The 54,922-nt window shown below is 67.7% G+C and carries 57 protein-coding genes (2 of these 57 running past the window's edge); 31 read left to right on the top strand and 26 right to left on the bottom strand.

Translation table 11 applies throughout. From position 1 onward, the window contains the following. The 7 genes from gcvT to H8N03_RS26545 all read left to right on the top strand — a co-directional run. Positions 1-215, top strand: partial view of a glycine cleavage system aminomethyltransferase GcvT gene (gene gcvT, locus H8N03_RS18405; protein WP_187077663.1) — the end only. The gene continues 943 nt to the left of window position 1, outside the view; the window shows 215 of its 1,158 coding nt (coding positions 944-1,158); the start codon falls outside the window, past its left edge; its stop codon occupies positions 213-215. A gap of 26 nt (positions 216-241) precedes the next feature. Further along, positions 242-619: a glycine cleavage system protein GcvH gene (gene gcvH / locus H8N03_RS18400; RefSeq protein WP_187077662.1), complete on the top strand. Its 378-nt coding sequence runs from the start codon at positions 242-244 to the stop codon at positions 617-619. 17 nt (positions 620-636) lie between these two features. Further along, complete coding sequence (gene gcvP / locus H8N03_RS18395) at positions 637-3,528, top strand: aminomethyl-transferring glycine dehydrogenase (protein ID WP_187077661.1); 2,892 nt, start codon at positions 637-639, stop codon at positions 3,526-3,528. Positions 3,529-3,723: 195 nt separating this feature from the next. Continuing rightward, the gene (locus tag H8N03_RS18390) at positions 3,724-4,467 is read left to right on the top strand and encodes a sulfite exporter TauE/SafE family protein (RefSeq protein WP_187077774.1); all 744 of its coding nucleotides are present in this window, start codon (positions 3,724-3,726) and stop codon (positions 4,465-4,467) included. Positions 4,468-4,535: 68 nt separating this feature from the next. Beyond that, positions 4,536-4,979 (top strand): Hsp20/alpha crystallin family protein, encoded by a 444-nt coding sequence (locus H8N03_RS18385; protein WP_354005144.1) that lies wholly within the window; start codon positions 4,536-4,538, stop codon positions 4,977-4,979. Positions 4,980-5,002: 23 nt separating this feature from the next. Then, entirely contained in the window at positions 5,003-5,389 is a 387-nt protein-coding gene (locus H8N03_RS18380; protein ID WP_435531675.1) for an Hsp20/alpha crystallin family protein, read from the top strand. Positions 5,390-5,477: 88 nt separating this feature from the next. Then, positions 5,478-5,867, top strand: a complete 390-nt coding sequence (locus H8N03_RS26545) for a response regulator (protein WP_187077659.1) — start codon at positions 5,478-5,480, stop codon at positions 5,865-5,867. 164 nt (positions 5,868-6,031) lie between these two features. Here the strand turns inward: H8N03_RS26545 and H8N03_RS18370 are convergent, their stop codons facing one another. The 7 genes from H8N03_RS18370 to H8N03_RS18340 all read right to left on the bottom strand — a co-directional run bounded on the left by H8N03_RS18370 (position 6,032) and on the right by H8N03_RS18340 (position 11,365). Continuing rightward, positions 6,032-6,679: a DsbA family oxidoreductase gene (locus H8N03_RS18370; RefSeq protein WP_187077658.1), complete on the bottom strand. Its 648-nt coding sequence runs from the start codon at positions 6,677-6,679 to the stop codon at positions 6,032-6,034. Between the two features lie 13 nt (positions 6,680-6,692). Next, positions 6,693-7,700, bottom strand: a complete 1,008-nt coding sequence (locus H8N03_RS18365) for an SDR family oxidoreductase (RefSeq protein ID WP_187077657.1) — start codon at positions 7,698-7,700, stop codon at positions 6,693-6,695. Positions 7,701-7,801: 101 nt separating this feature from the next. Next, the gene (locus H8N03_RS18360) at positions 7,802-7,987 is read right to left on the bottom strand and encodes a DUF3606 domain-containing protein (protein ID WP_187077656.1); all 186 of its coding nucleotides are present in this window, start codon (positions 7,985-7,987) and stop codon (positions 7,802-7,804) included. Positions 7,988-8,052: 65 nt separating this feature from the next. Further along, complete coding sequence (locus tag H8N03_RS18355) at positions 8,053-8,487, bottom strand: hypothetical protein (protein WP_187077655.1); 435 nt, start codon at positions 8,485-8,487, stop codon at positions 8,053-8,055. Between the two features lie 58 nt (positions 8,488-8,545). Then, entirely contained in the window at positions 8,546-9,730 is a 1,185-nt protein-coding gene (locus H8N03_RS18350; protein ID WP_187077654.1) for an MFS transporter, read from the bottom strand. Beyond that, entirely contained in the window at positions 9,731-10,828 is a 1,098-nt protein-coding gene (gene aroC / locus H8N03_RS18345) for a chorismate synthase (protein WP_187077653.1), read from the bottom strand. Between the two features lie 72 nt (positions 10,829-10,900). Continuing rightward, a complete protein-coding gene (locus H8N03_RS18340; protein WP_187077652.1) occupies positions 10,901-11,365 on the bottom strand; it encodes a CBS domain-containing protein in 465 nt (154 codons plus the stop codon). Positions 11,366-11,459: 94 nt separating this feature from the next. Between H8N03_RS18340 and H8N03_RS18335 the strand changes: the two genes are divergently transcribed. From H8N03_RS18335 to H8N03_RS18320, 4 genes are read left to right on the top strand one after another with little or no spacing between them, the layout of a single operon-like run. Then, positions 11,460-12,755 carry an O-acetylhomoserine aminocarboxypropyltransferase gene (locus H8N03_RS18335; RefSeq protein WP_187077651.1) on the top strand — a complete coding sequence of 432 codons (1,296 nt, stop codon included), beginning with the start codon at positions 11,460-11,462 and terminating at the stop codon, positions 12,753-12,755. A gap of 1 nt (position 12,756) precedes the next feature. Continuing rightward, positions 12,757-13,563 (top strand): alpha/beta fold hydrolase, encoded by an 807-nt coding sequence (locus H8N03_RS18330; RefSeq protein WP_187077650.1) that lies wholly within the window; start codon positions 12,757-12,759, stop codon positions 13,561-13,563. 21 nt (positions 13,564-13,584) lie between these two features. Further along, on the top strand, positions 13,585-14,817 hold the full coding sequence (locus H8N03_RS18325; RefSeq protein WP_187077649.1) for a cytochrome P450: 1,233 nt from the start codon (positions 13,585-13,587) through the stop codon (positions 14,815-14,817). A gap of 46 nt (positions 14,818-14,863) precedes the next feature. Next, entirely contained in the window at positions 14,864-16,426 is a 1,563-nt protein-coding gene (locus H8N03_RS18320; RefSeq protein WP_187077648.1) for a glycosyltransferase family 39 protein, read from the top strand. 62 nt (positions 16,427-16,488) lie between these two features. On the opposite strand, the gene H8N03_RS18315 is transcribed toward H8N03_RS18320, so the two are convergent. Next, positions 16,489-17,691 (bottom strand): YihY family inner membrane protein, encoded by a 1,203-nt coding sequence (locus H8N03_RS18315; protein ID WP_187077647.1) that lies wholly within the window; start codon positions 17,689-17,691, stop codon positions 16,489-16,491. Between the two features lie 23 nt (positions 17,692-17,714). On the opposite strand from H8N03_RS18315, the gene H8N03_RS18310 reads away from it, so the two are divergent. Together H8N03_RS18310 and H8N03_RS18305 are read left to right on the top strand one after the other, a co-directional pair. Continuing rightward, a complete protein-coding gene (locus H8N03_RS18310; RefSeq protein WP_187077646.1) occupies positions 17,715-18,065 on the top strand; it encodes a DUF2069 domain-containing protein in 351 nt (116 codons plus the stop codon). Beyond that, the gene (locus tag H8N03_RS18305; RefSeq protein ID WP_187077645.1) at positions 18,062-19,477 is read left to right on the top strand and encodes an FAD-binding oxidoreductase; all 1,416 of its coding nucleotides are present in this window, start codon (positions 18,062-18,064) and stop codon (positions 19,475-19,477) included. Before H8N03_RS18310 ends, H8N03_RS18305 begins: the two co-directional genes overlap by 4 nt. A gap of 273 nt (positions 19,478-19,750) precedes the next feature. Here the strand turns inward: H8N03_RS18305 and H8N03_RS18300 are convergent, their stop codons facing one another. After that, positions 19,751-20,179 carry a hypothetical protein gene (locus H8N03_RS18300; protein WP_187077644.1) on the bottom strand — a complete coding sequence of 143 codons (429 nt, stop codon included), beginning with the start codon at positions 20,177-20,179 and terminating at the stop codon, positions 19,751-19,753. Positions 20,180-20,299: 120 nt separating this feature from the next. Between H8N03_RS18300 and H8N03_RS18295 the strand changes: the two genes are divergently transcribed. From H8N03_RS18295 to H8N03_RS18280, 4 genes are all read left to right on the top strand, one after another. Further along, positions 20,300-21,139 (top strand): thymidylate synthase, encoded by an 840-nt coding sequence (locus H8N03_RS18295; RefSeq protein WP_187077643.1) that lies wholly within the window; start codon positions 20,300-20,302, stop codon positions 21,137-21,139. A gap of 90 nt (positions 21,140-21,229) precedes the next feature. Then, positions 21,230-21,442 (top strand): YgaP family membrane protein, encoded by a 213-nt coding sequence (locus H8N03_RS18290; RefSeq protein WP_187077642.1) that lies wholly within the window; start codon positions 21,230-21,232, stop codon positions 21,440-21,442. A 6-nt stretch (positions 21,443-21,448) separates the two neighbouring features. After that, positions 21,449-21,634: a hypothetical protein gene (locus H8N03_RS18285; protein ID WP_187077641.1), complete on the top strand. Its 186-nt coding sequence runs from the start codon at positions 21,449-21,451 to the stop codon at positions 21,632-21,634. Between the two features lie 18 nt (positions 21,635-21,652). After that, positions 21,653-22,135 (top strand): dihydrofolate reductase, encoded by a 483-nt coding sequence (locus H8N03_RS18280; protein WP_187077640.1) that lies wholly within the window; start codon positions 21,653-21,655, stop codon positions 22,133-22,135. Here the strand turns inward: H8N03_RS18280 and H8N03_RS18275 are convergent. From H8N03_RS18275 to H8N03_RS18255, 5 genes are read right to left on the bottom strand one after another with little or no spacing between them, the layout of a single operon-like run. Next, positions 22,119-22,784, bottom strand: coding sequence for a TRAP transporter TatT component family protein (locus H8N03_RS18275; protein ID WP_187077639.1), 666 nt, complete (start codon positions 22,782-22,784; stop codon positions 22,119-22,121). The two genes, H8N03_RS18280 and H8N03_RS18275, sit on opposite strands and share 17 nt — an antisense overlap. Next, the gene (locus H8N03_RS18270) at positions 22,781-23,590 is read right to left on the bottom strand and encodes an SDR family oxidoreductase (protein WP_187077638.1); all 810 of its coding nucleotides are present in this window, start codon (positions 23,588-23,590) and stop codon (positions 22,781-22,783) included. The genes H8N03_RS18275 and H8N03_RS18270 overlap by 4 nt, the downstream gene beginning before the upstream one ends. Then, the gene (locus H8N03_RS18265; protein ID WP_187077772.1) at positions 23,587-24,264 is read right to left on the bottom strand and encodes an iron-containing redox enzyme family protein; all 678 of its coding nucleotides are present in this window, start codon (positions 24,262-24,264) and stop codon (positions 23,587-23,589) included. The genes H8N03_RS18270 and H8N03_RS18265 overlap by 4 nt, the downstream gene beginning before the upstream one ends. Before the next feature lie 11 nt (positions 24,265-24,275). Continuing rightward, positions 24,276-25,712, bottom strand: coding sequence for an AMP-binding protein (locus H8N03_RS18260; RefSeq protein WP_187077637.1), 1,437 nt, complete (start codon positions 25,710-25,712; stop codon positions 24,276-24,278). After that, positions 25,709-26,329: a thermostable hemolysin gene (locus tag H8N03_RS18255; protein ID WP_187077636.1), complete on the bottom strand. Its 621-nt coding sequence runs from the start codon at positions 26,327-26,329 to the stop codon at positions 25,709-25,711. The genes H8N03_RS18260 and H8N03_RS18255 overlap by 4 nt, the downstream gene beginning before the upstream one ends. Before the next feature lie 134 nt (positions 26,330-26,463). On the opposite strand from H8N03_RS18255, the gene H8N03_RS18250 reads away from it, so the two are divergent. Together H8N03_RS18250 and xth are read left to right on the top strand one after the other, a co-directional pair. Further along, entirely contained in the window at positions 26,464-27,063 is a 600-nt protein-coding gene (locus H8N03_RS18250) for a DUF4337 domain-containing protein (protein ID WP_187077771.1), read from the top strand. A gap of 1 nt (position 27,064) precedes the next feature. Then, positions 27,065-27,844, top strand: a complete 780-nt coding sequence (xth, locus tag H8N03_RS18245) for an exodeoxyribonuclease III (RefSeq protein ID WP_187077635.1) — start codon at positions 27,065-27,067, stop codon at positions 27,842-27,844. Positions 27,845-27,973: 129 nt separating this feature from the next. Here xth and ntrC read toward each other — a convergent pair whose 3' ends face one another. The 5 genes from ntrC to H8N03_RS18220 all read right to left on the bottom strand — a co-directional run bounded on the left by ntrC (position 27,974) and on the right by H8N03_RS18220 (position 33,923). After that, positions 27,974-29,479, bottom strand: a complete 1,506-nt coding sequence (gene ntrC / locus H8N03_RS18240) for a nitrogen regulation protein NR(I) (protein WP_187077634.1) — start codon at positions 29,477-29,479, stop codon at positions 27,974-27,976. A gap of 38 nt (positions 29,480-29,517) precedes the next feature. Further along, positions 29,518-30,585, bottom strand: coding sequence for a nitrogen regulation protein NR(II) (gene glnL, locus H8N03_RS18235; RefSeq protein ID WP_187077633.1), 1,068 nt, complete (start codon positions 30,583-30,585; stop codon positions 29,518-29,520). Positions 30,586-30,589: 4 nt separating this feature from the next. Beyond that, the gene (locus tag H8N03_RS18230) at positions 30,590-31,123 is read right to left on the bottom strand and encodes a hypothetical protein (RefSeq protein ID WP_187077632.1); all 534 of its coding nucleotides are present in this window, start codon (positions 31,121-31,123) and stop codon (positions 30,590-30,592) included. 358 nt (positions 31,124-31,481) lie between these two features. Beyond that, a complete protein-coding gene (glnA, locus tag H8N03_RS18225; protein WP_187077631.1) occupies positions 31,482-32,903 on the bottom strand; it encodes a type I glutamate--ammonia ligase in 1,422 nt (473 codons plus the stop codon). 207 nt (positions 32,904-33,110) lie between these two features. Then, positions 33,111-33,923, bottom strand: coding sequence for a competence/damage-inducible protein A (locus H8N03_RS18220; RefSeq protein WP_187077630.1), 813 nt, complete (start codon positions 33,921-33,923; stop codon positions 33,111-33,113). A gap of 143 nt (positions 33,924-34,066) precedes the next feature. On the opposite strand from H8N03_RS18220, the gene H8N03_RS18215 reads away from it, so the two are divergent. Further along, on the top strand, positions 34,067-35,485 hold the full coding sequence (locus tag H8N03_RS18215) for a mannose-1-phosphate guanylyltransferase/mannose-6-phosphate isomerase (protein ID WP_187077629.1): 1,419 nt from the start codon (positions 34,067-34,069) through the stop codon (positions 35,483-35,485). Here the strand turns inward: H8N03_RS18215 and H8N03_RS18210 are convergent. The 4 genes from H8N03_RS18210 to H8N03_RS18195 form a co-directional block, all read right to left on the bottom strand. Then, a complete protein-coding gene (locus H8N03_RS18210) occupies positions 35,470-36,309 on the bottom strand; it encodes an EI24 domain-containing protein (RefSeq protein ID WP_187077628.1) in 840 nt (279 codons plus the stop codon). The genes H8N03_RS18215 and H8N03_RS18210 overlap by 16 nt on opposite strands. A gap of 72 nt (positions 36,310-36,381) precedes the next feature. After that, positions 36,382-37,368, bottom strand: coding sequence for a sterol desaturase family protein (locus H8N03_RS18205; protein ID WP_187077627.1), 987 nt, complete (start codon positions 37,366-37,368; stop codon positions 36,382-36,384). 2 nt (positions 37,369-37,370) lie between these two features. After that, positions 37,371-38,117, bottom strand: coding sequence for a polysaccharide deacetylase family protein (locus H8N03_RS18200; protein ID WP_187077770.1), 747 nt, complete (start codon positions 38,115-38,117; stop codon positions 37,371-37,373). Positions 38,118-38,203: 86 nt separating this feature from the next. Beyond that, positions 38,204-39,151 (bottom strand): YncE family protein, encoded by a 948-nt coding sequence (locus H8N03_RS18195; protein ID WP_187077769.1) that lies wholly within the window; start codon positions 39,149-39,151, stop codon positions 38,204-38,206. Between the two features lie 276 nt (positions 39,152-39,427). On the opposite strand from H8N03_RS18195, the gene asnB reads away from it, so the two are divergent. Both asnB and H8N03_RS18185 read left to right on the top strand, forming a co-directional pair. Next, positions 39,428-41,326 carry an asparagine synthase (glutamine-hydrolyzing) gene (asnB, locus tag H8N03_RS18190; RefSeq protein WP_187077626.1) on the top strand — a complete coding sequence of 633 codons (1,899 nt, stop codon included), beginning with the start codon at positions 39,428-39,430 and terminating at the stop codon, positions 41,324-41,326. Continuing rightward, positions 41,326-42,099 carry a glycosyltransferase domain-containing protein gene (locus H8N03_RS18185; RefSeq protein WP_187077625.1) on the top strand — a complete coding sequence of 258 codons (774 nt, stop codon included), beginning with the start codon at positions 41,326-41,328 and terminating at the stop codon, positions 42,097-42,099. Before asnB ends, H8N03_RS18185 begins: the two co-directional genes overlap by 1 nt. Here the strand turns inward: H8N03_RS18185 and H8N03_RS18180 are convergent. Further along, positions 42,084-42,812 (bottom strand): pseudouridine synthase, encoded by a 729-nt coding sequence (locus tag H8N03_RS18180; RefSeq protein ID WP_187077624.1) that lies wholly within the window; start codon positions 42,810-42,812, stop codon positions 42,084-42,086. The genes H8N03_RS18185 and H8N03_RS18180 overlap by 16 nt on opposite strands. A 132-nt stretch (positions 42,813-42,944) precedes the next feature. On the opposite strand from H8N03_RS18180, the gene H8N03_RS18175 reads away from it, so the two are divergent. The 3 genes from H8N03_RS18175 to H8N03_RS18165 are packed head-to-tail and all read left to right on the top strand — an operon-like array spanning position 42,945 to position 46,302. Then, complete coding sequence (locus tag H8N03_RS18175) at positions 42,945-44,222, top strand: lipid II flippase MurJ (RefSeq protein WP_187077623.1); 1,278 nt, start codon at positions 42,945-42,947, stop codon at positions 44,220-44,222. Continuing rightward, a complete protein-coding gene (locus tag H8N03_RS18170) occupies positions 44,197-45,210 on the top strand; it encodes a glycosyltransferase family 2 protein (RefSeq protein WP_187077622.1) in 1,014 nt (337 codons plus the stop codon). Before H8N03_RS18175 ends, H8N03_RS18170 begins: the two co-directional genes overlap by 26 nt. Before the next feature lie 51 nt (positions 45,211-45,261). After that, positions 45,262-46,302 (top strand): NAD-dependent epimerase/dehydratase family protein, encoded by a 1,041-nt coding sequence (locus H8N03_RS18165; protein ID WP_290428158.1) that lies wholly within the window; start codon positions 45,262-45,264, stop codon positions 46,300-46,302. Between the two features lie 246 nt (positions 46,303-46,548). On the opposite strand, the gene wecB is transcribed toward H8N03_RS18165, so the two are convergent. Together wecB and wbjC are read right to left on the bottom strand one after the other, a co-directional pair. After that, positions 46,549-47,682, bottom strand: coding sequence for a non-hydrolyzing UDP-N-acetylglucosamine 2-epimerase (gene wecB / locus H8N03_RS18160; RefSeq protein ID WP_187077768.1), 1,134 nt, complete (start codon positions 47,680-47,682; stop codon positions 46,549-46,551). Positions 47,683-47,690: 8 nt separating this feature from the next. Then, positions 47,691-48,806: a UDP-2-acetamido-2,6-beta-L-arabino-hexul-4-ose reductase gene (gene wbjC / locus H8N03_RS18155; RefSeq protein ID WP_187077620.1), complete on the bottom strand. Its 1,116-nt coding sequence runs from the start codon at positions 48,804-48,806 to the stop codon at positions 47,691-47,693. Positions 48,807-49,058: 252 nt separating this feature from the next. On the opposite strand from wbjC, the gene H8N03_RS18150 reads away from it, so the two are divergent. The 6 genes from H8N03_RS18150 to H8N03_RS18125 form a co-directional block, all read left to right on the top strand. Next, entirely contained in the window at positions 49,059-49,424 is a 366-nt protein-coding gene (locus tag H8N03_RS18150) for a MarR family EPS-associated transcriptional regulator (protein WP_354005143.1), read from the top strand. 20 nt (positions 49,425-49,444) lie between these two features. Next, positions 49,445-50,722, top strand: coding sequence for a Vi polysaccharide biosynthesis UDP-N-acetylglucosamine C-6 dehydrogenase TviB (tviB, locus tag H8N03_RS18145; RefSeq protein ID WP_187077618.1), 1,278 nt, complete (start codon positions 49,445-49,447; stop codon positions 50,720-50,722). 274 nt (positions 50,723-50,996) lie between these two features. Next, positions 50,997-52,241 carry a glycosyltransferase family 4 protein gene (locus tag H8N03_RS18140; protein WP_187077617.1) on the top strand — a complete coding sequence of 415 codons (1,245 nt, stop codon included), beginning with the start codon at positions 50,997-50,999 and terminating at the stop codon, positions 52,239-52,241. A 4-nt stretch (positions 52,242-52,245) separates the two neighbouring features. After that, the gene (locus H8N03_RS18135; RefSeq protein ID WP_187077616.1) at positions 52,246-53,163 is read left to right on the top strand and encodes a glycosyltransferase; all 918 of its coding nucleotides are present in this window, start codon (positions 52,246-52,248) and stop codon (positions 53,161-53,163) included. Continuing rightward, positions 53,160-54,332, top strand: coding sequence for a glycosyltransferase (locus H8N03_RS18130; protein ID WP_187077615.1), 1,173 nt, complete (start codon positions 53,160-53,162; stop codon positions 54,330-54,332). Before H8N03_RS18135 ends, H8N03_RS18130 begins: the two co-directional genes overlap by 4 nt. 1 nt (position 54,333) lies before the next feature. After that, positions 54,334-54,922, top strand: partial view of a glycosyltransferase family 4 protein gene (locus tag H8N03_RS18125; RefSeq protein ID WP_255428291.1) — the start only. 617 nt of this gene lie beyond the right edge of the window; the window shows 589 of its 1,206 coding nt (coding positions 1-589); it begins with the start codon at positions 54,334-54,336; its stop codon lies off the right edge, out of view.

Here is a 54,922-nt window from a genome sequence, read left to right as displayed (position 1 = left end):
AGCACACCGAGCTGCAGGCCACCGAAGGCGTGCGCCTGGGCGAAGTCACGAGCGGCCTGCTCGCACCCACCATCGACAAGCCGATCGCCATGGGCTACCTGCCGCCGCACCACGCCGCCGTGGGCCAGCAGGTGCACGCCCTCGTGCGCGGCAAGCTGGTGCCCATGGAAGTGAGCGCCACGCCCTTCGTCCCCAACCGTTACTACCGCGGCTGAAGACCGCCCCGAGAAGGAGAGAACCCATGACCGTCAAGTACACGCCCGAGCACGAGTGGATCCAGCTGGAAGAACACGAAGCCGCCGTCGTCGGCATCACCCTGCACGCGCAGGATGCGCTGGGCGACGTGGTCTTCGTGGACCTGCCGGAAGTGGGCCGCAGCTACAACAAGGGCGACGTCACGGGCGTCGTGGAATCCGTGAAGGCGGCGGCGGACGTGTACATGCCGATCGCCGGCGAGATCACCGAAGTCAACGAAGACCTGCGCAACGATCCCTCGCTGGCCAACAAGGACCCGATGGGCAACGGCTGGTTCTTCAAGATGCGCATCAAGGACATGGGCGAGTTCGACGCGCTCATGGACGAGCCGGCGTACCAGAAGTTCGTCAAGGCGAACGCGTAGAGAGGTCCGCCCCTTCCATGCTGATGCAATCCGCCCGGCCGCTCGGCGAGCTGGAAAACCCCAACGAGTTCATCCCCCGCCACATCGGCATCTCCGAGGCCGACGAGCGCCACATGCTGTCGGTCATCGGCGAGGCTTCGCGCCGCGCCCTGGTCGAAGGCATCGTGCCGCGCTCCATCGCGCGCACGCGCGGCATGCAGCTGCCGCCCGCCACCACGGAAGCCGCGGCGCTGGAGGAACTGCGTTCCATCGCGTCGCGCAACCAGGTCTTCCGCAGCTTCATCGGCCAGGGCTACCACGGCACCTTCACGCCGGGCGTCATCCTGCGCAACATCCTCGAGAACCCCGCCTGGTACACCGCGTACACGCCTTACCAGGCGGAGATCAGCCAGGGCCGCATGGAGGCGCTGGTGAACTTCCAGACGATGGTGTGCGACCTCACGGCCATGCCGATCGCGAACGCCTCCATGCTGGACGAGGCCACCGCCGCGGCCGAAGCGATGACGCTCGCGAAGCGCAGCGTGAAGAGCAGGAGCAACACGATCGTCGTCGCGGGCGACTGCCATCCGCAGGTGATCGAAGTCGTGCAGACGCGCGCCGAGCCCCTCGGGATCGAGGTGGTGCTCGCCAACTCCCACGAGGAGTGGAACGAGAAGCTCGCGGGCGACTACTTCGCGGTGCTCGCGCAGTACCCGTCCACCAGCGGCCGCATCGACGACCTGAAGGCGGACGTCGAACTGGCGCACACGAAGCAGGCCGCCTTCATCGTCGCCGCCGACCTGCTCGCGCTGACCCTGCTGGTCCCCCCCGGCGAGTTCGGCGCCGACATCGTCGTCGGCACCACGCAGCGCTTCGGCATGCCCATGGGTTGCGGCGGCCCGCACGCGGCCTACCTCGCCTGCCGCGACGAGTACAAGCGCTCCATGCCCGGCCGCCTGGTCGGCGTCAGCGTGGACGCGCATGGCAACCCCGCGTACCGCCTCGCGCTGCAGACGCGCGAGCAGCACATCCGCCGCGAGAAGGCGACGTCCAACATCTGCACGGCGCAGGTGCTGCCCGCGGTGGTCGCGAGCATGTACGCCGTGTACCACGGCCCGCAGGGCCTCAAGCGCATCGCACAGCGCGTCGCGAGCTACGCCGCGATCCTGGCCAAGGGCCTGGAGCAGCTCGGGCACAAGCCGCACCGCGGCAGCTTCTTCGACACGATCACGCTGAACACCGGCGAAGCCACGGACGCCCTCGTCGCCAAGGGCCATGCGCTGCACGTGAACCTGCGCAAGTCCTGGGAAGGCTTCATCAGCATCTCGCTGGACGAGACCACCACCCGCAACGACCTCAAGCTGCTCTGGTCGATCTTCGCCAGGCCGGGGCAGCCGGTGCCCGACTTCGCGCCCTTCGAGAAAGGCGTGGAGCCCGCGATCCCGCAGGAGTTGCGCCGCACCAGCGCCTTCCTCACGCACCCGGTGTTCAACACGCACCACAGCGAGACCGGCATGCTGCGCTACATCCGCAGCCTCTCGGACAAGGACCTCGCGCTCGATCGCACCATGATCCCGCTGGGCAGCTGCACGATGAAGCTGAACGCCACCAGCGAGATGATCCCCATCACCTGGCCCGAGTTCGCGCACGTGCACCCCTTCGCGCCGCGCGACCAGCTGCAAGGCTACGCGGAGCTGGACGAGCAGCTGCGCGCCTGGCTGTGCGAAGCCACGGGCTACGCGGGCATCAGCCTGCAGCCCAACGCGGGATCGCAGGGCGAGTACGCGGGCCTTCTCGCGATCAAGGCCTGGCACGCGAGCCGCGGCGAGGCGCACCGCAACGTTTGCCTGATCCCCTCCTCCGCCCACGGCACCAACCCGGCCAGCGCGCAGATGGCCGGCATGCAGGTGGTGGTGACCGCCTGCGACGACAACGGCAACGTCGACCTCGCCGACCTGAAGGCGAAGTGCGAGCAGCACGCGGACAAGCTGTCCTGCGTGATGATCACCTATCCGAGCACGCACGGCGTGTTCGAGGAGCAGGTGAAGGAGCTGTGCGCCATCGTGCACCGGCACGGCGGCCGCGTGTACGTGGACGGCGCGAACATGAACGCGCTGGTGGGCGTGGCGGCGCCGGGCGAGTTCGGCGGCGACGTGAGCCACCTGAACCTGCACAAGACCTTCTGCATCCCGCACGGCGGCGGCGGTCCCGGCGTGGGCCCCGTCTGCGTCGTCGAGGACCTCGTGCCCTTCCTGCCCGGACACAAGGCCGGCGGCCTGGCCACGCACCCGGTGGGCGCGGTGTCCGCGGCGCCCCTGGGCAATGCAGCCGTGCTTCCCATCAGCTGGATGTACTGCCGCATGATGGGCGCCGAAGGGCTGACGCAGGCGACCGAGGTCGCCATCCTCTCGGCCAACTACATCAGCGCGCGGCTGCGCGACCACTACCCCACGCTGTACGCCAGCGCCAACGGGCACGTCGCGCACGAGTGCATCCTGGACCTGCGGCCGCTGAAGGAAAGCTCCGGCGTCACGGCGGAAGACGTGGCCAAGCGCCTGATCGACTACGGCTTCCATGCGCCGACGCTGTCCTTCCCCGTCCCCGGCACGCTGATGGTGGAGCCCACCGAAAGCGAGACGCTGGAGGAGATCGACCGCTTCATCGCAGCCATGATCGCCATCCGCGAGGAGATCCGCCGCGTGGAAGCGGGCGAATGGTCGCAGGAGGACAACCCGCTGAAGAACGCGCCGCACACGGCCGCCGCGCTGATGCAGGGCGAGTGGACGCACGCGTACCCGCGCGAAGCGGGCGCCGCGGTGCTGGACGAGCGCCGCCACGCGAAGTACTGGCCGCCGGTGGGGCGGGTGGACAACGTGTACGGGGATCGCAACCTGTTCTGCAGCTGCGTGCCGATGTCGGCGTACGAGTGAAGCAAGCGATGTCCGCACTCCCGGTCTCGTAGGCTGGGTTTCGCGCCAGCGAACCCCAGCGCCCTCGCGCGGAACGGATCGCTGGGGTGCGCGTTCGCGCAACCCAGCCTACGAGGCACGGTTCGATCGCCGTCGAAGCGTTTGCAGCGTGTGCAGCTCCGCTGCGCACCATCCGCCGTGTTCCAATCGCTCGCGATGGAACTGATCCTCACCGTCGCCCTCGGCGCCGCCCTCGCCGGCTTCGTCCAGGGCCTCTCCGGTTTCGGGTTCGGGCTCACCGCCATGTCCATCTGGGCGTGGACGCTGGAGCCGAAGCTCGCCGCCTCGCTCTCCCTGTTCGGCGCCCTCGTCGGCCAGACGATCGCCGCCTTCACCGTGCGCCGCGGCTGGGACTGGAAGACGCTGCTGCCTTTCGTCCTCGGCGGCATCGCGGGCCTGCCCCTCGGCCTGTACCTGCTGCCCCGCCTCGACGTGCCGCTGTTCAAGGCCACGCTCGGCGTGATGCTGGTCGTCGTCTGCCCGCTGATGTTCTTCGCGCAGAAGCTCCCGCGCGTGCGGGGCGGCGCGGCGGGCGATGCGGTGGCGGGCGCGGCCGGCGGGATGATGGGCGGGCTCGGCGGCTTCACGGGCGTGGTGCCCACGCTGTGGTGCCAGGTGCGCGGCTTCGACCGCGACCGGCAACGCGCCGTCATCCAGAACTTCAACCTGTCCATGCAGGTGGTCACCTTCGGCAGCTACCTTGCCACGGGCATCCTGGAGCCGCGCATGCTGCCGCTGCTCGCCGTGGTGGCGCCGGCCGTGCTCGTGCCGGTGCTGCTCGGCGCCCGCGTCTACCTGGGGATCAGCGACGTCACCTTCCGCAAGGTGGTGCTCGGCCTGCTGTTCGCCAGCGGGATCGCGCTGCTCGCCTCGTCCGTTCCGGTGCTGCTGGCCCGCTGACCCCCTTGAAACCGCGGAAGGCGATCCCTAATTCGGGATCGCCCAGACGCGCTGAAAGGAGGAAAGACATGGGTCCCATGTTCCGTTCATCCGCGGACCTGTTCGCGGAACTCAACCGTATGCAGTCGATGCTCGACCAGGTGTTCCCCTCGGCGGGAACCGGCATCCGGTCGATGGCCGGCGCCAGCTTCCCCGCGATCAACGTGGGGACCACGCCGACGGCCGTCGAAGTGCAGGCCCTCGCCCCCGGGCTCGACCCGTCCCGGCTGGAGATCACCGTCGACCGCGGCCTGCTCGTGATCGCGGGCGAACGCAAGAGCGACCTCCCGCCGCAGGGCGAGCGCACGAGCGTGTACGCCAACGAGCGCTTCACCGGCCGCTTCCGCCGCGTGATCAGCCTGCCCGAGGACGCCGACGCCAGCCGCGTCGACGCGAGCTACCGTGACGGCGTGCTGCGCATCACGGTCGCCAAGCGCGAGTCGTCCCTGCCCCGCCGCATCGAAGTGAACTGATGGAGGACGCCATGACCAACGCCATGCAGACTTCTTCCGCCAACCGCCCCGCTGCCGCGAACGAGACCGTGCCGCAGCAACGCTACCTCGTCCCGCCCGTGGACGTCTTCGAGAACGAGCAATCGATCATGCTGCTGGCCGACCTGCCGGGCGTGGCGCGCGAGCAGCTCCACGTGCGCGTGGACGGCGACAACCTCGTGCTGGAGGCGACGGCCACCACGGCCGGCCCGGAGAACATGGAGCTCGTGTACGGCGAACAGCAGGTCGCCGCGTACCGCCGGCAGTTCACGCTGAGCCGAGAGCTCGACACCGCGCGGATCGAGGCGCAGCTGCGCGACGGCGTGCTGCGCCTGACGATCCCGAAGGCCGAGGAGGCCAGGCCGCGCCGCATCGAGGTGCAGGTGGGTTGAGGCCGCGACCGGCCGTCGTGCGATAGCCGGGGCGCGCCCTTGCGGGCACAATGGTCCGCAGCGGCACTGCCGCCGCGCAGGAGGCTCGTTGGCCCTGAAGGCATTCCTGGTCGAAGACCAGCCCGCGATCCGCGACAGCCTGGTGGAGGCTTTGCGGGAGATCACCGGCATCGAGCCCGCGGGCTGGGCCGCCAGCGAGAAGGCCGCGAAGGCCTGGTTGCACGACCCGGGCCACCACTGGGACATCGCGATCGTCGACCTGGTGCTGGAGCCCGGCGGCAGCGGCTTCGGCGTGCTGCAGGCGCTGCGCGACCGGTTGCCCACGCAGAAGGTGGTGGTGCTCACGGCGACGGCCAATCCGCAGGTGCGCAGGCACTGCGAGGCGATGGGCGCCGACGGGGTCTTCGACAAGGGGATGGAGACGGAGGCGCTGCTGGATTACTGCGTGAAGCTGGCGAGGGCTGCGGGGGGGCATTGAACTCCAACGCCCATCGGTGGGGTTCGTTTCACTCACCTGCCGCGGCTTCGCCGCGCCACCCTACAGGGGGCGGGGCCGTACCCCGCGCCGATTGCCCGGTCTTGTAGGGTGGGCCGGCGCCAGCCGGCGAAGGTGAGCGTCAGCGAACCCCACCGTTTCGGCAATCACTCCCCCGCAATCTGCCTTAACGCCTGCTCGAACACCTCCGGCGGCTGCCCGCCCTGGATCAGGTGCCGGTGGTTCACGATCACCGACGGCACGGCCTGGATGCCGAGTTGCTGGAAATGCCGCTCCGCCTCGCGCACCTCGTTCGCGTACCGGTCGCTCTCGAGGATCAGCTCCGCCTCCTTGCGATCCAGCCCCACGGAAGCCGCCACTTCGGCCAGCACCGCGTGATCCGACGGATTCTTCGCTTCCCCGTGGTACGCCTTCAGCAGCGCCATCTTCAGGTCGCGCTGCTGCCGCGCCCCCAGCTCGCCGGCCCACGCCAGCAGGCGATGCGCGTCGAAGGTGTTCCAGATGCGGCCGCGCCCTTCCCGGCGGAAGGTGAAGCCGACCTCCGCGCCGCGGTCGGCGATCGCGGCGCGGTTCTTCTCCTGCTGCTCGGGCGTGGCACCGTACTTCTGCTGGATGTGCTCGGCCACGTCCTGCCCCTCGGGTCCCATCTGCGGATTGAGCTCGAAGGGCTGGAAGCGCACGTCCACCGCCAGCTCGCCATCGAGCTTCTGCAGCGCACGTTCCAGGGAGGCGAGGCCGACGGCGCACCAGGGGCACGCGACGTCGGAGACGAAGTCGATGTGGAGGGCTTTCATGCCCCCCATTCTGTCAACTTCCCACCGACCCCGTGATCGGCAGGACGATGCCCGTGATGTAGCTGGCGCAGGCCGGCGAGGCCAGGAAGACGTAGGCCGGCGACAGTTCCTCCGGCTGCGCGGGGCGCTTGAAGTCGGTCTGCTTGCCGAACTCGACGATCTCGCTGCTGCTCTGGTCCGCGGGGTTCAGCGGCGTCCACACCGGGCCGGGCGCCACCGCGTTCACGCGGATGCCCTTCTCCAGCACCGCCGACGCCAGCGACATGGTGAACGCGTGGATCGCGCCCTTGGTCGCCGAGTAGTCCAGCAGCCTGGCGCTGCCCTTCAGCCCCGTCACCGAACCCGTGTTGATGATGGACGAGCCTTCCTTCAGGTGCGGCAGCGCGGCGCGCGCCATGCGCATGTAGCCGCCGATGTTGGTCATGAAGGTCTCTTCCATGCGCTCGTCCGTGATGTCCTCGAGCGAATGCGCATGCTCCTGGAAGGCGGCGTTGTTCACGAGGATGTCGAGCTTGCCGAACGCCTTGACGGTCTTCTCCACCGCTTCCTTGCAGAAGGCCGAGTCCTTGACGTCGCCCGCCATCAGGATGCACTTGCGGCCTTCCTTCTCGATGCAGCGCTTCGTCTCCTCCGCGTCCTCGTGCGAGGAGAGATAGACGATCGCGACATCCGCGCCTTCGCGCGCGTACAGCACGGCGACCGCGCGCCCGATGCCCGAGTCGCCGCCCGTGATGAGCGCCTTCATGCCGTCGAGCTTGCCGCTGCCCTTGTAGTCGGGCGCCATGAACTGCGGCTTGAGCTCCATGTCCGCTTCCTGCCCCGGCTTCTGCAGGTGCTGCGCGGGGATCTCGCTCGGATAGTTGCGCTTGCTGGTCTTCGGCGGGCCCTTGTCCTGGCCGCCGGAGCCCTCGGCGGGCTCCTTGCGATCCTGCTCGCGCTGGATTTCCCGCTGCTTCTCGGCGGTGGCTTCGTTGCTCTGGCTGCGCGCGTTGTCCCGCGCGCTCGGCTTGTTGTCGTCCATGGAGGCCTCCTGTGGCAAACCTCCATGGTGCGGCGGGTGGCGCGAGCGCCGCCGCGGACGCAGCCGGACGCCGCTGTCGGAACCGGCCTACGCCGGCACGGTCACTGCGCCTTGCCCTGCTTCTCGCGCAGGTAGCGCTCGACGTCCTCCACCTTGTGGCCGGCGTGGTGCACGGCCCTGCGCAGTTCGTCCATGCCCACGTCGAACACGCGGCACCAGAACTGCGTGTCGGTCTGGTTGGTGAGGTCGATGAGGCGTGTGCCGTCGGCGGTCTGGGTGTTGTTCATGGCGTGTCTCCTTGACCAGGTCCCCATGATGACGCGAAACGCCCGCGCCGTGCAGCAGGGGAGTCTCAGCCGCGGATGCTGTCGCGCAGCAGGCGGCGCCGCTCCGCCACCACCGCATAGGCCTGCCGCTCGAAGTGGTTCTCGCGGTAGGGGTTTCGGCCACGCAGGAGCTGCAGCAGGCTGGAGAGCAGGTACGCGGGGAGGAACAGCGGGCCCCAGCGCTCGTACTGCGCCACGTGCACGTGTTCGTGCAGGCGCAGCTGCGTCAGCGCCGAGCGGTCGACGGCGAGGATGACGTGGCCGAGCGTCATCGCGGAGAAGCCGAGGGAGGCCGGCAGCCGGGAGATCGCGCGCCCGATCCGGCCGCCGAAGATCTCGACCACGCCGTGGTACGGCCGCCAGCGCGCGCCGAACATCACGGCAATGCCGCCCAGCAGCAAGCCCAGCACCGTGTACGGTGCCGCCCAGGCGTAGCGCAGCCAGCGTCCTGCCTTGACCATGGGCGCGATTGTGGTCGGTTCGCGAGAATCCTGCTGGCAGGCCCCTCCCGACCCGGCGTCAGACGGGGGCGGCTGCCGCTTCCAGCTTGCGGACGCGCCTCGCGCACAGCAGGGCCAGCACGCCGAGGCCGGCCGCGGCCGCGAAGATGGCCGCGAAGCCCCAGCGCGCCGCGATCGCGCCGCCGGACAGCACGCCCAGCACGCCGCCGAAGCCGTAGCCCGTCACCGTGAAGAGCGCCTGGCCGCGGCCGCGCAGCCGGCCGGGGAAATGGCGGCTCACCATCGCGATGCAGGCCGTGTGGTGCGTCGCGAAGGTCAGCGCGTGCAGCACCTGCGCAAGGAACAGCGCGACCAGCCAGCCGCCCAGCCCCGCCGTGATCCCCATGCGCAGGACGGTCGCCACCGCGCACACGACCAGCCAGGCTTCCATGGGCAGGCGGCCGATCAGCCGGCCTTGCCCGTAGAACCAGGCGATCTCCACGATCACGGAGACCGCCCAGAGCGCGCCGATGGTGGCCTTGCTGTAGCCGAGCGCATCGAGGTAGAGCGACAGGAAGCCGTAGACGGCGAAGTGCGCCATCACGTGGAAGAACAGCGAGGCGAAGAACCAGCGCACCACCGGCTGGCGCAGCACGGGCGCGATCGGTTCGCGCTGCCGGTGTTCGTGGTGCGCGGCCTCCTTCACGTTGGGCAGCCACCAGGTGCACGCGAGCACGCCGGCGAGCGAGGCGGCGGTCCACGCCGGAAAGCTGCCCATGCCGTAGCGCTCGAACCAGGCGCCCGCCGCGAACACGGTGACCATGAAGCCGGCCGAGCCCCACAGGCGCACGCGCCCGTAGCGGCCCCAGTCGCCCGCGACGAGATGCGCCATCGCCGCCTCCGTGAGCGACATCATCGAGCTGGTGTGCGTGAAGAGCAGCAGCAGCACCAGCGCGATCCACCACGCACCGCCCGAGATCCAGAGCCCCGCCGATGCGCACAGCGCCACGAAGGCGCTGAAGCGCAGCAGCTTCACGCGCTCGCCCGTGTGGTCGCTCAGCGCGCCCCAGGCGTAGGGCGCGAACACGCGCGTGAACGACTGCACCGAGGCCAGCAGGCTGATGACCGTGATCGGCAGCCCCAGCGACTTGAGCCACAGGGGCAGGTAGGGGTTGAAGAAGCCGATGTGGGCGAAGTAGGTCGCCGACAGTGCCGCGAAGGGCACGAGCTGGCGCAGCCCCGCCGCGGGCGCGGGCCCGGCCATTCAGCGCACGGAAGCGGGGATGGGCGACAGCGGCACGGCGACGTCGGCGCACTGCGCGCGGTGGCGCAGCGCCAGGTCCATGACCACCAGCGCGAGCATGGCTTCGGCGATGGGCGTCGCGCGGATGCCGACGCACGGGTCGTGGCGGCCCTTGGTGATCACCTGGGTCGCGTTGCCGGCGACGTCGATGCTGTCGCGCGGCGTGAGGATGGAGCTGGTGGGCTTGATGGCGATGGAGACTTCCAGGTCCTGCCCGGTGCTGATGCCGCCGAGCACGCCACCCGCGTTGTTCGTCGCGAAGCCGTTCGGCGTGAGCGAGTCCCCGTGCACGGAGCCCCGCTGCACCACGCTGCCGAAGCCGGCGCCGATCTCCACGCCCTTCACCGCGTTGATGCCCATCATCGCGTAGGCGATCTCGGCATCGAGCTTGTCGAAGAGCGGCTGGCCCAGGCCCACCGGCATGCCGCTGGCGGTGACGCGGATGCGGGCGCCGCAGGAGTCGCCCGACTTGCGCAGGCGGTCCATGTAGGCCTCGAGTTCCGAGACGTCGGCGACCGGCGCGAAGAAGGGGTTGTCCGGAACGTGCTCCCAGCTCTCGAACGGGATCACGATCTCGCCGACCTGCTGCATGCAGCCGCGGAAGGTGGTGCCGTGCTTCTGCTGCAGCCACCTCTTGGCGACGGCGCCGGCCGCCACCATGGGCGCCGTCAGGCGGGCCGAGGAGCGGCCGCCGCCGCGCGGGTCGCGCAGGCCGTACTTCTCGAAGTAGGTGTAGTCGGCGTGGCCCGGCCGGAACTTCTGCGCGATCTCGGAGTAGTCCTTGCTGCGCTGGTCCGTGTTGCGGATCAGGAGGCAGATCGGCGTGCCGGTGGTGCGGCCTTCGTAGACGCCGGAGAGGATCTCCACCTTGTCCTCTTCCTGCCGCTGCGTCACGTGCCGGCTGGTGCCGGGGCGGCGGCGGTCGAGGTCCGGCTGGATGTCGGCTTCGGACAGCTCCATCCCCGGCGGGCACCCGTCGATCACGCACCCGATGGCCGGCCCATGCGACTCGCCGAAGTTGGTGACCGCGAACAGGGTGCCGAAGGTGTTGCCGCTCATAGGAGCGGGATTATCCCGTATTGCTCCCTCTCCCCTCTGGGGAGAGGGCGGGGGGGAGGGGCACGCGCCGGCTTACAGCGACGCCGTCGGCTGCGAATCTTCCGACGCCGGCCAGTCCCGGATGTAAGCCTTCAGCATCCGGTTCTCGAAGTTCTGGCTGTCCACCACCGCCTTGGCGACGTCGTAGAAGCTGATGACGCCCATCAGCATGCGCTTGTCCATCACGGGCATGTAGCGCGCATGGCGCTCCAGCATCATGCGGCGGACCTCGTCGAGTTCCGTCTCCATGGTGCAGGTGAGCGGGTGGTCGTCCATCGCCGTGCGCACGATGGTGTCGCCCACCACGTGCTTGTTGGCGACGATGCACTGGATCACCTCGCGGAAGGTGAGCATGCCCACCAGGTCGCCGTGTTCCATCACGACGAGCGAACCGATGTCCTTTTCCGCCATGGTGGAGATCGCCTGCGCGAGCGGCTCCCCGGGCGCGACGGTGTACAGGGTGTTGCCCTTCACGCGAAGGATGTCGCTGACTTTCATGGCTGGCTCCTTGGTCCGGCCGGATTTTCCCCCGGACGGGTCCAGGGGAATATAGCCCACAATCCCGGCCTGCACCACAGGAGGGAAGCACCCTATGCCCGGCTACGCCGACCCCGGATTCGACACCCTGGCCCTGCATGCCGGCGCCGCGCCCGACCCCGCCACCGGCGCCCGCGCGGTGCCCATCCACCTCAGCACCTCCTTCGTCTTCGAGTCCAGCGACCATGCCGCGGCGCTGTTCAACCTGGAGCGCTCGGGGCACGTCTATTCGCGCATCAGCAACCCCACCAATGCCGTGCTGGAGCAGCGCGTCGCGGCGCTGGAAGGCGGCATCGGCGCCATCGCCACGGCGAGCGGCCAGGCGGCGCTGCACCTCGCGATCGCCACGCTCATGGGCGCCGGCTCGCACATCGTGGCGAGCACGGCGCTGTACGGCGGCTCGCAGAACCTGCTGCACTACACGCTGCGCCGCTTCGGCATAGAGACCACCTTCGTCAAGCCCGGCGACATCGACGGCTGGCGCGCGGCGATCCGCCCGGACACGAAGCTCCTCTTCGGCGAGACGGTCGGCAACCCCGGGCTCGACGTGCTGGACATCCCCACCGTCTCCGCCCTCGCGCACGAGAACGGCCTGCCCTTGCTGGTGGATTCCACTTTCACCACCCCTTACCTGATGAAGCCCTTCGACCTGGGCGCGGACCTGGTCTACCACTCGGCGACCAAGTTCCTCTCGGGCCACGGCACCGTGATCGGCGGCGTGGTGGTGGACGGCGGCAGCTTCGACTGGGAGCGCTCCGGCCGCTTCGCCGAACTCACCGCGCCGTACGAAGGCTTCCACAACATGGTGTTTTCCGACGAGTCCACCGTGGGCGCCTTCCTGCTGCGCGCGCGCCGCGAGGGGCTGCGCGACTTCGGCGCCAGCATGAGCCCGCACACCGCCTGGCTCATCCTGCAGGGCATCGAGACGCTGCCGCTGCGCATGGAGCGGCACATGTCCAACACGCGCAAGGTGGTGGAGTTCCTCGCCTCGCACGCCTTCGTGGAGCGCGTGGGCCACCCGATGCTGGAGTCGCACCCCAGCCATGCGCTCGCGCAGAAGCTGCTGCCCAGGGGCGCGGGCTCGGTGTTCAGCTTCGACATGAAGGGCAGCCGGGAACAGGGCAAGCGCTTCATCGAGACCCTGAAGCTGTTCAGCCACCTGGCCAACGTGGGCGACTGCCGCTCGCTGGTGATCCATCCGGCGAGCACCACGCATTTCCGGATGACGGACGAGGCGCTGCGGAATGCGGGCATCGGGCCGGGCACCATCCGCCTTTCGATCGGGCTGGAGGACCCGGACGACCTCATCGACGACCTCAAGCGGGCCCTGCGGGCCGCGGAGAAGGCCTGACATGGAACTCACCGTCAACGGCGCGAAGACCTTCTGCTACACCGGCGGCAAGCCCTTCGATGCCGGCAAACCCACCGTCGTCTTCGTCCACGGCGTGCTCAACGACCACAGCGTGTGGATCCTGCAGACGCGCTACTTCGCCCATCATGGCTGGAACGTGCTGGCGCCCGACCTGCCCGGCCACTGCAAGAGCGAGGGCGAGCCGCCGCGCAGCGTGGAGGAAGCGGCGGACTTCGTGCTGGACCTGCTCGATGCCGCCAAGGTGGAGAAGGCCGTGCTCGTGGGCCACAGCTTCGGCGCGCTCACGGTGCTGGAGGCGGCCGCCCGCGCGCCGGAACGCATCACGCACCTGGCGCTCGTGGGCGTCGCCTTCCCGATGAAGGTCTCGCCGGCGTTGCTGGAGAACTCGCAACACCAGCCCATGAAGGCGATCGACATGGTCAACGTCTTCTCGCATTCGCTCATGGCACCGCCGCCGTCGGCGCTCGGCCCCGGGACATGGCTCTACGGCGGCTCCCGCGCGCTGATGAAGCGGGTGCTGGCGAGCAACACCAAGGTGAACGTCTTCCACCGCGGCTTCGCGGCCTGCGACGGCTATGCGGGCGGTGAAGCGGCCATGGCGAAAGTGCAGTGCCCCGTGCTGTTCCTGCTGGGACGCAACGACGCGATGACGCCGCCCAAGGCGGCCGCCTCCCTGCAGGCGAAGGCGCGCGACGCGAAGACGGTGGTCGTCGACGGCGGCCACCAGATGATGACCGAGGCACCGGACGCCACGCTGTTCGCGCTGCGGGACTTCCTCCAGGGCTAGCCCGTGCAGGTCACGCCACCCATGTCGCCCGAGCGCGCCCGCGAGATCGCGGCCTCGTTCGACCTGCGCGCGCTGCCGGCGGACTTCTACGCCAATCCCTATCCGGTGTACGCCGCCCTGCGCGAGCAGGAGCCCGTGCGCCGCATGCCGGACGGCTCCTGGTTCCTCACGCGCCATGCGGACCTCGTGGCGGTGTACCGCGACGCGCACTGCTTCAGCTCCGACAAGAAGGTGGAGTTCACGCCCAAGTACGGTCCGGGAGCCCCGCTGCTGGAGCACCACACCACCAGCCTCGTCTTCAACGACCCGCCGCTGCACACGCGCGTGCGCAAGCTGATCATGGGTGCGCTGACGCGGCGTGCCATCGCGGAGATGGAGCCCGGGCTCGTGGCGCTGGTGGACCGCCTGCTCGACGCCATGGCGGACAAAGGCGGAGGTGACCTCATCGAGGACTTCGCTTCCGCCATCCCGGTGGAGATCATCGGCAACCTCCTCGGCGTGCCGCACGGCGACCGCGGCCCGCTGCGCGGCTGGTCGCTCGCGATCCTGGGCGCGCTGGAGCCCAGGCTCACGCCGCAGCAGGAGGAACTGGGCAACCGCAGCGTGCGCGAGTTCGTCGATTACCTGCGCATCCTGGTCGCCGACCGGCGACGGCACCCCGGCGACCCGGAGCACGACGTGCTCACGCGCCTGATCCAGGGCGAGGCGGCGGGCGAGCAGCTCTCGGAGACCGAGCTGCTGCAGAACTGCATCTTCATCCTCAACGCCGGCCACGAGACCACGACCAACCTGATCGGCAACGCGCTCTGCGCGCTGGCGGAATGGCCGCAGGAGAAGGCGAAGCTGCTCGCCGCCACCGGCGACGAAGCGGCCATGACGCTCGCGGTCGACGAGTTCCTGCGCTTCGAGTCTTCGAACCAGCTGGGGAACCGTCGCGCGCTGCACGCGTGCGAGGTGGGCGGCGTCGCGCTGCCCGAAGGCGCGCTCGTCACCCTGTGCATAGGCGCGGCGAACCGCGACCCGGCGCAGTTCGCGCGCCCCGACGTGCTGGACCTGGGACGGCAGGACAACCGCCATCTCGCCTTCGGGTTCGGCATCCACCAGTGCGCGGGCCTGAGCCTGGCGCGGCTGGAGGGCCGCATCGCCATCGGACGGTTCCTGTCGCGGTTTCCCAACTACGCATTGACCGAGGCCCCTACCCGCGGGGGCCGCGCGCGTTTTCGCGGCTTCCTGCAGGCGCCATTTTCCTGCTGATCAGTACACTGGCCGGACCGCCCGCTCCCGGGTTTCGCGGCCGCCCATGAAACATTCGCTCCGCCTCGCGCTGCTGTTCCTCGCCTGCTGTATCGGCGGCTTCCTGTGGATGAACCGCACGATCGTCCTGTACGACGAAGGCATCGTGCTGACCGGCGCCATGCGCGTGCTCGCGGGCGACCTCCTCCACCGCGACTTCTACGCCAACTACGGGCCGGGCCAGTTCTATGCGCTGGCGGCGCTGTTCCAGGTCTTCGGCCAGAGCGTGCTGGTGGAGCGCTGGTGGGACATCGTGGTGCGCGCCGGCATCGTGGTGCTGGTGTACCAGCTGCTCGCTCCACGCGTGCGCCCGGTGGCCGCGTGGACGGCGGTGGCGGTGAGCGCCGCGTGGCTGTGGAGCGTGGGTTCGCCCTCGTATCCTCCTTACCCGGCCCTGCTCTTCTCGCTGGCCGCCACGCTCCTGATGGCGCGGGCCCTGGAGTCGGGATCGACGAAGGCGGCGGCAGGGGCCGGCGTGTGCGTCGCGGCCGCCGCGCTGTTCCGCTACGACATCGGCTTCTTCGCGCTGTGCGCGCTCGTCGCGGGCACGGTGGCCGCCCGCTGGCAACCGGGATCCCGCACGGTGCCCGTCGCGGAGCTCAAGGCCCTGGTCCTTCCCGCCGGCGGCATCGTCGCTGCCCTCCTGCTGGTGTACGCGGTGACCGGCGCGTTGCCCGATTTCCTGCACGACGTCGTGTTCTTCCCGGCGGACAACTACGCGCGGACGCGCGGGCTGCCCTTCCCGTCGCCGGGCATCTGGTTCCAGGGCGCTTCGCTCGCGCTCCTGGGGATCTACCTTCCGCTCGCCGCGTGCGCGGCCGGTGCGTGGGCGCTCTGGGCGCAGGGGCGCAACGGCGTCGCGGAGGAGGACACGCCTGCGCGCCTGCTGGCCTTCCTGCTCATCCCGCTCACGGCCATCTTCTACCTGAAGGGCGTCGTGCGCGTCAGCCTGGACCACATGCAGCTGTCGCTGCTGCCCTCCGTGGCGCTGCTGGCCGTCACGTGGCACCTGGTGCGGGCACGCGTGCCCCGCATCGCGGTGGCCGCGCTGTGCACCGTCAACGTCGTCGTGGCCGCCGTGTCCCTGCTGAACCACGAATCCGCCAACGACGTGATGGGCCGGGAAGTGGCGCGTGCGGGCCTGGGCGCGCTGGCCGCGGACATGCAGCACCTCGAGCCGGAGCGTCGTGCCGCGGTGCGCTACGTCGCGGAACACCTGCAGCCCGGCGAGCGCCTCTTCGTCGGGGTGACGGGGCACGACCGCATCTTCATCAACGACGTGTCGGCCTATTTCCTCACTGGCCGCCTGCCGGCGACCAAGTGGCACCACTTCGACCCGGGCCTGCAGAACCGCGCCTTCATCCAGGCCTCGATGATCAAGGAACTGCAGAAGCAGTCGCCGAAACTGGTGTGGGTGGAGTCCACCTTCGACGGGGTGGTGGAGCCGAACGACAGCGCCAGGAGCTCCGGCGTCCGCATGCTGGACAACTACCTGCTGTGGGCCTACGAGCCCGTGGAGCAGTTCGGGACGATCCTGATCATGAAGCGGAAGGCCGCGCCCGGGTCCTGACCCGCTTTTGCGCCCATCGGTGGGGTTCGCTTCGCTCACCTGCCCGGCGTCCGCCGGCCACCCTACAGGACGTCCGCCAGATACAGCGAAGACAAGCGTCCCGTCTGCCACAGCTTGGACGTCGCCTCGCTCGCCGGCAGCAGCAGGTGGCGCATCAGCGGCTCCAGCGCCGTGGACTGCGCGTCAGCGAGCATCACGTAGCGCGTGGCGATGGCGTCGTCCACCTCGTTGAGGCGGCCCACCCAGTCCAGTTGCACCAGCGTCTGCAGCACGGGCTCGAGCTGCAGCAGGTCCACCTCCATCACGGCACCGAGCTCGGCGGCGGTCAGGCCCCGGCGCGCCGTGGCCCTCGCCTTCTGCAGGTGCTGCATCACTTCCAGCGCGAGCTGGAACTGCCAGCCGTGCGTGCCGGGCCTGCGGCGCGGGCCGGCGAGCAGGCTGGGGAGGTAGGCAGCGATCACGGCACCGAACAGCACGACCAGCCAGGCGATGTAGATCCAGACCAGCAGGATGGGCACCGTCGCGAAGGCGCCGTACACCATCGAATAGGTCGGCACCGTGCCGATGTACCAGGCGAGCACGCGCTTGGCGAGCTCGATGCCCACGGCGGCGAACACGCCACCCGCCATGGCGTGCGCGCGCTTGACGGGCGTGTTCGGCACGTAGCGGTACAAGGCCGTGTAGGCGGCCGCCAGCGCGATGAACTCGATCGCCGTGAGCACGAAGGTGACCAGGTTCGGCAGCTCCCGCACCACGCCGCGGCTCGCCGAAGCCAGGTAGGAGGTCAGGCCCAGGCTCGCGGCCAGCAGCACCGGCCCGAGCGTGATCACAGCCCAGTAGATCAGCACGCGCTGGCCGAAGGGCCGCGGCCGGCGCACGCGCCAGATGTTGTTCAGGGTGCGGTCGATCGTGAGCACGAGCGCGATGGCGCTCACCACCAGCGCCGCGAAGCCCAGCCCGCCCAGGCGGCTCGCCTTCCCCGCGAACTGCGTCAGGTAACCCAGCACCTGGCGCGAGATCGCATCGGGCACCAGGCTCTGCACCAGCCAGGACTGCAGGTTGGCCTGCATCTTCCCGAACATGGGGAAGGCGGTGAACACCGCCAGCGCCACGGTGAAGAAGGGCACCAGCGCGATGGTGGTGGTGAAGGTCAGGCTGCTCGCGGAGAGGCCGAGGCGATCCTCGCGGAAACGCTCGCGCAGCGTCTGCAGCGTCGGCAGCCACGGGAAGCGCGCGAGGTCGGCCAGCAGCTGTTGCACCTTCATCGGCCGGTATCATGCCATTCCCCATGCAGAGCACTGAAGTCGCAGTTCCCCCGGCCGTCGAGGCCACCCGCTGGGTCGCCGTGGCCAGCGTGCTGGGGCTGATCGTGCTGTCGCTGGCCTGGGAGCTGTGGCTCCCCGCGCGGCCCAGCCTCTGGGTGGTGAAGGTGCTGCCCTTGTGCGTGCCCGTCACCGGCCTGCTGAAGCGGCGCATGTACACCTACCGCTGGGTGAGCCTGCTGGTGTGGCCCTACTTCATGGAAGGCGTGGTGCGCTTCAATGAAGGCTGGCCCGCCACGGCGGAAATCGCCCTGTCCCTGATCCTTTTCGCCGCTTGCGCCCTGCACGTGCGCCTGCGCCTGCGGAGCTTGAAATGAACGAAGAATTCCTGAACCGCCTGCGCGCCGCCGTCGGCGCCGCGAACGTGCTCACCGACGGCGACCTGAGCGCCTGGGAACAGGACTGGCGCAAGCGCACGCGCGGCAAGGCCCTGGCCGTCGTGCGGCCCGGGTCGACGGAGGAAGTGGCCGCCGTCGTGCGCGCGTGCGCCGAGAGCGGCACGCCCCTCGTGCCGCAAGGCGGCAACACCGGCCTCGTCGTCGGCGGCGTGCCGGACGAATCCGGGCGCGAGATCGTCCTGAGCCTCACGCGCCTGAACAAGGTGCGCGGCATCGATCCCGCCAACCTCACGATGACCGTCGACGCCGGCTGCGTGCTGCAGAACCTGCAGCAGGCGGCGGAGCAGGCCGGGCTGCTCTTTCCGCTCAGCCTCGCGGCCGAAGGCAGTTGCACGATTGGCGGCAACCTGGCGACGAACGCCGGGGGCACGCAGGTGCTGCGCTACGGGAACACGCGCGAGCTGTGCCTGGGCCTGGAAGTCGTGACGGCGCAAGGCGAGGTCTGGAGCGGCCTGTCGGGCCTGCGCAAGGACAACACCGGCTACGACCTGCGCGACCTCTTCATCGGCAGCGAAGGCACGCTGGGCGTGATCACCGGCGCCACGATGAAGCTGTACCCGCTGCCCGCCGCGACGCTGACCGCCTGGGCCGCCGTGCCGTCGCTGGAAGCGGCGGTGAAGCTGCTCGGACTCGCGCAGAAGCACCTGGGCGCCGGGCTCACCGGTTTCGAGGTGATGGGACAGTTTGCGCTGGCGCTGGTGGACAAGCACTACCCGCAGCTGCGCGTGCCGCTGTTCCGCGAGTTCCCCTACTGCGTGCTGCTGGAGAACTCCGACACGGAGTCGGAGGAGCATGCGCGCGGCGCCTTCGAGCGCCTGCTGGAGACCGCGCTGGAAGACGGCTGCGTGGCCGACGCCGTGGTCGCCGAGAACATCGCGCAGGCGCACGGCCTGTGGCACATCCGCGAGTCCATCCCCCTCGCCCAGGCCGAGGAAGGCCTGAACATCAAGCACGACATCTCGCTGCCCGTGTCGCGCATCCCGACGTACTGCGCCGAGACCGATGCGCTGCTGCAGAAGGAGATCCCCGGCGTGCGGCTGGTGAATTTCGGCCACCTCGGCGACGGCAACCTGCACTACAACGTGCAGGCGCCGGAGGGCGGGGACATGAAGGCCTTCCTGCGCGAGCACGAGGAGCGCGTGAACACGCTGGTCTACGACCAGGTGAAGCGCTTCGACGGCTCCATCTCCGCGGAGCACGGCATCGGCGGGCTGAAGGTCGGCAAGCTGCCGGAGTACAAGTCGAAGGTGGCGATCGGGATGATGCAGGCGCTGAAGAAGGCGCTGGACCCGAAGGACATCCTGAACCCGGGCCGGGTGGTGCCGCGCTGACGCGGGTCGCTGGGGTGCGCTCTCGCGCAACCCACCCTACGAGGTGCGGCGCGGGTGGTCCCGCGCTGACGCGGGTCGCTGGGGTGCGCTCTCGCGCAACCCACCCTACGAGGTGCGGCGCGGGTGGTCCCGCGCTGACGCGGGTCGCTGGGGTGCGCTCTCGCGCAACCCAGCCTACGAGGTGCGGCGCGGGCACGTAGGCTGGGTTTCGCGAACGCGAACCCCAGCTACCTCTGCCTCGCTCCTGCCGCAGCAAGCCGGTCGCCGCGGCACTTACTTCAGCAACTGCGGGTTCCTCCGCAGCAGCTCGATGTTGGCGCGCGTCTCCGCCGGATACGTCGCCATCAGCTTCGCAGCTTCCTTCTGGTCGGCCTTCGGGTCCATCGTGAGCATCACGAACAGGCCGGCTTCCATCATCGCGAAACTCGCGTGCGCGAACTCCTTGCTGCTCAGGCCGTGCTTCGCCAGGATCGGCTTCGCCTCGGGCACCGAGTCCACGAACTTCGCGAACCTGGCGGCGTCCATGTTCTCGTCCGCCTTGTTGTCCTCGTACTTCTTGCCGACCTTCTTCTCGATCTCCTTGCTGGCGGACTGCACCTTCTGGATCGTGGCCACGCTGAGCGCATAGCGGGTGAAGTCCTCCGCGACGGCGGGCGCGGCGAGGCCCAGGGCAAGGACGATGACGACGAGGAAGCGGCTCATGGAATGTTTCTCATTGCTGGAAAGCGGCGGATTCTGGCAGCGGCGCTCGCGCCTGCCCATCGCCCGGAAGCAGGAAATCCGCCACGGTCGTGAGATTTGCCCGCGCGCGATAATGGCCCCATGACGTCGCCCCGCCCCGTCCGATCGCAGTACGAAGACTTCATGCGCCATGTCTACACGCATGGCACGCCCAAGACCGACCGCACCGGCACCGGCACGCGCAGCGTCTTCGGCTACCAGATGCGCTTCGACCTCAACGAGGGCTTTCCCCTCGTCACGACGAAGAAGGTGCACCTGAAGTCCATCATCCACGAGCTGCTGTGGTTCCTGGAAGGCTCCAGCGACAACAACAAGCTGCGCGAGCGCGGCGTGACGATCTGGGACGAGTGGGCGCGCGAAGGCGGCGACCTCGGGCCGATCTACGGCGTGCAGTGGCGCAGCTGGCCGACGCCGGACGGCGGCCACATCGACCAGATCGCGGAAGCGATCAGGGCGATCAGGACGAACCCCGATTCGCGCCGCATCATCGTGAGCGCCTGGAACGTCGCGGACATCCCGAAGATGGCGCTGGCGCCCTGCCACGCGTTCTTCCAGTTCTACGTGGCCCCGGGTCAGGGCCCGGGGCAGGCTCCCGGCAAGCTGTCCTGCCAGCTGTACCAGCGCAGCGCGGACATCTTCCTCGGCGTTCCCTTCAACATCGCCAGCTACGCCCTCCTCACGCACATGATCGCGCAGCAGTGCGACCTGGGCGTCGGCGACTTCGTGTGGACGGGCGGCGACTGCCACATCTACAGCAACCACCACGAGCAGGTGGAGCTGCAGCTGTCGCGCGAACCCTTCCCGTATCCCACGCTGAACATCAAGCGCAAGCCCGAGTCCATCTTCGACTACGCGTTCGAGGACTTCGAGGTGCTGGACTACCAGTGCCACGCGGCGATCAAGGCGCCGGTCGCGGTCTGAGGCCGCGCCTCGCGCCCAGTTGACGCAGCGCAAGGCGACGGCGAGGCCGGGGCCTATCCTGCCGGTGAGTCCCACCCCAGGAGAAACTCCATGGCCCGTCCCATTTTCCAGGCCAATGTCGGCACCGTCGACCGCGCCGTGCGCGTTCTCGTCGGCGTCGTCCTGCTGCTGCTCGTCGCCTTCCAGGTGATCGGCCTGTGGGGGCTGGTCGGCATCGTGCCGCTCGCGACGGGGCTGCTCGGCTACTGCCCGCTGTACCGCGTGCTGGGCATCAATACCTGCGGGATGCGCAAGGCGACGTAGCCACGCATGCCGGGGTGCGCCTGCGGCGCAACCCAGCCTACGGGCCCCGCGGCGCAACGTAGGCTGGGTTTCGCGAAGCGAACCCCAGCACTCCTGGTCGCGCAAGGCGCGGACCAGCTGGCGAAGCAGATCCAGGCCGACCAGGCGGTGTACAGCCGCATCATCGCGCAGGAGAAGATCACGGTGCTGTGAGGCTGCGACAATCGCGGCATGAAACTGGGCCTGATCTACGCGCGCGCGCGCAACGGCGTCATCGGCAAGGACGGCGTGCTGCCCTGGCACCTGCCAGAGGACCTGGCGCACTTCAAGCGCACGACGCTGGGTGCGCCCGTCATCATGGGCCGCAGGACCTGGGAGTCGCTGCCGCCGCGCTTCCGCCCGCTGCCGGGGCGGCGCAACGTCGTCGTCACGCGCGACGCGCAATGGCATGCGCCGGGCGCGGAACGCGCGGGCTCGCTCGACGAAGCGCTCGCGCTCGTGGCCGATGCGGCGACGGTGTGGGTCACCGGGGGCGCGGAGATCTTCCGCCTGTCGATTCCGCGCGCGGACATCGCGGTGGTGACCGAGATCGACGCCGACTTCGCCGGCGACGTGCACGCGCCGGAGCTCGGACCCGGCTGGCGCGAGACCGCGCGCGAGCGCCACGTGAGCGCGGGCGGCCTCGCCTACAGCTTCGTCACTTACGAGCGTTGACCGAGGCGCTGGCCTTCTCGAGCAGCGCGCGCGCTTCCTCGCGCCGGCCCTGGTCCGCGAGCTGGCGGCCCGGCCGCGGCGGCGCCTGCATGGCCTTCTCCAGGTAAGCCACGGCCTCCTCGGGTTTCCTGCTCTCCACGAGGTACTCGCCGTAGAAGAAGTTCGGGTCGATCCCCCGCGGGTTGATCGCCAGCGCCTTCTGCAGCAGCTCGCGGGCCTTGGCCTTGTCGCCGAAGCCCACGGGCCAGCCCGGCACCTTGTAGTACAGGACGCCCAGGCTGTTGTACGCCGAGCCTTCCAGTGCGTTGCCGTCGATCTGGATCGCCTGCTCGTACAGTGCCTTCGCCTGCTTCACGAGTGACAGCGCGCCGAGGCCGCCCTTCTCTCCCGCGAGCGAGCTCACGATGATGCCCTCCCATACCAGCGGCTCGGCGCGACCTGCGTAGTCGCCGCTCACCTGGTGCGCCTTGGTGGCAAGGGTCTCGAAGCGTTTCTCGCGTTCGGCGGCGGGCGCCTGGTAGCGGATCACCTCCCACTCGTGCTGCAGCTGGGTGACGGCGTCTTCGACGGCGCCGGCATGGGCGAGCGGGAGGGCGCACGCGGCCGCAGCGGCGAGCAGCACGCGGCGCGAGAGTGTGAAGCGATTCATGGTTCGGTCCTTTCCTGCAGGGACGGGAGGTCGGCGAGGCTCTTGCCGTGGCGGCGGAAGCTGCCGTCCATGGCGGCGGGCGCGATGCCGTTCAAGCGCACGCCCAGGCGTTCGGGGAAGCCGAGGAAGCGTTCGGCCTGCTCCTCCTCGAGCAGGCGAACGAGCGCCGCACCGACGATGTCGACGTCGTCCATCGCCGTGCCGGTCGCTCGGTTGTAGGCCTCGACGTCGGCGTTGTTGAACGCGGTGCGCGTGCTGCGCGGGCCGAGGTACTGCACCAGCACGCCCGTGTGCGCGAGTTCGCGGCGCAGCCCTTCGGCGAAGCCGCGCAGCCCGAACTTGGTGGCGCTGTAGACGCTGAAGCCGGGCAGCGCCAGCGCGCCCAGCACCGAGCCGACGTAGATCACCTGCGCGGCCGGCAGGCGCTGCAGGTGCGGCAGCAGCGCGCGGGTGAGCAGCATCGGTGCGACGAGGTTCGCCTGCACCACGGACGCGATGTGCTCGGGCGTCTCGCCCGCGAGCGGCCCGAAGGCGGGCACGCCCGCGGCGTGCACGACCACGTTGCAGCGCCAGCTGGCCGCTTCCGCCGCGAGCTGCTGCACCTGCTGCGGGTTGCAGAGGTCCGCCGCGGCCCACGTCGGGATGTCGCCGCCCGAGCGCAGCGCGTTCGCCTGGTCCACCAGCGCCTCGGGCGAGCGCGCCGAAAGCATCACGCGGGCGCCTGCCGCCCGCAAGGCGCGGGCCGCTGCCTTGCCGATGCCGCCGGTGGCGCCCGTCAGCAGGACGCGTGCGTCCTTCGCCCTCATGCCGCGAGCTCCTGCACCTGCACCTGCGGCAGCGGCAGGCTGCGGAACACGTCGCCGTAGAGCCGGTAGAACACGCGGGCGGCGTGGATGATCGCCTGCTGGTCGACGGGATCCTCGATGCGGTCCATGAGCAGCTCGAAGTGCGCCGTGTGCTCGCGGTCCAGCGTCCCGTGCGAGCGCAGGTAGCTGAAGGCCGCGTCGGGCAGGCCGAGCACCTGCTGGATGCGGTCGGCGGCGAGCAGCGCGAGGCTGACGCTCGTGCCTTCGAGCACGTGCACCATGCCGAAGAAGCCCAGCGGGTTGCGGCGCGCGATCGTGTCGTAGGCGTAGGCCACCATCACTTCGGTGGCGATGCCGGGCGGGCCGTCGCGCACGGCGCCGGCGTCGGCGCCGCAGGCGCGCAGGTCTTCGAGGATCCACGCGTCGTGGCCCTGCTCCTCCTGGATGTACTCGTCGAGGGGCTCGCGCAGCCACGCATGGCGCGGCGACAGCGCGCCACGGCAGGCCCGCAGCAGCGGCACGGTGTGGCTGACGTGGTGGTAGGCCTCGGTGAGGAAGGCCACGTAGCTGGGCACGGACACCTCGCCGCGCAGGCAGCCCTGGATGATGGGCGCCGAGAGCAGCCCCTGGCGCGCGGCCTCGGTCTCGCGGACCAGGCGGTGGAAGAAGGACATCGTGTTCCCGTTCATGAAAAGGTGGGCGAGGCGGCGAGCGCTTCGGCGTGGAGCAGCTCGATCGCTTCGCGGCGCGGCCGGCCGTTGGCGGTGGCGAGCCCCGCTTCGGCGCTGAAGGGCGCGCGAGCGCGGACCCAGTGGCCTATGCGTGCGTAGTCCGGCAGGGTCGCGTTGGCCGCTTGCACGGCGGCGGCGAGCGAGGCATCGGGTACTTCCGCGCGCAAGGGCCACAGCACGGCGCTGAGCGCCGGCTGCCCTTCGCCGAACACCACGGCCTGCGCCACGGGGCCTTCGCTGCGCAAGGTGGCCTCCACCCACTCGGGCGAGACGTTGCGGCCGAAGCCGGTGATCAGCACGTTCTTCCTGCGCCCTTCCACGTGCAGGAAGCCGTGCGGGTCGATGCTGCCCAGGTCGCCGGTGGGCCACCACTCCGTCACCAGGCGCGGGTCGCCCAGGTAGCCCGCCATGAGCGTGCCGGCGATCTCGATCTCGCCGTCGGCGGCGATGCGCACGCGCGCGTGCGGCAGCGGGCGGCCCGCGGAGCCGGGGCGGTCCGCGCCGGGCAGGTTGAGCGTCTGCACGGAACCGCCTTCGGAGAGGCCGTAGCCCTCGTAAGCCGGGATGCCGCAGTCGCGCGCCGCGGCGAGCAGCTTGCGGCCGACGGCGGCGCCCCCCACGGCCACCATGCGCAGCGACGCAGGCGCACGGCGGCCGGTGGCCTGCAACCACGCCGTCCAGGCGCGCAGCATCTGGGGCAGCAGGATCACGCTGTGCGGCCGCCAGCGCTCGATCGCGCCATGGAACACGGCGACGTCGAAGCTGGAGGAGCCCGTGAGCCCCACGTCCGCGAGCGGCGGCACGATGACCGTGGCGCCGGCGGCCAGCGGCGCGAGCACGCCGGCGAGGTTCTCCAGCAGCACGGCGAGCGGCAGCACGCACAGGTGGCGCTGGATGTCCAGCGGCGCCAGCGCCTGCGCGACGCCCAGCGCCCCGGCACGCAGGCCCTCTTCGCGCAGGCACACGCCTTTGGGCGCGGCAGTCGTCCCGGACGTGAAGGTGATCTTGCACGTGCCGGCGGGCATCGTTGCGGCCGCAGCGGGGAGCGACAGCAGCGAGCAGGAGGTGCCCGCGAGCTGCAGGTCCTCGCGCGCGGCCTGCGGCCAGAGCGCGGCGAGCGTGGGCGCGGCCAGCACGGTGTCGACGCCGGCCGCCTGCAGGGCGTGGCGAAGCTGGTCCGGCGTGAAGAAGGCGGGCAGCGGCACGTGCGCCACGCCGGCGTGCATCGCCGCGAGGTCCGCGACGACCCAGGCGGGCCCGTTGTCCATCAGCGTGGCGAGCACGCGCGTGCGGCGCGCGCGCAGCGTGTGCGCGAAGACTTCCACGAGCGCGTCGAGTTCCTCGCGCGTGCAGGTGAAGTTCGAACCCTGGAGCACGGTGGCAGCGTTCATGCGCGGGCTCCATCCCCGCGCAATTGCCTGCGCGCGAGCCGGCGCAGCGCCGGCTGGATCTCGCCCGCGAGCACCACGGGCTCGTGCTGGTAGTAGCTGCCCCACTGCGCGGCTTCGCGCCCCAGGCGGCCGGGATCGGCGGGGGCGAGCGCGAACGGCACGATGCCGAGGCGGCTGAACAGCAGCAGCAGCTCGCGCGTGAGCGTCGCCACCGCCCAGCGGAAGCGCTGCTGCGCGAGGTGCGGACCGAGCAGGAAGATCAGCTCGCGCCCCGCGCCCGCCTGCACGCCGGCGAGGTGGCCGATTTCCACCACGTCCGCGCGCGTGGGCTCCCCGCCGGCGCGGGCGGCGAGCGCCTGCTCCACGGGCATGCCCAGGTAGCGCTCCAGGAACAACGAGCCCGTGCCCGCGGCGCGATAGCCGGCGGCCGCCACGACGTCGCCGCGCGCATCCGCGAGGCTCACGAGCATGGGGGCGAACTGCGAGAGCGTCGCGCCATAGCGCTCCGCGTACACGCGGCGGATGAAATCCTCGACCTCGGGGCGCCGCGGGTCGTCCGCGGCATGCAGCCGCAGGCCCTGGGGCGCGATCCCCGGCACCGGGGAAAGTCCTGCCATGTCCAACTCCTCCTGACGCGCGTTGTGGAGACGCGTCGGGGCGGATGCTCGGTGCCCCAGCTTAACGGCACATTAAGAAGAAGCGCCGCATGCCGCTGACTAGAATCGCCGCAGAGGAATACGAAAGGGACTCCATGTCAGGCGGACATTTCCACGTGCACGGCCCGCACGACCACGAGCTCGAACACGCCGCGCAGCACGCCGCCGAAGGGCACCACGGCGTGGGCGGCGGCAGCATGACCAACCAGATCGCCCTGTTCACGGCCGTCGTGGCGACGGTGGGCGCGATCTTCGCGTACATGGGCGGCGCCACGCAGGCGAACGCCGGCCTGTACAAGAACAACGCCGCGATCAAGAAGACCGAGGCGTCCAACCAGTGGAACTACTACCAGTCCAAGAGCAGCAAGCAGAACCTGGCGGAGCTCGCGCTGGTGCTGGTGGCCGAGGACAGGAAGCCGGCGTACCAGAAGGAGATCGAGCGCTACAAGCTGGAGAAGGCGGAGATCAAGCTCGCCGCCGACAAGCTGGAAGCCGAGGCCACGGACTGGGACAGGAAGAGCGAGGACCAGATGCACCTGCACCATCGCTGGGCGCAGGCCACCACGGCGCTGCAGGTCTCGATCGCACTGGCGGCCATCGCGCTGCTCACCAGGAAGAAATGGCTGGAATGGGGCATGTTCGGCGTCGGCGCGATCGGCGCGGGCATCGGCGTCCTGGCCATGCTGCACATCTGACATGCGCATCACCACCTGGAACGTCAATTCGCTGACGGCGCGGCTGCAGCACGTGCTGGACTGGACCAAGGCCAACCCGGTCGACGTGCTGTGCCTGCAGGAGCTGAAGCTCACCGACGACAAGTTCCCGCTCGACGTGCTGCGGCACGCCGGCTACCAGCACTGCGCGGTGTTCGGGCAGAAGACGTACAACGGCGTGGCCGTCCTGAGCCGGCACCCGGTGCGCGAGGTCGTGAAGAACATCAACGGCTTCGCGGACGAACATTCGCGGCTGCTCTCGGTGACCGTCGGTGCGCCGCAAGGGCCGGTGCGCGTGGTGAACGGCTACTTCGTGAACGGCCAGGAGCCGGGCAGCGAGAAGTTCGCGTACAAGATGAAGTGGCTGGACGGCCTGCGCGCGCACGTGCGCTCCGAGCTGGCCGCCAACGAAAAGGTGGTGCTGCTGGGCGACTTCAACATCGCCCCGGAAGACCGCGACTCGTTCGACCCGGACGGCCTGCGCGAAACGATCCACCACACGAGCGAGGAGCGCGAGCACTTCCGCGGGCTGGTGGGGCTGGGGATGTCCGACAGCTTCCGCATGTTCGAGCAGCCGGAGAAGAGCTTCAGCTGGTGGGACTACCGCATGCTCGGGTACCAGAAGAACCGCGGGCTGCGGATCGACCACATCCTCGTGAGCGACGGCGTGAAGGCACTGGTGAAGGCGTGCACGATCGACCGCACGCCGAGGAAGTGGGAGAAGCCGAGCGACCATGCGCCGGTGACGGTGGAGTTGGGGTGAGGTAAGGGGACAGGGCGGAAAGCTGGGGTGCGCTGCGCGCAACCCAGCCTACGAACCGCAACGGACTGGCCCCGTAGGCTGGGTTGCGCGAAGCGCACCCCAGCAAACACCCGCCCCTCGCCACCCGCCCTACTCCAGCCCCAGCTCCTGGATCTTCCGCGTGATCGTGTTCCGCCCGATGCCCAGCTTCTGCGCGGCTTCGATGCGGCGGCCGCGGGTGTTCTGCAGCGCGGTCAGGATCAGCTTCGATTCGAAGCGGCGCGTGAGGATGTCCCACACGTCGTGGTGGCCGCTGGCGAGGAGTTGCAGGGCTTCGGCTTCGAGGGCGGACTCCCAGGAGCCGTTGGTGGGGGCGGGAGCCGGGGCAGCCATGGGGGCAGGCTCGGAAGGAGCGGCCATGGCGGGCGACGGAGTGCCCCCACCCCGACCCTCCCCCAGGGGGGGAGGGAGAGGAGCCGCGGCAGCGGAGGAGCCGGTCCCCACTTCCGGCGGCAGGTCCTTCGGTTCGATCAGCTGCGCCGGCGCCATCACCGTGAGCCAGTGGCAGATGTTTTCCAGCTGCCGCACGTTGCCGGGGAAGCTGAAAGACATCAGGCGCTCGATCGCCGCATCGGAGATGCGCTTCGGCTCCACGCCCAGTTGCTTCGCGCTTTGCTGCAGGAAGTGCCGCGCGAGCATCGGGATGTCTTCGCGCCGCTCGCGCAAGGCGGGCAGGCGCAGGCGGATCACGTTCAGGCGGTGGAACAGGTCCTCGCGGAACACGCCTTCCTTGACGCGCTGCTCCAGGTCCTGGTGCGTCGCGGCGATCACGCGCACGTTGGCCTTCACGGCGTTGTGGCCGCCCACGCGATAGAAGTGCCCGTCGGACAGCACGCGCAGCAATCGCGTCTGCAAATCGAACGGCATGTCGCCGATCTCGTCGAGGAACAGCGTGCCGCCCTCGGCCTGCTCGAAGCGGCCGCGGCGCATGGTCTGCGCGCCGGTGAAGGCGCCGCGCTCGTGGCCGAACAGCTCCGACTCCAGCAGGTCCTTCGGGATCGCCGCGGTGTTGATCGCCACGAACGGCCCGTTGGCGCGCGGCGAATGCTTGTGCAGCGCGCGCGCCACCAGCTCCTTGCCCGAGCCCGACTCGCCCGTGATCATCACCGTCACGTTCGACTGCGACAGCCGGCCGATCGCGCGGAAGACGTCCTGCATCGCCGGCGCCTGACCCAGCATCTCGGGGGCGGCGGCCATGCTCTGCTCCGCCACCTCCTCGCGCTGGCTCTCCTCCACCGCGCGGCGGATCAGTTCCACCGCCTTGGGCAGGTCGAAGGGCTTGGGCAGGTATTCGAAGGCGCCGCCCTGGAAGGCGGAGACGGCGGAATCGAGGTCCGAGAAGGCCGTCATGATGATGACGGGCAGCCCCGGATGCTTCTCCTTCACCTTCGTGAGCAGGTCGAGGCCCGAGCCGCCCGGCATGCGGATGTCGCTCACCAGGATCTGCGGCCCGTCCTCGTCGTTCGCCGCTTCCAGCGCGCTCAGGACTTCGCGCGCGTTGGTGAAGCTGCGCGTCGGCAGGTCCTCGCGCATCAATGCCTTTTCGAGCACGAAGCGGATGGATTGGTCATCGTCAACGATCCAGATCGGCTTCATGTAGTCCTTCGCTCAGCCTCGATGCAATGTTCTCGTTCCTAGGGCAAGGGGACGAGGATCTTGAAATCCGTCCGCCCCGGCACGCTGTCGCACTCGATCAGGCCATGGTGCTGCTGCACGAACGTCTGCGCCAGCGTCAGCCCCAGGCCGGACCCGCCTTCCCGGCCCGACACGAGCGGGAAGAAGATGCGGTCCTTGATCGAGTCCGGCACGCCGGGCCCGTTGTCGATGACATGCAATTCCAGTGCCAGTCGATAGCGCTGCTTACCGAACGTCACTTGTCGGCCGATGCGCGTGCGGAACGTGAGCTGCGCATCGCCGGCCGCGATGCGATCGGACAAGGCCTGGCAGGCGTTGTGCGCGATGTTCAGCACGGCCTGGATCAGCTGTTCGCGGTCGCCGCGGAACTCGGGGATCGACGTGTCGTAGTCGCGAACGACCTTCAGCCCCCGCGGGAACTCCGCCAGGATCAGCGAGCGCACGCGCTCGCACACCTCGTGGATGTTCACGTCGCCCACCACGTGCGGACGACGATGCGGCGCCAGCAGGCGATCCACCAGCGTCTGCAGCCGGTCCGCCTCGTGGATCACCACGCGCGTGTACTCCTTCAGCGACGGATCGATCTCCATCTCCAGCAGCTGCGCCGCGCCGCGGATGCCGCCGAGCGGGTTCTTGATCTCGTGCGCGAGGTTGCGAATGAGCTCCTTGTTCGCCTGCGCCTGGTCGATCAGGCGCTCCTCGCGGTCCTGCCGCGCCTGCGCCTCGAGCGGCAGCAGTTCGACGATGAACTCGTCGGGCGCATCGGTCTGCGCCAGCACCACGTGCACGGGCATGGGCTCGGCCTGCTGGCGCACGAGCCGCGCGTCGTAGCGCAGGGCCGCGTACTCGTTGACGCGCGCGCCGTCGAGCGCCGTGCGCAGCACGTGCGGCTCGGTGAAGAACTGGAGGAAGCTGGCGCCTTCGATGGTGCGGCGCGAGGAGCCGGTGGCATCCTCGAGCGCGGCGTTGGCGAACAGCACGGTGCCGTCGCCGCGCACCACGGCCACGAGCGTGGCCAGCAGGTCGAAGGACTGGAAGCGGAAGTTGGGGGCGAGGGGCTTGTTCAAGCCCTCATTTTGCGGCCGTGTTGGCCTGGTTCGCAGAAGTGGTGTTGCCGCTGCCAGTGCGCGAGATCTCGCGCTTGAGGCCCGCGACGTCCTGCTCGGCGCGGTCGATGGACGACTTGAGTTCGGCCACGCGGTCCAGGTACTTCTGGTAGTTCTTGTGCTCGGGGCCCATCTTCTCGGGCTCGCCGTTGTTGTATTCCTTGCGCAGGTCCGCCAGGCGGGCCTCGGCCTTCTTCAGCTCCGCCTCGAGGATGGTGCGGGCTTCGGCGTCGCGCGACTTCTGCACGTCGTCGCCCACGCGCTGGCCGGCCTGCGGCGCCGTGACCACGTTGACCGGCGCCTTGGGGGCGCTGGCGCCGTTGACCCTGGTGCCTTGCACCACCGTCACGTTGCCGCCTTCCACCAGCTTGCAACCCTTGGACTGGGCTTCGGCCTTGTCGTTGGTGTACGTGTTGCCGCAACGATAGATGGCCGTCTGGGCCGAAGCGGAAACGGCGACGAGGACTGCGAAAGGAATCAGGGCGTGGCGGATCTTCATGGCGTTCTCCAGGCGCCAGGGCGCTCAGGACGGCCTTTCAGTTTGAGGCAATCTCTGCAGATTGCCAATTAAGGCGTTGATTTAAAAGGGAAAGAGGCGGAATTTGTCGCCTGGGGAGGATGGCTGGACGGTAGAGAGCGGGCGGAAGCAGGGAGTTCCGCCCGTCCGTCACGTCCGGGGCGCCCTTCGTCCCGTAGGCTGGGTTGCGCGGAGCGCACCCCAGCGGGGTTTGCTGGGGTCGCTGCGCGAACCCAGCCTACGGTCGCTGCGCGGACCCAGCCTACGGGCCGCGCATTGCTGGGAGGCCGCCAAAAAGAAAAAAGCGGCGCAACGCGCCGCTTTCTGGCTCCTCTGACAATCAGAGCGAGTAGTACATGTCGAACTCGATCGGGTGCGTCGTCATGCGGAAGCGGGTCACTTCCTGCATCTTCAGCTCGATGTACGCATCGATCATGGTGTCGGTGAACACGCCGCCCTTGGTCAGGAAGGCACGGTCGTTGTCCAGGTACTCCAGGGCCTGGTCGAGGCTGTGGCAGACGGTCGGGATCTTCGCGTCTTCTTCCGGCGGCAGGTGGTACAGGTCCTTGGTCGCGGCCTCGCCCGGGTGGATCTTGTTCTCGACGCCGTCCAGGCCCGCCATCAGCATGGCGGCGAAGCCCAGGTACGGGTTCATCGTGGGATCCGGGAAGCGCACCTCGATGCGGCGGCCCTTCGGGTTCGCCACGTACGGGATGCGGATGGACGCGGAGCGATTGCGGGCGGAGTACGCCAGCTTGACCGGGGCCTCGAAGCCGGGCACCAGGCGCTTGTAGCTGTTGGTGCCGGGGTTCGTGATGGCGTTCAGCGCGCGGGCGTGCTTGATGATGCCGCCGATGTAGTACAGCGCGAACTCGCTCAGGCCGCCGTAGCCTTCGCCGGCGAACAGGTTCTTGCCGCCCTTCCACACGGACTGGTGCACGTGCATGCCCGAGCCGTTGTCGCCCACGATGGGCTTCGGCATGAAGGTCGCGGTCTTGCCGTAGGCGTTGGCGACGTTCTGGATCACGTACTTCTGCAGCTGCGACCAGTCGGCGCGCTCCACCAGCGTGCTGAAGCGGGTGCCGATCTCGTTCTGGCCGGCGCCGGCAACTTCGTGGTGGAACACTTCGACGGGGATGCCCACGGATTCGAGGATCAGGGACATCTCGGCGCGCATGTCCTGCGTGCTGTCGACGGGGGGCACGGGGAAGTAGCCGCCCTTGGTGGTGGGACGGTGGCCCTTGTTGCCGCCTTCCAGCTTCTTGCCGGTGTTCCAGGGCGCTTCGTACTCGTCGATCTCGACGAAGCAGCCGTTGGGGCCGGAGGACCAGCGCACGTCGTCGAAGATGAAGAACTCGGGCTCGGGACCGAAGAAGGCGGTGTCGCCCAGGCCGGAAGCCTTGAGGTAGGCCTCGGCGCGCTTGGCGATGGAGCGCGGGTCGCGGTCGTAGGCCTTGCCGTCACCCGGCTCGAGCACGTCGCAGGTGAGGATCAGCGTCGTCTCTTCGAAGAAGGGGTCGACGTTGGCCGTGTTCGGGTCCGGCATCAGCAGCATGTCGGAGGCCTCGATGCCCTTCCAGCCCGCGATCGAGGAGCCGTCGAAGGCGTGGCCGGCGCTGAACTTGTCCTCGTCGAAGTGGGACACGGGCACGGTCACGTGTTGCTCTTTGCCGCGGGTGTCGGTGAAGCGGAAGTCGACGAACTTGACTTCGTTGTCCTTCACCATCTTCATGACATCTGCGACGCTCTTGGCTGCTGCCATCAGGTTCTCCTGGGGGATGGTTGGTTGTTGATGAATGAACGGCTGGCGGGAATGCAGGTTCTGTGCCAAAGCTGGTGCATGCGGCACGGCGCGCAGCGGGGCGATTCTCCCCGAATCAGCGGGCTTTTCCCTACGTCCGGCTGGCGGAGACGCTCTGCGGTGCACCGTTGAGGTGCGGTTTCTGGCAATGCACCGCTGTGGTGCAGCTCAGCCGCGCACCAACTCGGGGCCCAGCTTCACCCCGAGCGTGGACAGGCCGTCCAGCAGCAGGAGATAGGCGGGATCGACGTCCGCCGGCGCGCCCTTGACGCCCAGGTCGATGTGGCGGCCATAGGTGGGGTGGTCCACGGAAGGCAGGCTGAACACCTTCACGCCCGGGTGCTCGCGCTCGATCTGTTCCATCAGCGGCGTGAGGGTCGCCTCCATGGAGCCGAAGACGATCACCGACTTTTCCACGTAGGCGCCGCGCTGGAACAGGTGGGCATAGCGCTGGTCCAGGACGCTTTCCATCATCGGCCAGGCCATCACGGGGAAGCCGGGGACGAAGTGCACGTCGCCCACGCTGAAGCCCGGGATCTTGTTGTACGGGTTGGGGATGATGGACGCGCCTTCCGGGAACACGCCCATGTTCAGGCGGTGGATGTTGTCGGGGCGATCGGGCTCGTAGGGGACGCCCTGCTCCTTGGCGACGTCCTGCATGCGCTCGCGGATCAGCTTTTCGGCCTCCGGGTGGAGCTGGAGTCCGACCCCCAGCGCCTTGGCCGCGCACTGGCGGGTGTGGTCGTCGGGGGTGGCGCCGATGCCGCCGCAGGAGAAGACGATGTCGCCGCTGGCGAAGGCGCGCTTGAGCGTGTCGGTGATCCGCTCCGGCTTGTCGCCCACGTACTCGGCCCAGCCCAGCTGCAGCCCGCGCGCCGAGAGCAGCTCGATCAGCCTGGGCAGGTGCTTGTCCGCCCGCTTCCCGGAGAGGATCTCGTCGCCGACGATGATGAGGCCGATGTCAGGGCGGGTGGTGGTCATGGAGGTGGCGTGAGCGGGAACCGGAATGCATTGTTGTCATTCCCGCGAAGGCGGGAACCCAGGGCCCCCGCATTTTTCCACGCCTGGCGACCGCGCTCCCCGGCGGATGCGAATTGGCCAACGCAACAGGTACCATCCCCGCCATGAGCAGCATCACCCCCGTCATCCTCTGCGGCGGCTCCGGCACGCGCTTGTGGCCCTTGAGCCGCAAGAGCTTCCCGAAGCAGTTCGTGCCCCTGGTCGGGGAAAAGAGCCTGCTCCAGCTCACCCTGGAACGCGTGGCGGGCCTCGGCGGGCGCGTGATCACCGTGGCGGCCGAAGACCACCGCTTCATGGTGGCGGACACGCTGCGCCTCGCGAAGCTGCAAGGCACCGTCATCCTGGAGCCGGTGGCGCGCAATACCGCGGCTGCCATGGCGCTGGCGGCGCTGCATGCCAAGCCGGAGGAGTTCCTCCTGTTCTGCCCCGCCGACCACCACATCCCCGATGCGGCGGCCTTCCAGCGCACGATGCGGGAAGGCCTGACCGCCGCAGCGAACGGCATGGTCGTCACCTTCGGCGTGGTCCCCAGCTTCCCCAGCACGGCCTACGGCTACATCCGCCAGGGCGCGCTGCGCCCGGACGGGAGCCTGCAGGTGGCGCAGTTCATCGAAAAGCCGGACGCCGCCCGCGCGCAGCAACTGCTGCTGCAAGGCGACACCTTGTGGAACGCCGGCATCTTCCTGGCGCAGGCCAGGTTCCTGATCGAAGCGCTGGAACAGCATGCGCCGGACATCCTGGCTTCGTGCCAGGCGGCGATCGCGAAGTCCCAGACGGAGCAACCGGAGAACGCGGCGGGCGTCTCGTTCGTGCGCCCGGACCGCGCGGCCTTCGAAGGCTGCCGTTCGCAGAGCATCGACTACGCCGTGATGGAGAAGCACGCCGACGTGGTGGTGCTGCCCTTCCGCGGCCAGTGGAGCGACGTGGGCAGCTGGAACGCCGTCGCCGACCTGGCGAAGCCCGACGCGCAGGACAACCGCGTGCAGGGCCAGGGCTGGACGCACAAGGCGCGCAACACCTTCATCCATGCCCCGCACCGTCCGGTGGTGGCGCTGGGCACGAACGACCTCCTGATCATCGACACGCCGGACGCCGTGCTCGTGGCGCAGCGCGATTCCGCCGAACAGGTGAAGGACGTCGTCGCCCTGCTGGAACAGGCGAATGCGGCGCAGGCAGCGTTCCACCGCAAGGTGGTGCGGCCCTGGGGCTGGTACGACAGCGTCGACGCCGGCGAGCGCTTCCAGGTGAAGCGCATCGGCGTCAAGCCGGGCGCGTCGCTGAGCCTGCAGAAGCATCACCACCGCGCGGAGCACTGGGTGGTGGTGCGCGGCACCGCCGAAGTGACGCGCGGCAGCGAGACCTTCCTCCTGAGCGAGAACCAGTCGACCTACATCCCCATCGGCGAGGTGCACCGGCTGCACAACCCGGGGAAGATGGAGCTGGAGATGATCGAGGTGCAGTCGGGGGCGTACCTGGGGGAGGACGACATCGTCCGCCTCGTCGACAACTACGGCAGGAGCTGAGGCTCCGCGGCCGGCGGCGGCACCACCGCCGGCACCTTCCGCACTTGCGCCAATGCCGCCAGGCAGTAGTGCGCGAACCAGAGCGACGAGAACGCGAACACCAGCGTGTAGATCCAGATCGCCACGGGGATCAGGATCGGGAACGCCGCCGCGAAGAACCAGCCCGACGCCCACACGATGCTCGGCGCCGCGCCGAGGTAGCCCGTGGCGATGCCCATGAGCAGGAGCCACATGCGGTGCTCCCGGAACACGAGGCGGCGCTCCTCGGTGGTGGCGTGGTCGGCGAGGGAGTCGAACGTCATCACGCGGTAGGTGAGCCAGCCCCAGATCAAGGGCGGCAGCACCAGGATCAGCGGCGGGATCAGCCAGAGTGGCAGCGAGATCACCATCGCCACCATGGCGAGCAGCATGGAGCCGAGGGACCAAAGCGCGCCGACGAAGAAGGACGCGCCGTGCTTGCGCTCGAGCTCAGGAAAGCGGCGGCGGCTCACCAGCTTGACGACCGCGGGCATCATCAGCAGCGCCACGACGAACAGCACCACGATCACGAGCAGCGGCGTGACCGCGAAGATCACCAGCAGCGGCGCCAGGGCGTTCTTGAGGCCGGCCATCCCCATGTCGGAGAGCCACTGCGTGATGCTCTCCATCCACGCGGACGACTCCAGCCAGCGGAAGACCAGGTCGATGGCGCTGTCCCAGAAGAAATAGGAGAGCCCGCCGGCGATCAGCACCAGGGCGATCAGCGGCAGGAGGGAGAGGCCGATGACGCGGGGGTGCAGGCAGTAGGCGACTGCGCGCCAGAAGGAGTCGAGGAAGAGGGACATGCAATCCGTCACCCCCGCAAAGGCGGGGGCCCAGGGCATTCTATGGGCCTGTCGAGCGACAGTCCCAGCGGCTCACGCCTTGCCCACCAACCGCAGCACCCCCAGCCACTGCTGCGCCCAGAACCCCCGCCCGTAGTTGCGCCCCTTCTCCACCTGGTCGCGAATGCCCGTGGGGTCGTAGCGCAGCTCGAAGTTGGCGGTACGGAACATCATGTCCCACCAGGGCAGCAGCACGCCGAAGTTGTGGCCGCCCAGCGCGGGACTGCGGCCGGACTTCAGCTTCTGGTCTTCGGCAGCCTTGCGCTCGTGCCCGATGCCGATGCTGTGGTGCAGCCGGTGGAAGCGCGGGCTGATCCACAGGCGCTCGCCGATGCGGCCGAAGTGCAGGCGGATGTTGGCGTGCTGCAGGCTCTCGGAAAGCTGCGTGATCGCGACGATGGCGACGAACTGCCCCGGCCCGACGCCGATCAACTGCCCCAGCACCACGAGGATGCTGTCGCGGACCAGGTCGTCCAGCAGGTGGTTGCGGTTGTCGCTCCACATCGTCATCTGCCGCTGCGAGTGGTGCAGCGAGTGCAGGCTCCACCACCAGTTGAAGCCGTGCTGCCCGCGGTGGATCCAGTAGTCCACGAAGTCGAAGACCACCAGGTACAGCAGGAAGCTCGCGAACGGATGGTCCGTGACACCGGCCATGAACTGGTCGATGTGCACCGTGCCCAGCCCGTGCACCCGCAGCCAGCCGAACATGTCGTCGAACAGCGGCTCCACGCTGAAGAACAGCGCGACCCGGAACAGGCCCAGGCGATGGATCAGCGTGTACAGGACGTCGGTGCGGATCTCGCCGGCGTCCACCATCGGCTCCACCGGCCGCCAGCGCTGCAGCGGGCCGATGATGGCCAGCATGACGGCAATCTGGATCAGGCCGACCAGCAGCCAGCCGGTGCCGGTGTAGCCGTCCTCCAGGTAGGCGCCCATGCCGAAGGAATACATGACGGGCTGCACGGCCGACTCGAACAGCCCTTGCTGCGCCTTCTCGAACAGGTCAACGATCCACTGCATGACTACTTAACGCGCGCGATCCAGTCCCGGTAGGACGGATGATCGCGCAAGGTGGCAAAACAGAAACCACGGGCTTTCAGCCCGGTGATCAGCGGCTCCAGGTCGGCCGGCGCCCAAGGGTCCTTGCGCGACCAGATCCCCAGGTGCGCCAGCAGGATGTCCCCCGGGCGGATGTCGCGCAAGGCTTTCTGCAGCAAGGCGTTGTTGCTGTACGTCTCGCTGGGCAATTCGTCACCGAGGAAACCCGCTGGCGACCAGCCCACGTGGGCGTAGCCGCAGCTCTTGGCGGCGGCGAGCAGCTTCGGCGAAGTCTTTCCGCCGGGGGCGCGGTAGAGCGGCAGCGGCTTCTTGCCGGTGATCTCCTGCAGGCGCCGGGCCGAGCGGTCGATCTCCGCGCAGTACTCGGCGGCCGTCCAGGTGAAGTCCTTGCCGGTGCTCGGGCCCGCCGAGGGCCGCATGCGGAACTTGTCGCCCGAGAGGTCGCCGCGCCAGTAGACGTGGTCGAAGGTATGCGAAGCGAACTCGTGCCCTTCCGCCGCCCTCGCCTTCCACCACGGCGCCCAGAAACTGCCCAGGCTGCCGTCGCCCTCCTGCGTCTTCTCGTTCGCGGCGAAGAAGGTGACCTTGACGTTCTGGCGGTTGAGGACCTCGGCGACCAGGTTCGCCACGCCCATGTGGCCAGTATCCAGCGTGAGGTACACGGGCTTGTCGCAGGCGGGCTGTGCCAGTGCCACCGAGCTCGAAAGCATCAGCGCCGCCACCGCCACGCGCACCACTCCCTCTCCCCCCTGGGGAGAGGGTTGGGGTGAGGGGCACGCACGCCGCAAAACCACCATCACCTTCTCTGCGCGTGATCCAACGTCCACACCCCGTGCGGCGACTTCCCCACCCTGACCTGCTTCACCACCTCACGCTTCTCCGTATCGATGATGGTCAGCCTCTTCGCCCACCGCGACGTCGTCAGCAAATACCGCCCACCCGCCAGCACCTCCATACAATCCGGCCCGCCCGGCGCCGGATACGTGTCCACCACCTGCAGCGTCTGCAAGTCGATCTTGCTAATCGTGTTGGCGACCCGGTTGCTCAGGAACACGTGGCGCTTGTCCCCCGCGCCGCGGAAGGCGTGCGCCCCCGCCCCGGTCTTGATCTTGCGCACCGACTTCGGCTGCGGCCCGCTCACGTCGAACACCTCGACCGCGTCGCTTCCGGTCAACCCGACCAGCAGCGTCTTGTCGTCGGGGGTACCGAAGATGTCCGCCGGCATCGGCCCGGTCTTGATCCGCCACTTGATCTCCTGCTTCACCAGGTCGATCGCGATCAGCTCGTCGCTGTCCTGCATGGTCGAATAGGCGACCTGGCTCTTGCTGTCGATCCAGAGGTGGCTGGGCGTCTTGCCGGTGGGCAGGCGCTTCACGAGCGTCAGGTCGTTGCCGTCCCACCGGTAGATGTCCACGTGGTTGAGGCGGTTGCCGTTCGTCACCAGCCACTTCATGTCCGGCGAGAACTGCAGGTGGTACGGGTCGAGCACGCCCCGCACGACCTTCTGGATCTCGGCCGTCTTCGGGTCGATGAAGGTCAGGGAGTCCGCCAGCGCGTTGGCGACCAGGATCGACTTCTCGTCCGGCGTCATGTACAGGTGGTGCGGCTCCTTCCCGGTGGGAATGCGCTTGATCTCCCGCCAATTGGTGGGATCGATCACGCTGACGTCGGCATCGAGGGAATTCAGGACGAAAACGGGGGACGGCGCCTGGGCAAGCGCGAGCCCGCCGCAAAGCAGGAACATGGCGCCCAGCCAGGCGCGGAAGAGGCGGGAAAAGTTCACGGAAACGACGACCCTCGTTGACAGCGGACGCCTGAACGGCAGGCGCGCGCCCAGACAACGCGCCAGGCCGCTCTGTGGCGGACGGCGCGGTCGGCGGTATTGTCCGCGATTCGGGTCTTCGGATGGATGGCCTCGCGGCGCGGATCGCTTGTGCTTGCCGCGGGTCAGCGTCGGTTAAGCTCAACGGTCGCCCGCATCCGCGGGAGCAGGGCAACTGGAAAGACGGAAGAAACGCGCATGTGCGGCATTGCAGGCTTCGTGCAGCGCGGGTGGCGCCCGGACGAGGCGCCGCTCGTCCTGGGCAGCATGCTCGACGCCATCCGTCATCGGGGTCCCGATGACCAGGGGACCTGGCTCGACCCGGAACACGGCGTCAGCCTCGGACACCGTCGGCTTTCCATCCTGGAGTTGTCCCCTGCCGGCCACCAGCCCATGGCCGGCAGTGCAGGCCGCCACGTGATCGTCTTCAACGGCGAAATCTATAACCACCTCGAGCTGCGTGCAGTGCTGGAACGTTCGGGGGTCCGCCCATCCTGGCGCGGGCATTCCGACACGGAGACCCTCGTGGAATGCATGCAGGCGTGGGGCATCGATCGCACGTTGCAGGCGTGCGTAGGCATGTTCGCGCTGGCCGTGTGGGACCGCGAGGAAGCCACGCTGACGCTGGCGCGCGACCGCCTCGGCGAGAAACCCCTCTACTACGGCTGGCAGGGCGGCGCCTTCCTGTTTGCCTCGGAGCTGAAGGCGCTGCGGCCGCACCCCGCCTTCGAAGGCAGGCCGGACTGGGAACAGGCCAGCGCCTTCCTGCGCCTCGCCTACCTGCCCACGCCGTTCACGGTCTACCAGGGCCTGCGCAAGCTGCCGGCCGGCACCTGCGTGACGCTGCGCGCGCCGGACTTCGCGGCGCGCGGCATGCCGGACCCGGTCGCGTACTGGTGCCTGGCGGAGGCCGCAGCACGAGCAGAGGCGCTTCCATTCACCGGCAGCTACCACGAGGCGGTCGACGAACTCGAACGCCTGCTGCGCGACGCCGTGCGCCTGCAATCGGTGGCAGACGTGCAGGTAGGAGCCTTTCTCTCGGGCGGCATCGACTCGTCCGCGGTGGTGGCCCTGATGCAGCAGGCGGCCGGCGCGCGCGTGACGACCTTCTCCATCGGCATGCCGGAAAGCGGCATGGACGAGTCCGCGCATGCCGCAGCGGTGGCGCGGCACCTGGGCACCGAACACGTCGCGCACGAGATCCGGCCCGCGGAGGCGCTGGAGCTGATCCCGCGACTCCCTGCCATCTGGGACGAGCCCTTCGCGGACAGTTCCCAGATTCCGACCCTGCTGGTGAGCGGACTCGCACGCCGGCGCGTGACGGTGGCGCTGTCGGGCGACGGGGGAGACGAACTGTTCCTCGGCTATCCCCAGTACCTCGTCTTCGAGCGTCTGTGGAAGATGCGCCGCCTCGGTCACCTCCCCTGGAACACGGGCTTGCGCGTCGCGTCGGCACTGGGGGGCCGGTGGCTGCAGAAGCCGGTGCGCGGTGCGCGCACCGTCGTAGACGCCTGGCGGCAGCCGGATACCCTGCGCCTCAACGCCTACTGGATGGACCGCTTCCGCCAGGACGCCCTTCCCCTGCGCGGCGGCGCTCACGGCGCCTCGGCGCAGGGGCCCCTTCGCCGCTCGCCCGCGGAAGCCACCGCCCTGGCGGACGCCGGCACCTACCTCCCCGATGACATCCTGGTCAAGGTGGACCGGGCCTCCATGGCATACAGCCTGGAGACGCGCGCTCCCTTGCTGGACCACCGCATCGTGGAGTTCGCCTTGTCCCTGCCCCTGGACTACAAGCTGCGCGGTCGCACGGGCAAGTCGGTGCTGCGGGACGTGCTGTACCGGCACGTGCCACGCGCTCTCGTGGACAGGCCCAAGATGGGCTTCTCGATTCCCGTGCGCCGCTGGTTGCGCCACGAACTGCGCCCCTGGGCGCAGGACCTGCTGGACGGCATCCCCGCCGATTCGCCCGTCCTCAGCAAGACCGAGGTGCAGCGCATCTGGAACGAACACGCCAGCGGCGCCCGCGACCGCGCCGAGCAACTCTGGCCGGTGCTCACGCTCGCAGCCTGGTGCCGCCATCACCGGGTGCCGCTGTGATGCGCGACGAACGCCTCCTGGTCTACACCTGCATCACCGCGGGCTACGACGACCTGCTGCCGCTGCGTCGCCCGGAGCCCGGCGTGCGCTACGTCTGCTTCACCGACCGCACGCTGCGTGGGGACCACGGATGGGAGATCCGCCCGCTTCCTCGCGACGACCTGGACCCCTTGTCGGCGAACCGCTACGTCAAGATGCACCCGCACCTGCTGTTCCCGGAGCACGGGCGCAGCGTGTACGTCGACGGGAACCTGGAGCTGAAGGACGGCATCGCCGCCTTCGCCGACGACGCCTTGCGCGAGCACCCACTCGCCTTGTTCTCCCACCCGTTCCGCGACTGCCTGTTCCACGAAGCGGCGGAATGCGCCGCCATCGGCTACGGCTGGATCTGGACCTACATCGCGCAACTGCGCCGGTACCACCGCGACGGCATGCCAGCGCGCGCGGGCCTCTACGAGTGCGGCATCCTGCCGCGCCGCCACGATGCGCCGCAGGTCGCGACGCTGATGGAAGCGTGGTGGCACGAGTTCCAGGGCGGCATCCGGCGCGACCAGGTGAGCCTGCCCTACCTGCTGTGGAAGCAGCGCACCCCCTTCAAGGCCCTGGGCCTGAGCGGGATCCGCACCGATGACAGTCCGCTAGGGCGGCTGCACCCGGGACACAAGCCGAGCACCTGGGCACGCACGCTGCGCGGCCACCTGAACCGGCGCACGCCCTTGTTCTGGCTGCTGGCACGGGGGCATGCGCCCCAGCCCGGTCAGACGGCGGCCTGAGCGGCCGCCCGCTGCTCGAGCGTCAAGCAGCGCCAGTGCCCGGGTGGAAGATCGTCCGGCAGCGACAGGTCGCCAATGCGGGAGCGATGCAGTGCCGTCACGCGATTGCCCACGGCCGCCAGCATCCTCTTCACCTGGTGGTACTTCCCCTCGGTCAGCGTCAGCCTCAGGGTGTGTTCGGTGACCTCCTCGCAGGCGGCCGCGCGCACCGGCCGCGGGTCGTCATCGAGCACAACCCCCTCCAGCAAGCGCTTCACCTGCCTCTCATCCACCGCATCCGCCGTCGTCACTTCGTACACCTTGGCCACATGCTTCTTCGGCGACCCCATGCGATGGATGAAGGCGCCGTCGTCGCTCAGGAGCAGCAGCCCCGTCGTGTCCTGGTCCAGCCGCCCGATGGCCTGCACGCCGTTCTGGCCGCCCTTCACCGGCCGCTGGCGCAACGGCGCCGGCAACAGCGTGTAGATGCTCGGCCAGGCCGACGGCTTCTGCGAGCACTCGTAGCCCGCGGGCTTGTGCAGCATCAGGTACGCCTTCGCGTGGTATCTCCAGGGCCTGCCCTCCACCGTGAACCGCAGTCCCTCGGGCTCGAACTCCTCGTGCGGGTCCGTCACCAGCGCGCCGCCTACCGTGACCAGCCCCTGTTGGACGAGGCCGAGGCAGGTGCGGCGGGCACCGAAACCTTGCGAATAGAGGATCTCCTGCAGCTCCATGGGGCGGCGAGGCTACCATGTCGCAGGAATGTTCCGGGCCCGCCGCTTCTTTATCGCGCCACGGGCGGCCGGCGGCCTGCCAGCTCGTCCGTTGCGGGTATCCTCGTAGCCGACACCACCCAGCACCCAGACATGCGGCGGACGCTTTCCCTCGGACTCCTGGCCGCCGCCAACATCGGCCTGGGCTTCGTGTCGCAGTGGTACGTGCTGACGCACCTGGGCGCCGGCAGCGAGACGGACGCCCTCTTCGCCGGCATGACACTGCCGCAACTCATCCTGTCGGTGATCAGCGGATCGCTGGTGAGCGTGCTGGTGCCCCTGCTCGCCGGCGAAAACAAGCAACAACTGCATCACGATGCGTGGGCGATGCTCGTCCTGGTCGGCGCAACGTTCACCGCCATCGCCCTCGTCCTGTTCGCGACCGCCTCCTGGTGGACGCCCCTGCTCGTGCCGGGGTTCAGCCCTGCCGCCCAGGCCCTGACCACCGAGCTCACGCGCATCCAGCTCGTGGGAATGGTGTTCGCCGCCATCAACGGCGTGCAGCTCGCGGCCTACCACGCGCGGCACCGCTTCGTCTGGCCCGAAATCGGGCTTGCGCTCTCCAGCCTTGCCGGCTTCGCGGCCATCGTCTGGCTGCTGCCCCGCTTCGGGGTCGCCGCCGTTGCCTGGATCACGGTGGGCCGCATGGCGCTGCAGACGGCAGTGCTCCTGCCCGGGATGGGTAGGCCCGTGCGCCCCGACCTGCATGCGCCCGCCATCCGGCTCGCATGGCAGCGGGTGAAGCCGCTGCTGGTGGGCACCACCTACTACAAGACGGACCCGCTGGTCGACCGCTTCCTGCTCTCCACGGCGGCGAGCGGCAGCCTATCCCTCTACTACCTGGCGCAGCAGCTGTATGCCGCCGCCAACGAGGTGATGGACAAGGCCATCGCCTCCCCGCTGGTGCCGCGGCTCAGCACGCTGCACAAGAGGGGCCAGCGGCAGGAGTTCCGGCGCGCGTACCACCAGCACCTGCTGCTGGTGTGCGCGCTCAGCCTGGGCGGGCTGCTGGTGCTGGGCGTGGTGGGACGCCCCTTGCTGGACCTGGTGTTCGGCTGGCGCAACATCACCGCGAGCGACGTCGAGACCCTGTGGTGGATCCTCCTCTGGCTGGGCGGCGTGTTCGTGGGCGGCATCGGTGGCCAGATCTCCGCCGGCACCTTCTACGCCCTCGGCGACACCCGCACGCCCACCCGGCTGGGGGTCATCACGTACACCTTCTACATCCCCGCCAAGATCGCCGCCTTCTTCGCCTATGGCGTCATGGGCCTGGCGCTCATGACCAGCCTGTTCTCGCTGGTCAACCTGGTCCTGCAGATGGTGCTGCTCCAGAGGATTCCGGTGGATGAACCCGAGCCCTATCCCTCCTGAAGACGTCGCCATGGAGCCGCGCGCGATCAAGGTCTCCGTGATGATCCCGACCTACAACCAGGCGGGATTCATCCGGGAGGCCATCGCATCCGCGCTGGCGCAGACGTATGAGAACCTGGAGGTGATCGTCGGCGACGACGCGTCCACCGACGACACGGCCGCAGTGGTGGCTGGCTTCTCCGACCCACGGCTTCGCTATGTGCGGCACCCGGCCAACCTGGGGCGCACCGGCAACTACCGCGCCCTCCTCTACGAGCACGCCACCGGCGAATGGGTGGTGAACCTGGACGGGGACGACTACTTCATCGATTCCGACTTCATTGCGCAAGCGGTCCAGTGCGTGGAAGGGCATCCGGAGGTCGTGATGGTGGCCGCCAGGGTCACCACGAAATCCGAGCGGGACGCGCACGACTCCGACCTGCCGCCGGAGGACCAGCTCACCGGCCTGGAGATCCTGCGGCGCCTGCCTGGACGGCCGTACCTGCTGATGCACCTGGGCGTGATGTATGCGCGCCAGCCGGCATTGGCACTGGACTTCTACCGCTCGGCCGCCATCAGCTCCGATTGGGAGTCCCTGTACCGGCTGGCGTTGCGGGGTACCGTGAAGTACCTGCGGCGGACGGTGGGCGTGTGGCGGCTGCACGGCGAGAACGAGACGGGCACCCGGGACCAGGACAAGCTGATGGCCAACCTGGCCATCTGGGATGTCGTGTACGGCGACGCGGTGGACTGTGGAATGCCGCCGTTGCGTGCGCGCGTGTCCCGCGCACGGGTGGTCGCGTTCCTTGCCCGGCAGGCATTTCCGGCCGTGTCACGAGCGGGGAACGGCGCGCTTGCAGTGTTCGTAGCGACCGTTGCGAGGAGGTTTCCCCTGGCGGGGCTGTGGATCCTGTCGCATCCGATGTCGCTGGCGACGCTCGCGGCTGGTTTCTGCGGGCGGTACCGTAGGGCGACACACCCGGGGACTGCAGAAGCTCCCATCGCCTGAAACTGCATAGCGGAGGCAAGCTACCATGGTGGGCTTCACGCAAACTTGCCACTGATGTCGCGTTACGAACAACTCCTCGCCACCCTGTCCCGGGAGCCCCACACCTGGCTCGTGACCGGGGCCGCCGGCTTTATCGGCTCGAACCTCCTGGAGGCGTTGCTGCGCCTCGACCAGCGCGTCGTCGGCCTGGACAACTTTGCGACCGGCCACCGGCGCAACCTGGAGGAAGTGCAGCGTATCGTCACCCCGCAGCAATGGGAGGGGTTCTCCTTCGTGGAGGGCGACATCCGCGACCTGGACGCTTGCCATCGGGCCTGCCAAGGCGTCGACTACGTGCTGCACGAGGCTGCCTTGGGCTCCGTGCCCCGCTCCCTGAAGGATCCGATCACCACCAACGGCGCCAACATCGACGGTTTCCTGAACATGTTGGTTGCCGCGCGGGACGCGGGAGTCAAGAGCTTCACCTATGCGGCCAGCAGCTCCACCTACGGCGACCACCCGGCCTTGCCGAAAGTGGAAGACCGGATCGGCAAGCCCCTGTCGCCGTACGCCGTGACGAAGTACGTGAACGAGCTGTATGCGGACGTGTTCGCCCGCAGCTATGACTTCAGCACCATCGGGCTGCGCTACTTCAACGTGTTCGGGCCGCGGCAAGACCCCGAAGGCGCCTACGCTGCCGTCATCCCCAAGTGGATCGCGTCCATGATCCGCGACGACGAAATCTTCATCAACGGCGACGGTGAGACGAGCCGGGATTTCTGCTTCATCGACAACGTGGTGCAGGCGAACCTGCTTGCGGCGGTGCAGACGGAGGCGGAAGCGCGCAACCAGGTCTACAACGTTGCCGTGGGCGATCGGACGACGTTGAATGAGCTCTTCGCCATGCTCCGCGCCGAGCTGGCGACGAACGGGATCGTACGAGAGCGATCGCCGAGATATCGGGAGTTCCGTGCCGGCGACGTCCGCCACTCGCAAGCCGATATCGGGAAGGCGGCGCGCCTGCTTGGCTATGCACCCCGGTTCAGCGTACGTCAGGGAATTGCGAAAGCCATGCCTTGGTACGTGCGGTCGCTGACAGCCGCCGCCGGGTAGGCCCAAACAACGCCAGTACGCAATTTGCCCAGTGCCGGGGTCCGGCGAACCGCCGACCAAGGCCTCCCACGAGGTCCAAGTCGGCGCGCGGATCAGTAACGGCCTGGCCCCGACCTTACTATGGCCGTTCTGAATCAGGCCCGCATAAGCGGCCCGCCCAGAAGCCCTGCCCAAACACGACGTACTGGAGTTTCATGCGCCACCGCAAACGCGTTCCGCCCCCGCGCGGCGACGAACTCCGGGTCATCACACATCCTTGCGCCACACGACCCGATTCACGTAATCCGTATAGCTGTGGACGAGGCGCACGACCTTGTCCGAGACGTTGGGCACTGCGTAGTCCGCCACCTCGCGCAGCAGACGCGTCCCGGCGCGCGGCTGGTCTGCCAGGAGCGAGAGTCCCTGGAGCACCCGCTCGCGGCCCAGTCCGACCATCATCACCGCCGCCTCCTCCATTCCCTCCGGCCGCTCATGCGCCTCCCGAATATTAAGGGCGGGGAAATTGAGAATCGAGGACTCCTCCGAAATGGTGCCGCTGTCCGACAGGACCGCGCACGACTCGATCTGCAGCTTCACGTAATCGTGGAAACCCAAAGGCTTGTGCAGCTGGATCGCCGGGTGGAACTGCGCCCGCATGGCATCGATACGCTTGCGGGTGCGAGGATGGGTGGACACGATGACGGGCAGCGCGTACTTCTCCGCAATGCCATTGAGAGTATCGACCAGCTTGCCGAAATTCCGATCGGAATCCACGTTCTCCTCGCGGTGCGCGCTAACCACGAAATATCCGTGCCTAGCAAGGTTCAAGCGCTGGAGCACGTCGGATGCATCGATTCGCGCACGGTAGTGATACAGTACCTCGAACATGGGGCTGCCCGTCTTGATCACCAGCTCCGGCCGCAACCCTTCGCGCAACAGGTACTCCCGAGCGATAGAGCTGTAGGTAAGGTTCACGTCTGCGGTGTGGTCGACAATTCGGCGGTTCACCTCCTCGGGCACTCGCAAGTCGAAGCAACGGTTCCCTGCTTCCATGTGGAATACCGGGATCTTGCGGCGCTTCGCCGGCAGCGCCGCCATGCAGCTGTTCGTGTCACCGAGAATCAGCAGGGCCTCGGGATTCACTTCCGCCAGTACCTGGTCAACGGCGATGATTACCTTTCCTACGGTCTCCGCGCCGGTCAATCCAGCGGCGCTGAGGAAATGGTCCGGCCGTCGCACTTCCAGGTCCCGAAAAAAAATCTCGTTCAGCTCGTAGTCGTAGTTCTGGCCCGTGTGCACGAGGACGTGATCACAGTAGTGATCTAGCTTGGCGATCACTCGGGACAGGCGGATGATCTCGGGTCGCGTTCCGACGACGGTCATCACTTTCAGTTTCTTGATCATGCTGGTCATACGGGCTGGGCAAAGGTGTCCGGACGGGAGCGATCGAACACCTCGTTCGCCCACAGCATGACGATGAGTTCGTCCTCACCGACATTCGTGATGTCGTGGGTCCAGCCCGGCACTGTATCCACAATCTGTGACTCTCCGCCCTCTATGAACAACTCGAAGCGTTCGCCCGTCATCAGATGCCGGAACCCAAAGCGGGCCCGGCCCTTGATCACAAGGAACTTCTCGGTCTTTGTATGGTGATAGTGGCCGCCGCGAGTGATGCCAGGGTGAGCCGTGAAAAATGAGAACTGGCCGCTGTCCGGCGTCTTGAGCATTTCCACGAAGACACCCCGGGGGTCGCCGTACCTAGGCACGGCGTAGGCGAACTGCTCCTTCGGCAAGTAGCTCACGTACGTCGCGTAGAGGGCACGCGCCAATCCCGTCCCCACCCGCCCGGGGAGCAAGTTAGCACGTGCCTCGTGGAAACTTCGTATCTGCGACGCAAGATCGCCAACGGTGGTCCGGTACTCAGGCTCGACGTGCCGATACGGTTCGTCCGACACCTCCGCGTCAAGAAATGTGAGAAAGGCCCCCATCACGTCGTCCACGTAGACAAGCCGAACTACGGCAGCGGGATCGTTGATCTGGATGGGCAGGTCGCGAGCGATGTTGTGGCAGAACGTTGCAACCGCCGAGTTGTAGTTCGGCCGGCACCATTTCCCAAACACATTCGGCAGCCGGTAAATACGGACACGCGCCCCAGTCGCGGCGTGGTAGTCAAGCAGTGCCTGCTCCGCTTCGAGCTTGCTGGCACCGTAAGGGCCATGCGCGCCACCTCCCTCCACCTGAATGGAGGACGTATAGAGGATGGGAATGGCACGCCCCGTCGTGCGGACCAGCTCGCAAAGGTTCCGGGTGAGATCGCGATTGCCCACCGCGAACTCGGCCGGGTCCTGTGGACGATTCACGCCGGCCAAATGGAAGATGGCATCCGTCTGTCGTATGCCTGCCTCCCAGTCCGCTGCAGTGGAGCGGCGCCCGAGGCAGATCACCTCGACCTCCTTCCGTTCCGCTAGGTGCGCACGCAGGTTGTGGCCGATGAAACCATCGGCGCCGGTGATCAAGACTTTCACACTGACTCCTGAATACGGCGGCCGATCCGGAGCTGTCGCTCACCGACGGCTACAAGCCGCCGCGGATTATCGCTGATGCGAAGGGAGCCCCACTTTGACGGCCGCGAGCTTGACATGCAGCCGCCTCTCCGTCCGAAGGAGGACGCTACGCCTCGAATGTCGGCGGCGCGTTGCCGGTGTGACCGTCACCTGCTACATTGCTCAACTTTGGACAGTCGCGCGCATACTTCGCCGAGGACAAGAGAGACGCCCGTGGCCAGTAAGCATCTGGATCAAGTCGAGGACTTGCACTTTCGCGTCCTGAAGATCCTTCAGGACCATCCGGACATGTCGCAACGCGAGCTTGCGAAAAGGCTGGGCGTGAGCAACGGCAAACTGCACTACTGCATGAAGGCGCTAATGGAGAAAGGTTTGGTGAAGCTGGGGAACTTCGCCGCTTCCAAGCACCATCTCGGCTACGCCTACCTCCTGACACCCAAGGGGCTGACGCGTAAGGCGGCGATGGCAAGTCGCTTCTTGCAGAGGAAACTTGCCGAGTATGAGGCACTGCAGGCGGAGATCGCCTCCCTCAAGGCGGAATTGGACAACAAGCTACACGGCGCCCGCCCGACTCGATGAATAAACGAACAAGGTAAAGCATGCAACTTCAAGACAAGACTTTGGCTGTGATCGGGCTTGGCTATGTGGGCCTGCCACTGGCCGTCGAATTCGGGCGACGCCGCCGGGTCATCGGCTTCGACATCAATCCCAATCGCGTAGCCGAACTCCGAGGAGGATCCGACCATACGCTCGAGTGCAGCCGGTCCGAGCTGCAGGCCGCGAGCCAGCTTCGCTACTCGAGCGACCCGGCCGACCTCAAGGCAGCCCAGGTGTTCATCGTCACCGTTCCCACGCCCGTCGACCAGGCAAACCGGCCGGACATGACCCCGCTGGTGAGGGCGAGCGAGACGGTGGGCAAGGCGCTGAAGACAGGCGACTTGGTCATCTACGAATCGACGGTCTATCCTGGCGCCACCGAGGAAGTGTGCGTACCCGTACTGGAAAGGGTGAGCGGCCTCAAGTTCAACAAGGACTTCTATTGCGGCTACAGCCCCGAGCGCATCAACCCGGGCGACAAGGAGCATCGGCTGCCCTCGATCAGAAAAGTCACCAGCGGTAGCACCCCGGAGGTGGCCGATGCGGTCGACGCGCTCTATGCGCAGATCATCACAGCTGGCACGCACAAGGCAAGCAGCATCAAGGTAGCCGAGGCGGCAAAGGTGATCGAGAACACGCAGCGCGACGTCAACATCGCGTTGATGAACGAGCTCAGCCTCATCTTTCACCGTCTGGGAGTGGACACACTAGAGGTCCTACAAGCAGCAGGAACAAAGTGGAACTTCCTGCCATTCCGGCCCGGCCTGGTGGGCGGACACTGCATCGGGGTGGATCCTTACTACCTTACGCACAAGGCGCAAGAAGTCGGCTATCACCCCGAGGTGATTCTTGCTGGTCGGCGGATCAACGACAACATGGCGCGCCACGTCGCCGACGAGACGGTCAAGCTGATGCTCCGCAAGGAGATTCCCGTGCTGGCCAGCAAGGTGTTGGTGCTGGGCCTCTCATTCAAAGAGAACTGCCCAGACGTGCGAAACACCAAGGTCGTCGACATCGTGAGGACACTTGAGCGCTACAACACGCAGGTGGACGTCTACGACCCCTGGGTCAATGTGGTCGACGCGGAACACGAGTACGGACTGAAATGCCTCAACACGCTTCCAACCCCGGGCACATATGCGGCGATTGTTGTGGCAGTAGGCCACCGGCAGTTCGTCGAGCTCGGAGAAAGTGGAGTGCGCGCGTTGGGACAGCCCGGAGCCGTTGTTTACGACGTAAAGGGCGTCCTTCCTCCGGGCGCCGCGGATGGCCGACTTTAGGAGCACGCCTACGTGGCCCGATGGGCCGGCCCTCAGCGTTGCTCCAGGGCTTTAAGGACCTGCGGGCCAGTGCAGAAGCTTTTCATTTCCGATCTTCGGGCATGGAGTGGTGCGTCAGCGCCGAGCTGACGCACCATACATGCGTGTTCGCGGGCGAGCACCTTGCACATCGCCGAGCGGCCGATTGGACCCGGCTCCCGTCCGAATCGAACACTCACTACTGAGAAGAGAAGAAGAAAGAAAGATGAACGGTACTCCTATCAGAGTTCTGTGGGTGGTCAACATCGTGCTGCCCGCCGTGGCTGAGGACCTGAGGTTGAAGAAGACTCCGTTCGGCAGTTGGCTTTCGACCATGACTCAGCATCTCTCCACGATCCCTGATCTGCGCATCGGAGTCGCCATGCGTGCTCCCGTGTCCAAGCTGACCAGAATCGAAAAAGACGGCATCACCTATTACGCGATACCGCAAGCAAGGTTCAATCGACTCGATGTTTCGCAACGCGACTGCGACTGGGTCCTCAAGGACTTTGAGCCCGATATCGTGCAGTCGGAAGGCTCGGAGATGGCCCACTCTCGCCGCTTCTTCGCCACATGGCCCGGATCTCGCCTGCTCTCACTGCAGGGCGTCATCAACGGCTTCGCCCGCTACGAGCTGGGGCGGCTGCCGCTCGCTTCCATGATGAATCCATTGCGTCCCCGGCAGTTCCTCACGGCCGCCGCACTGGTTGCCAACAAGCTTCTCCGGTTCAATCCCCGGCTCGCCCTCGAACGGGAAACGATCGCGCTCGCCAACTGCATCGTCGGCCGAACGGTCTGGGACCAGGCCCAGGTAGCCGCGATCAACCCCACCGCCAAGTACTTCCATTGCACCCACATCCTGCGGGAAGCCTTCGGACAACGCAACTGGAACGCATCGGAGTGCGAGGCTGCGTCCATTTTCGTCGGCAACGGTGCCAGCCCTCGCAAGGGGGCCCACATAGCCGTTCAGGGCCTCGCCATTCTCCGTGTGCACTACCCGCATGCGCGCCTCTACATCGCGGGCGATGATCCACGAAAGTCTCCTCGTTGGTCACTTCGCCGCAATGTGGGCTACCCGTCCTATCTGCTGGATCTGGTGGCTAAGCTGGGTCTGGAAGAGAATGTCATCTTTACAGGCCTGCTGGGGGAGCAGGAGATGGCAGAGCGGATGTGCCGGAGCCACATCTTCCTGCTCCCGTCCATCATAGAGAACAGCCCCAACACCCTGGCAGAGGCCATGATGCTCGGCGTTCCGTGCGTCTCGGCATACGCAGGTGGCGTCGCGTCCATGGCAGCAGACGAAGAAGACGCGCTGTTGTATCGGGCCGACGACCCGGCAATGCTGGCCTTTCAGTTGAAGCGCTTGCTCGACGATCCGAGTCTCGCAGGCAGGCTGTCGTCGGCTGCCAAGAAGCGGGCCAGGAGCAGCAACGACGCGAGCTTGAGCCTGGAAACTCAAGCTGCGATTTACCGCAAGATGATCGCGCGCAGCGAAGGTTAGGCCGATGCCCCGCCCCGTCCCAATCGCCGTATTCGCCTACAACCGTCCAGAGCACCTGCGGAGGGTGTTGACCACTCTAGCATCAGCAAGGCTAGCCAACGAAAGTGAAGTCGTCGTCTTCTCGGATGGGCCGCGCACCGACACTGTGCGCCCATCGGTTCACGCGGTCAGAGGAATGCTGCGTGAGCGCAGTTGGCAGCAGGCCTTTGCCCGTTTCACCGTTGAAGAGAGTTCGGCCAACCAGGGGCTTGCGAGCGCCATCCGTGCTGGCGTCTCCAAGATGCTGGAGCGGCATGGAACGGTCATCGTTCTGGAAGACGATCTGCTCGTTTCCAATGACTTCCTGGTCTTCATGAATGCCGCACTGGATTACTACCGCGACGATGAGCGGGTTGCCTCGGTGACCGGTTTCTGCCCGTTGACCCGAATACCCCAAGGATACGGTCATGATGTGCTGGCGGTCCCCCGGGCAAGCACATGCGGTTGGGGAATCTGGTCAGACCGCTGGAGCCAAGTCGACTGGAGACCCCAATGCGGACTCGATGTCTGGAACAACCCCGCCCTCAAGGCAAGGCTGAACTCCGTCGGCTCGGATCAACTTTATCGGCTTCGAAGGCAACTCCAAGGAAAGATCAACTCTTGGGGCATCCTCTTTTGCCTGTGGCAGACCATGACGAACCGGCTCACCATCTATCCGGTTCACAACCGCATTCACAATATCGGGTACGACGGCAGCGGCGTTCATACGAGGGCCGGGGAGGCGAAGAACCAGACCCTCGTCGAAAGCACCGAACCGTTCTCCCTCACGTGGCCCGGCGTAGATCCCGCGGTCATTACCGAGTTCAGACGAACCTACTCAGGCGGGCGGCTTGGCCGCATCAAGCGGTGGGCGGTGAATCTTTCTGCGCCGCGGCTTCCATGACACGGGCCCTGTTTCACTATTCGTTGCTTCACGTTGGTGGCGCCGAGAAGTCGTCGCTCCGCCTGCTGCAGGCTCTCGTGGAGCGAGGCTGGGACATTACCTTGGTGCTGACGACCGGAGGCGGCGCCCTGGAGCATGAGGTGGACCCGCGCATCCGGCTCGTGCGTCTTCGGCCAGGCGCCTACGGCCTCCGGTTCATGGCCGCCAAAGGGCCATTGGGCCGCCTCTTCGCCATCCCGGATCTTGCAGCCTACTGCCTCGCGAGAGTTATTGGGTGCATTCGGATGCTTCCGTTTCTCTTCCAACGCTATGACATGGCCGCCACCCTGCTGCAGGGCACGTCCTCGTGGTTCTGTCGACGTATGGTCCGTGCGAAGGTACGCGTTCACTGGATTCGAAGTGATCTCCAAGGCGCCGACAAGAAAGGGCACCTCGCGGCGAGACTCCGCCGTTCGGCATTCGAGATCGACCACTTCGTCTGCGTGTCCGAAGTAACGCGCGCATCGTTTGCCGCCGCGGTCCCGGAGGCCGCACACAAGGCTTGCGTTATTTATAACGTCCTGAACGCGAATGACATGCTCGTGAGGGCCCGAGAGGGAACCGATCCCTTTCCGCCGCGAGCCGATGGCGAGTTGCGCATCCTGACGGTGTGCCGGCTGTTCGAGTCCGCGAAAGGGCTCAGGCGGATGGCGAGAGTATGTGCCCGGCTTCGCGATCACGGATTCAATTTTCGATGGTTCGTCGTAGGTGATGGCCCCGATCAGTCTCTTTTGGAGAGGGAGATCGACGACTTGGGTCTGAGAAACTCGATGATTCTCATGGGGCGAATGGCCAATCCCTTTCCGGCCTATATGAACGCAGACATCGTCGCCATGCTCTCGCAATACGAAGGCCTGTGCGGCGTCGTGAACGAAGCCAAGGTGGTTGGGCGCCCGGTCGTGGCCACTCGTGTTTCAGGCATCGAGGAGCAACTCGTCGACCACCGCACGGGGCTGATCGTCGCCAACGACGAGGACGCGATCGTGGAAGGCATGCGTCTGATCCTCTCGGACCGGTCGCTCCGGGAGGCACTGGCCAACAGCCATCTTCCGCCGGCACTCTGCGATGACGCTGCGAAAGTCCAGCGACTCGAAGAAATGCTGGCGGGCAAGGACGATACCTGTGAGTGAGATGGCACCTTTTGTGCGCGAAGGGCGCAAGATCGTCCTTTACGTAGGCGGATTCATTCTGCCCGACGGGACGGCCTCGGCGCAGCGTTGCCTCGGTGTTGCCACCCTCATGCGATCACTGGGCTTCGAGGTCGTCATGCTCGGCAAACTCTCGCCCCAGCCGCCCTCCAAGGGAGGGACTTGCCAGACGGTCATCCAGGCTTTCCAGTGCTATGACATCCGGCAACCCTTCTGGGGAAAGTCGTACGGCAGCTACGTCCACTCGTCGCACTCCCTGGAGGACGTGCTGGAGCACATTGGGGCGCATCGAGTTCATTCGATCATCGCGTACAACTATCCGGCGCGCGCACTGGCGAAACTGCTGCGCATCTGCCGTCGGCACGACATCGCGCCAGTCGCCGAATGTACCGAGTGGTACGGATGGGAGGGCCTCAATCCCATTCGCAACCTCCAGAGAATGACGGCTGCTTACTGGCGCGCCATGGTCTTGGCGCCCAAGGCTGGAAACATCATCCTCACCAGCCGCTATCTGGTGAAAGCGTACCCCGCTGCAAACGTCCTCGTATTGCCCTTCGTCGTGAATGGATCCG

It is taken from the genome of Ramlibacter cellulosilyticus (assembly GCF_014297465.1).
Lineage (GTDB): Bacteria > Pseudomonadota > Gammaproteobacteria > Burkholderiales > Burkholderiaceae_C > Ramlibacter > Ramlibacter cellulosilyticus.
The sequence above is the reverse complement of the archived record's forward strand: the minus strand, read 5'-3'. Positions and strand labels throughout refer to the sequence as shown.

What these genes read in the sequence shown, in the direction of transcription:
- H8N03_RS18285 (WP_187077641.1), top strand. Translation starts at nt 21,449, where the DNA reads ATGCCGGGGTGCGCCTGCGGCGCAACCCAGCCTACGGGCCCCGCGGCG.
- H8N03_RS18230 (WP_187077632.1), bottom strand. Translation starts at nt 31,123, where the DNA reads ATGAAGATCCGCCACGCCCTGATTCCTTTCGCAGTCCTCGTCGCCGTT.
- H8N03_RS18195 (WP_187077769.1), bottom strand. Translation starts at nt 39,151, where the DNA reads ATGTTCCTGCTTTGCGGCGGGCTCGCGCTTGCCCAGGCGCCGTCCCCC.
- gcvP (WP_187077661.1), top strand. Translation starts at nt 637, where the DNA reads ATGCTGATGCAATCCGCCCGGCCGCTCGGCGAGCTGGAAAACCCCAAC.
- H8N03_RS18360 (WP_187077656.1), bottom strand. Translation starts at nt 7,987, where the DNA reads ATGAACAACACCCAGACCGCCGACGGCACACGCCTCATCGACCTCACC.
- H8N03_RS18130 (WP_187077615.1), top strand. Translation starts at nt 53,160, where the DNA reads ATGACACGGGCCCTGTTTCACTATTCGTTGCTTCACGTTGGTGGCGCC.
- H8N03_RS18390 (WP_187077774.1), top strand. Translation starts at nt 3,724, where the DNA reads ATGGAACTGATCCTCACCGTCGCCCTCGGCGCCGCCCTCGCCGGCTTC.
- H8N03_RS18170 (WP_187077622.1), top strand. Translation starts at nt 44,197, where the DNA reads ATGAACCCGAGCCCTATCCCTCCTGAAGACGTCGCCATGGAGCCGCGC.
- gcvH (WP_187077662.1), top strand. Translation starts at nt 242, where the DNA reads ATGACCGTCAAGTACACGCCCGAGCACGAGTGGATCCAGCTGGAAGAA.
- H8N03_RS18250 (WP_187077771.1), top strand. Translation starts at nt 26,464, where the DNA reads ATGTCAGGCGGACATTTCCACGTGCACGGCCCGCACGACCACGAGCTC.
- H8N03_RS18365 (WP_187077657.1), bottom strand. Translation starts at nt 7,700, where the DNA reads ATGGACGACAACAAGCCGAGCGCGCGGGACAACGCGCGCAGCCAGAGC.
- H8N03_RS18220 (WP_187077630.1), bottom strand. Translation starts at nt 33,923, where the DNA reads ATGACCACCACCCGCCCTGACATCGGCCTCATCATCGTCGGCGACGAG.
- glnA (WP_187077631.1), bottom strand. Translation starts at nt 32,903, where the DNA reads ATGGCAGCAGCCAAGAGCGTCGCAGATGTCATGAAGATGGTGAAGGAC.
- H8N03_RS18370 (WP_187077658.1), bottom strand. Translation starts at nt 6,679, where the DNA reads ATGAAAGCCCTCCACATCGACTTCGTCTCCGACGTCGCGTGCCCCTGG.
- tviB (WP_187077618.1), top strand. Translation starts at nt 49,445, where the DNA reads ATGCAACTTCAAGACAAGACTTTGGCTGTGATCGGGCTTGGCTATGTG.
- H8N03_RS18205 (WP_187077627.1), bottom strand. Translation starts at nt 37,368, where the DNA reads ATGCAGTGGATCGTTGACCTGTTCGAGAAGGCGCAGCAAGGGCTGTTC.
- aroC (WP_187077653.1), bottom strand. Translation starts at nt 10,828, where the DNA reads ATGAGCGGCAACACCTTCGGCACCCTGTTCGCGGTCACCAACTTCGGC.
- ntrC (WP_187077634.1), bottom strand. Translation starts at nt 29,479, where the DNA reads ATGAAGCCGATCTGGATCGTTGACGATGACCAATCCATCCGCTTCGTG.
- H8N03_RS18200 (WP_187077770.1), bottom strand. Translation starts at nt 38,117, where the DNA reads ATGCTTTCGAGCTCGGTGGCACTGGCACAGCCCGCCTGCGACAAGCCC.
- H8N03_RS18335 (WP_187077651.1), top strand. Translation starts at nt 11,460, where the DNA reads ATGCCCGGCTACGCCGACCCCGGATTCGACACCCTGGCCCTGCATGCC.
- H8N03_RS18325 (WP_187077649.1), top strand. Translation starts at nt 13,585, where the DNA reads ATGTCGCCCGAGCGCGCCCGCGAGATCGCGGCCTCGTTCGACCTGCGC.
- H8N03_RS18320 (WP_187077648.1), top strand. Translation starts at nt 14,864, where the DNA reads ATGAAACATTCGCTCCGCCTCGCGCTGCTGTTCCTCGCCTGCTGTATC.
- H8N03_RS18315 (WP_187077647.1), bottom strand. Translation starts at nt 17,691, where the DNA reads ATGAAGGTGCAACAGCTGCTGGCCGACCTCGCGCGCTTCCCGTGGCTG.
- H8N03_RS18175 (WP_187077623.1), top strand. Translation starts at nt 42,945, where the DNA reads ATGCGGCGGACGCTTTCCCTCGGACTCCTGGCCGCCGCCAACATCGGC.
- H8N03_RS18290 (WP_187077642.1), top strand. Translation starts at nt 21,230, where the DNA reads ATGGCCCGTCCCATTTTCCAGGCCAATGTCGGCACCGTCGACCGCGCC.
- xth (WP_187077635.1), top strand. Translation starts at nt 27,065, where the DNA reads ATGCGCATCACCACCTGGAACGTCAATTCGCTGACGGCGCGGCTGCAG.
- H8N03_RS18355 (WP_187077655.1), bottom strand. Translation starts at nt 8,487, where the DNA reads ATGGTCAAGGCAGGACGCTGGCTGCGCTACGCCTGGGCGGCACCGTAC.
- H8N03_RS18380 (WP_435531675.1), top strand. Translation starts at nt 5,003, where the DNA reads ATGCAGACTTCTTCCGCCAACCGCCCCGCTGCCGCGAACGAGACCGTG.
- H8N03_RS18280 (WP_187077640.1), top strand. Translation starts at nt 21,653, where the DNA reads ATGAAACTGGGCCTGATCTACGCGCGCGCGCGCAACGGCGTCATCGGC.
- H8N03_RS18305 (WP_187077645.1), top strand. Translation starts at nt 18,062, where the DNA reads ATGAACGAAGAATTCCTGAACCGCCTGCGCGCCGCCGTCGGCGCCGCG.
- H8N03_RS18215 (WP_187077629.1), top strand. Translation starts at nt 34,067, where the DNA reads ATGAGCAGCATCACCCCCGTCATCCTCTGCGGCGGCTCCGGCACGCGC.
- H8N03_RS18185 (WP_187077625.1), top strand. Translation starts at nt 41,326, where the DNA reads ATGCGCGACGAACGCCTCCTGGTCTACACCTGCATCACCGCGGGCTAC.
- H8N03_RS18270 (WP_187077638.1), bottom strand. Translation starts at nt 23,590, where the DNA reads ATGAGGGCGAAGGACGCACGCGTCCTGCTGACGGGCGCCACCGGCGGC.
- H8N03_RS18260 (WP_187077637.1), bottom strand. Translation starts at nt 25,712, where the DNA reads ATGAACGCTGCCACCGTGCTCCAGGGTTCGAACTTCACCTGCACGCGC.
- H8N03_RS18180 (WP_187077624.1), bottom strand. Translation starts at nt 42,812, where the DNA reads ATGGAGCTGCAGGAGATCCTCTATTCGCAAGGTTTCGGTGCCCGCCGC.
- H8N03_RS18330 (WP_187077650.1), top strand. Translation starts at nt 12,757, where the DNA reads ATGGAACTCACCGTCAACGGCGCGAAGACCTTCTGCTACACCGGCGGC.
- H8N03_RS18255 (WP_187077636.1), bottom strand. Translation starts at nt 26,329, where the DNA reads ATGGCAGGACTTTCCCCGGTGCCGGGGATCGCGCCCCAGGGCCTGCGG.
- H8N03_RS18300 (WP_187077644.1), bottom strand. Translation starts at nt 20,179, where the DNA reads ATGAGCCGCTTCCTCGTCGTCATCGTCCTTGCCCTGGGCCTCGCCGCG.
- H8N03_RS18265 (WP_187077772.1), bottom strand. Translation starts at nt 24,264, where the DNA reads ATGTCCTTCTTCCACCGCCTGGTCCGCGAGACCGAGGCCGCGCGCCAG.
- H8N03_RS18210 (WP_187077628.1), bottom strand. Translation starts at nt 36,309, where the DNA reads ATGTCCCTCTTCCTCGACTCCTTCTGGCGCGCAGTCGCCTACTGCCTG.
- asnB (WP_187077626.1), top strand. Translation starts at nt 39,428, where the DNA reads ATGTGCGGCATTGCAGGCTTCGTGCAGCGCGGGTGGCGCCCGGACGAG.
- H8N03_RS18295 (WP_187077643.1), top strand. Translation starts at nt 20,300, where the DNA reads ATGACGTCGCCCCGCCCCGTCCGATCGCAGTACGAAGACTTCATGCGC.
- H8N03_RS18340 (WP_187077652.1), bottom strand. Translation starts at nt 11,365, where the DNA reads ATGAAAGTCAGCGACATCCTTCGCGTGAAGGGCAACACCCTGTACACC.
- H8N03_RS18385 (WP_354005144.1), top strand. Translation starts at nt 4,536, where the DNA reads ATGGGTCCCATGTTCCGTTCATCCGCGGACCTGTTCGCGGAACTCAAC.
- H8N03_RS18310 (WP_187077646.1), top strand. Translation starts at nt 17,715, where the DNA reads ATGCAGAGCACTGAAGTCGCAGTTCCCCCGGCCGTCGAGGCCACCCGC.
- H8N03_RS18135 (WP_187077616.1), top strand. Translation starts at nt 52,246, where the DNA reads ATGCCCCGCCCCGTCCCAATCGCCGTATTCGCCTACAACCGTCCAGAG.
- H8N03_RS18275 (WP_187077639.1), bottom strand. Translation starts at nt 22,784, where the DNA reads ATGAATCGCTTCACACTCTCGCGCCGCGTGCTGCTCGCCGCTGCGGCC.
- H8N03_RS18350 (WP_187077654.1), bottom strand. Translation starts at nt 9,730, where the DNA reads ATGGCCGGGCCCGCGCCCGCGGCGGGGCTGCGCCAGCTCGTGCCCTTC.